The following is a 57,671-nucleotide window of genomic DNA, read 5'->3' as shown; positions in this document are numbered from 1 at the left end:
GCGGGCCGCAATCTGCTGTTCACGCTGATGATCGGCACCCTCCTGTTGCCGTACCACGTGCTGCTGATCCCGCAGTACGTGCTGTTCCGCAACATGGAGATGATCAACACCTACACACCGCTGCTGCTCGGCAAGTACCTGGCCACGGAGGCGTTCTTCGTCTTCCTGATGGTGCAGTTCATGCGCAACATGCCCAAGGAACTCGACGAGGCGGCCCGGCTGGACGGCTGCGGGCACTTCCGCATCTACTGGTCGATCATGCTGCCGCTGTGCCGGCCGGCCCTGATCACCAGCGCGATCTTCACGTTCATCAACTCCTGGAACGACTTCATGGGCCCGCTGATCTACCTCAACGAGCCCGACAAGTACACGGTCTCGCTCGGCCTGAAGATGTTCGTGGACCAGGACGCCGTGGCCAACTACGGCGGCATGATCGCCATGTCGCTGGTCGCGCTGTTGCCGGTGCTCGCCTTCTTCCTGGCCTTCCAGCGCTATCTGATCGACGGCATGGCCACGTCCGGTCTGAAGGGCTGAGTGAGCATGGCCGGGACCCGGGTGAAAGCACGGGGCGAGTCGCTGCTCGCCGAGCGGTTCGCGGTGTTCGCCGAGTGCCTGCTGACCGGTGTGTGGATCGCGGTGGCCTCGCTGGGGGTCGTCACGTATCCCGCCGCCTTCGCCGCGGGTGCGCGGCACCTACGGCGCCGTACCGCGCACGAGGGCGGTGGCCGGCGGGAGTTCGTCGCGGACTTCCGCACGGCCGTGCGCGGCGGGTGGCTCGCCGGGCTCGCCGGATGGGCCGCGCTGGCCGCGGTCTGGGTGGACGTCCAGGCGGTCCGTGCGGGGATTCCCGGCGGGCCGCTGGTCGGGGCCGTCGGCGTGTGCGCGCTGATCGGCCTGATCGTGGCCGGGCTGCGGGCGGCGGCGGTCTGGGAGCCGGGGGTCCGCTGGCGGACGCTGCTGGCGGCGGCCTGGCGCCGGACGGTGCTCGACCCGGCCGGGTCCTTCCTGATCATCGGCGGACTGGCCGTGGTGGTCGTGTCCGCCTGGTTCGCCGCGCCGCTCGCGGTCCCCGTCCTCGGGGCCGTCGCGGCGGCGGCCGTGGCCGTGGAGGAGCGGTACCGGCGCCGCTGAGCGGCGGTTCCTCCCCTGCCGGGCCGGCGCCCCGGGTGCCGCGCCTCTCTCTGTCATGCCCCTGACCAGCGCACGGAATCGCTTCCCGCACGGACGAGGAAAGGCAGCAACGCCATGTCTCCCATCCCCCGCAGGTCCCTTCTGAAGGCGGCCGCCGTCGCCGGAGCCGCCGCCCAGTTCAGCTGGGCTCTGGGGACGCAGGACGCGCAGGCCGTCCCCAGAGCCGAGCCCGCCGACGCCGACCCGGTGACCCTCGACTGGCTGGAGGACGGCGGCCTCGGCGCGGCCCCCGGCTCCACCGTCGGCGTCCCCTGGCCGAAGGGCACCTACCAGAAGGACCAGACCTTCGCGCTGACGGACGCGCACGGCAAGGCCGTACCCGTGCAGTCCTGGCCGATCGCCTACTGGCCCGACGGCTCCCTCAAGTGGACCGCCCACGCGGTCGGTTCGGGCGACGGCAAGCTCACCCTCACCGCCGGGACGCCCGCCGCACCGGAGAAGAAGGTCACCGTCGACAGAAGCGGCGGCACCATCGACGTCTCCACCGGCGTCATCACCGCCAGGATCGGCAAGTCCGGCTCCACGATCGTCAAGTCGGTCAGGCGTGGCTCGACGGAGATCGCCAAGAACGGCCGGCTCGTGCTGATCCGCCAGCCCGAGATCGAGGACGAGGACCAGGGCGCGGTCAGGACCGAGCGCTTCGACGGCGCCGTCGACAAGGTCACCGTCGAGCAGGAGGGCCCGGTCCGCGCGGTCGTCCGCATCGACGGCAAGCACCGCAGGGGCAGCCGCGGCTGGCTGCCCTTCTCCATCAGGCTCTACTTCTACGCGGGCGCCGACTCCTTCCGCATGGTGCACACCATCACCTACGACGGGAAGCAGGAGCCCGGCAAGGCGAGCGGCGACTTCATCCGCGGCCTCGGCGTCCGCTTCAGCGTGCCCATGCGCGACGAGTCCTACGACCGGCACATCCGCATCGGCGGCGAGGGCACCGGCCTGCTGCGCGAGGCCGTCAAGGGCATCACCGGCCTGCGCCGCGACCCGGGCGCGGCCGTGCAGGCGGCGCAGTACGAGGGCAAGAAGCTGCCCGACCCGGCCACCTGGGACCAGCGGGTCACCACCCGGCTGCAGTACATCCCCGAGTGGGGCGACTACACCCTCTCCCAGCTGTCCGCCGACGGCTTCACCCTGCGCAAGCGCACCAGGAAGGGCCACGGCTGGATCGCGGCCGGCGGCGGCCGGCGCGCCTCCGGCTTCGGGTACGTCGGCGGCGTGAGCGGCGGATTCTCCTTCGGGCTGCGCGACTTCTGGGAGAAGTTCCCCGCCCAGCTCGACATCCGGGACGCCCACACCGACGAGGCCGAGGTCACCCTCTGGCTCTGGTCCCCCGAGGCCCAGCCCATGGACATGCGCTTCTACCACGACGGCATGGGCCAGGACACCTTCCCCGAGCAGATCGAGGGCCTCAACATCACCTACGAGGACTACGAGCCCGGGTTCGGCACCCCCTACGGCATCGCCCGCACCTCCGAACTGCTCTTCTGGGCCAACGAGTCCACCCCGAGCGCCGAGCAGCTCGCCGGGCAGGTCGAGGCCGTCCGCGTGCTCCCGCAGCTCGCCGCCCCGCCCAAGCAGCTCATCAAGGCGGGCGTCTTCGGCAAGGGCCTGTACGCCGAACCCGACCGCTCCACCCCCGCCAAGGCCAAGATCGAGGACCACCTCGACTTCCTCTTCACCTACTACAAGGACCAGGTGGAGATGCGCCGGTGGTACGGCTTCTGGGACTACGGCGACATCATGCACACCTACGACACCGTCCGGCACCAGTGGCGCTACGACGTCGGCGGCTACGCCTGGGACAACTCCGAGCTGTCGCCGGACCTGTGGCTCTGGTACGCGTACCTGAGAAGCGGCCGCTCGGACATCTTCCGCTTCGCCGAGGCCATGACCCGGCACACCGGCGAGGTCGACGTCTACCACCTGGGCAAGTGGGCGGGCCTCGGCACCCGGCACGGCGTGCAGCACTTCGCCGACAGCGCCAAGCAACAGCGCATCGCCAACACCACGTACCGGCGCTACTACTACTTCCTCACGGCGGACGAACGCGTCGGCGACCTCATGCACGCCAACGTCGACTCCGACGAGACGTTCCTCGCCCTCGACCCGCTCCGCAAGATCCGCACCGAGCCGTACACGCCCGACCGGCACGCCCTGTCGATCGGCTTCGGCACCGACTGGAGCGGCCTCGTCTCGGCGTGGCTGACCGAGTGGGAGCGCAAGGGCCCCAAGTGGGAGAAGGCCAAGGCGCGCGTGCTGTCCACGATGGAGACGATCGCCGCCCAGCCCAACGGCTTCGTCCAGGGCAGCGGTCTGTACGACCTGGACACCGGCAGGTTCGCCGTCGCCGCCCAGCCCAAGGTGGAGGTTTCGCACCTGTCGGCCGTCTTCGGGCTCAACGAGCTGTGCGCCGAGCTCATCGACCTCGTGGACGTGCCGAAGTTCAAGGAGGCGTACCTCGACTACTGCCGCTACTTCAACGCCACCAAGGCCGAACAGGCGGCCCGCTACGGCAGCAACTTCGGCTCCCTGATCCTCTTCCAGGGACACTCGCGCCTCGACGCCTACGCCGCCGTCCAGTCCGGCGACGAGAAGCTCGCCAAGCGCGCGTGGGACAAGTTCTACAACTCCGACGGTTACAAGGAGTCGGCGCCCTGGAAGACCGAGAAGCTCAGCGGCCCGCTCACGCTGGTGCCGGGCAGCGAGGCGCCCTGGGTTTCCACGAACGACACCTCCCTGTACGGACTCGCCGCGATCGAGAACCTGGCGCTGCTGGGGGACAGGATGCCGTAGCGGGGGACTGGACCGGCGGATCCCGTGGCGAGTCATCGGGATCCGCTCGTCTAGTCGATGATCTGGTTGAAGAACAGGACGGCCGGGGCCACGACCCCGCCTCCGACGCTCACCGCGACCGGCCACACGTTGCCTGCCAGCGCCGCCAGAACAGTGGCACCGATGCCGACCAGGGCTGCCAGCAGGAAGACGATCGCCGCGCGCTGACTGAGGAGCGGTCCGTCCCGGCCGGGCCCTCGACGGTCGGCCTGTGCCACCCCGGTGCTCCTTACCCGACGCCGTGAGCGGGCTCGTGCGCCCGTTGCCGCGGGGGCGCGCCGTGGCCACCCAGGACGGGCACCGGCACGTCCCAGGGGTCCTGCGCGGGACGCAGGAGTTCGAAGCGGACACCGCCGTCACCGCTCGTCCGGACCCCGTGCACGGCGGGTTCGGGCAGGCTGTTGTAGTGGAACGGCGTCGAGAAGTAGTAGGCGCCGGTGTCCGGGACGGCGATGATGTCGCCGGGCTCCAGGAGGGGCAACGCGCGGTCGCGCGCCAGCAGGTCCCCGGCGAAGCAGGCGGGGCCCGCGATGTCCTGGCGGACCGGTCCGCCCCGCTTGGCCCTCCCGCTTCGGTCGTGCGCCTCGATCCGCAGGGGCCAGGCGTCGGGATGGAAAACGGTCCGGGTGGCCACCTGCACACCGGCGTGCGTGACCGCGATCGGCCGCCCGCCCATGCTCTTCGTGTACTCGACGTACGCGGCGGTGAACCCGTTCTTGGCGAGGACGGAACGCCCGAACTCGGTGACGATCTCGTACCCGCCGGAGAACAGCACGGGCGCCTGGGCACGCAGCTGCCGGACGTACGTGTCGAAGGTCGGCGTGATCTCGTCGTCGGCGAAGTTGACGGGCAGTCCGCCGCCGATGTCGATGCCGACGACCTGGCGTCGTCCGAGCGAGGCGTTGACCTCCTCGGCGAACGCCACGGCCTGCGCGACCCCGCCGGCCATGAGGTCGAGCGGGCAGCCCTGCGACCCGGCGTGCGTGTGCACCCAGGTCAGCCACGGGTGGTCGTGGTAGGCGCGCAGCAACCGCCGTCGGCTTCCGGGGTCCGCCAGAGGGATGCCGAATTTCGACGTGCTGGTCGCCGTGCTCATCGCGGCGATGCTTCCGCCGCCGAGCTGGGAGTTGACGCGTACGCCGATCCTCGACACCGGCACGCGGTCGCCCAGGACCCGGTCGATCCTGGCCAGTTCCTGGTAGTTGTCCGCGTTGACGGCCACACCCAGGTCCAGGGCACGCCGCAGTTCGGCCTCCGTCTTGGCCGGAGAGTCGAAGACGATCCGATCCGGCGCGAACCCGGCGGCCAGCGAGCGGGCCAGTTCACCCGCGGTGGCCACCTCGCAGCCCATGCCGAGCCGACGCAGCTCCGCCAGCACCGGCACCAGACAGTTCGCCTTGGCGGCGAACGCGTGCAGTACACGGGGCGACGAAGGGAAGGCACGGTGAAGGGAGCCGACCGTCGCGGCGACGCCGTCGAGGTCGACGAAGGCGACCAGCTGGGACCGCTCGGCGTCCAGCAGTCCCTGCAGCACCGCTTCCTGGAGGATCCGTTCGCGCCGCTCGGCGGCGGGGGTCAGTCCGGTCATGGTGAGCCTTCCGGTGTCGTACGCGCAGCACCCGGGACCGCCCCGGGGTGGAGTACCAGACTGTTGTCCGCACCGGGACGGTGTCTTCGTCGAGTCGTCAAAGGCGAGGCCCTCGCCCACGGCGGTGGAACGCAACAACCCCTCGGCCACGCCTGGGCCTTGTGCGGTACGACGAAGGGGAGGCCCTTCGATGGTGATGGCGGCCAAGCGGTGGACCGCACGTGGCCGCACCTCGCTGCCGGGCGCTCAGGGGCGTGCGCCGTCGGCGTCTCCACCCAGACGCAACTGCAACTGGGCGAGCAGCCGGGCGTCGGGGCTCTCCAGGTCCAGCCCCGACACCTGCGTGATCCGGCGCAACCGGTAGCGCAGGCTGTTGGAATGCACACCCAGCGCGCGCGAAGCGGCGGACACGTCACCGAAATGGTCGAGGTAGGCGCGCAGGGTCTCCACCAGGCAACTGCCGCTGTGAGCGGCGTCGAACTCTCTCAGCCGGGCCACCGAGGTCCGCGGCGGCAGCGCCACCTCACGCAGGGCGTCGACGACCTGAAGGATGCCCACCGTGTCCGCGACGTCCTCGCTCCGCGCGACGACGCGTGGCCCGGCGGCCGCGAGGAGCGCCCGGAGGGCCCGCTCGGCCGACCGGCGTGACGCGGGCGTCCGAGCCAGCCCGGGGACCACGTCTCCGAGCCCCACCTTCACCGACGAGCCGATCGTCGCCGACAGTTGTCCGGCCAGCGATTCGCCGAGCCGCGTCACCTGGCCGTCGGCCCGCCCCGGGTCGCGCTCCAGCCCGCTCAGCAGTACCAGGATCCTGCCCCCCGCCGGGACCACCACGACGCGGTGGCCCAGGGCCGCGCAGTGCAGGGTCAGCAGCCCGTACAGCCCGGACGGGTCGTCGTCCCCGTGGCGGTCGGACCCGGTTCCCACCGCCAGGACGGCACAGGGCTCCCGGGGCGGCAGCGAGGCCCGCTCCGCGAGCACCTCGACGGATCCGCGGTCCTCCAGCAGCGCCCGAGCCGCGTCCTCCAGCAACCGGCCGTCCGAGCTGTGGGTACGGTGATGCAGCAGGTGGGCGGCGGCTGTCCGGGCCGCCGCGCGCAGGGTCTCAGCGGCGTTCGGGGACAGCGGGCGGCCGGCGACCGCCGCCACCCAGATGGACCCCAGCGCCTCTCCGCCCGCCCGTACGGCGCCGACCAGACGCTCCGGGTCCTGGCCGTGGGCCGGCCGGTGCAGCACGTCCCCCGCACCCCACAGCGCCTGGAAGAACCCCGCCTCCCGCATGGCCGCCACACGCCAGGGCGGCACGCGACGACCGAGGATGGTCAGTCTGCGCATCTCGTCCACGTTCTCCTCGGTGGAGGAGTACGCCAGTACCCGGGAGTCCGTGTCCTCGATGGTCACCGAGCCTCCCACCAGGGCCGCCACCGCATCGGCCAGTGACTCCAGATCGCCCAGGCGCACGCCGATGGTCGCGGGCATCGGGGGTACACCCGCCGCGGCCAGTCCCGCCCTCAGCAGACCCACGAGTTGTGCCCAGGTGCACCAGGCGGTACGGAAGAGCACCGCCGTGCCGCCCTCCTCAGCGGCCGCCCGCAACGCTCGTGCGGTGGGCTCCGGGCGCCCCGGGCCGAACACCACACCGGCCGCACCGGCCTCACTCGCCCGGCGCACCACGTCGACCGCATGCGCCGACCGCGGGTCGACGCCGACCGCGAGCAGTAACTCCCGCGGCCTGATGACGGGTTCCAGGGCGTCCAGCACATGGACGCCGGTGACGCTCGTCCGCAGTCCCTCCGGGGCCGTGTGCAACTCCACGGCTCCCGCCCCCACCACCGAGAGCAGGTGCTCCAGTGTTCCCCGGTCCTCGGCGCCCGTGCCCCGCCCCGCCGATTCCTCCAGGTCCGTCATGATGCCTCCCCCGTCCCGCCCGACCGTGTCGCCTGCAGCGGCCGATCGGGAAAATATGACATCACGGGCCTTGTCCGCAGTCGAGACACCCGTACGGCACGCGGAGGCACCGACGGCGCGAGCACCAGGGTTGGTGCCTCGGCACTAGTTCATCCTCCCCAGAACCTCCCGCACCCGCCGGACGTCCCGGATCCGCTGCTCGTACGTGGCCCCGAGTGCGAGCAGCAGGAGTCCGGCGAGGGCGGGAGGCGCCCAGCGGGGGAGTGCGCCGGTCACCTGCACGACGTACGGGGCGAGTTCGTGCAGCGTGACCAGGGCGAGCACCGAGCCGCCCAGCACCAGCGGAGCCTGGAGGTGGTGCCGGGCACCCAGGAGGGTGATCAGCAGGGCCGCCGTGCCCAGCAGCAACGGCCGCGTCCAGTGCGGGTCGCCCCAGGCCGCGACGAGGCTCGGCAGGAGCGTGGCGGCGAGTCCGGGGCCGTAGGCCGTCCAGGAGGAGAGCTGCGGGTCGCGGCGCCTGCGCAGGGCGCCGACGAGCAGCGCCGGAATGGTCACCGGGAGCGTGTACGCCTCGGGCGTGCCGACCTCCCACGCGGCCAGGCGCACCCAGGCGGCCAGCACGAACAGGGCGGTGGCCGCGTAGCCGACGGGACGGCGGTCCCCACGCAGCGCCGTGCCCGAGGCGATGACGCCGCACAACGCCAGCACCAGGGCGAGCAGCGGCGGATCGGTGACCGCGAGGCCCACGGCCAGCAGCCCGGCGGCGGCGCCCACCGCCTCGACCGGCACCGTCGCCCGCCACGCGGCCAGACGCGGCGCGAGCAGGGCGGAGGCCACGGGAACGACCAGGACCAGAAGGGCGGTCCGGGCCGGCGGCCAGTCCACGGCGCCACCCGTCGCCGCGGCGAGGGCGGCGGCGTACACCAGGGCGGCCGGAGCCGCGAAGGGAGCGACGCCCGAGCGCCACGAGGCCGCGGCGAGCAGCGCCGTCAGCAGGGACAGCACCACGAGTGTCGCGGTCTGGGAGGCGAGGGAGACCAGGGTGAGGTCGGCAGCCGTGACCAGGGCCAGGACGAGGGCCGTGGTCCGCGCACCGGACGCCGTGGTCCGGCCCAGGTACAGCGCGGCCGCCGTCATGACTCCCAGGACCGCCAGCCCCGCGAGGTAGGGAACCGTGAGGATCGCCGGAAGCAGCAGCGCCGCGGTCCACAGCAGACCCAGCGCACCGAGCCGGGCACGCGGGCGCCACTGTTCCGCCCGGACCACCGAGGCGAGTACGGCCGCGACCGCCAACAGGACGACGGGAGCCGCCGGCGCGTCCGACGGCCAGGGCGCCTCGACGGCGACCGCCGCACGGGCGTCCGACGGCGCACCGCTCCACACCCGGCCCAGCCAGCCGGTCGGCCCCATCACCACCAGCGCGACGACGGGCAGCGCCCACAGCAGAGACAGCGCCTGTACGACGGCGGAGGCCCAGGCGACACCGTGCCGCACCGCGTCCGGCAGCAGCCGCCCGGCCCGCAGCCCCGCCAACAGGGCGACGCCGAGGGCCAGATGGACCAGCACCACCCACTGCGCCGGCACCGCGAAGCGAGCCACTGCGCCGAGCGCGCCCACGGTGAGCAGCCCCGAGGCCGCCGCGAGACCGAGGGCGTGCCGTGCGCCCGAAGCCGAAACCCGCCAGGCCGCGCCCAGCGCGATCGCCGCCGCGAGGAGGAGCAGTCCCCCGGCCCGGCCGGCAGCACCCGGGCCGCCGGCCGTCACGGACAGCCAGCCGGCCGCCAGAACGCCCGAGCCGCCCGTGCCGTACGCGCCGACGACCGCGCAGATCCGTACGGAAACGGCCGGCACCCGCACCGCGGCCACCGAGTCGAGGCCGGCCGTCACCAGCAGCGCGCCACTGATCGCATACGGATCGGCGCCGGCGGACAGGGCCCACAGCAGCAGCGGGAACTGGGCCGCCGCCAGGGCGCAGGGCAGGGGCAGCCGCAGCGCGGCCGTGGCCGGCAGCAGACCGTACGCCGACCAGACCCCCGCCAGCACCGCTGTCGCGGCCGCCGCGTACCCCGTCCCGTCGGTCCCGGCGAGAGCAGCCTCGTGCAGGGCGTAGGCGTCCAGCACGGTCAGCGCCAAGCCGAGACCCGCCACGGACTCGGCCGTCGACCGCAGCCCCCGCTTCAGCAGGAGCGCCGGCCCGGCGAGGGCGGCCAGCGTGACCGCGCCGAGCACCAGCGCCCGCCCGGTGATCCCCATCTGACCCCAGCTGACCAGCGTGAACACCGCCGCCGCGAGCGTGAGCAGCACACCGCCGAGCACCAGCAGCACGTTCTGCACGCTGGGCGCGGCGGTCTCCGGGCGGGGCGGCGCGGCGGGCGGCGGCTGCGTCCGCGTCTGAGCCCCCGCCTGCTGCGGTTGTTGCTGTGTCTGTTGCAGGGCCGCGACCAGCCAGGCGCGACGGGCCAGCAACTGGCTGCGGCGGGAGTCCAGTTGCCGGAGTTCGGCATCGAGGAGCCGCAACTCCTCGGCCGGGGGCGGAAGGTGCGTCATGACCGGCAGTGTGGTCGGCGTCACCCCCGTACGGCATGAGTGCGGATACTCAGGCGCGTACTCAGACAGCCCGCACCGCACGTGGGCAGACTGCCGTCATGGACTGGAACCGCTACCGTTTCCGCGCTCTGTGGACCCTGGCCGCGCCGCCCGCTGCCGTGTACGAGGCACTGGAGCGCGCCGAGGACTACCCCCGGTGGTGGCGCCAGGTCAAGGAGGTGACCCGGCTCGACGACACCACGGGGGTGGTCCGGATCCGCTCCGTCCTGCCGTACGACCTGACCTTCACGGCGCGGGAGGTGCGACGCGACCCCGCGGTCGGCGTGCTGGAGATCGCCCTGTCCGGCGACATGGAGGGCTGGGCACGCTGGACGGTCACCTCGGACGGGGCGGGGACTGTCGTGCGGTACGACCAGGTCGTCGACGTCCGCAAGCCGCTGCTGCGGCGGCTCGCCGTGCCGTGCCGGCCCGCCTTCCGGGCCAATCACCGGCTGATGATGAGCACGGGAGCGCGCGGACTGGCCAGGCACCTCGAAGCGGTTTGAAGGAAACGTGCCGGGACCTGTATTGTTCAGTGCGTTCCCGGGCGATTAGCTCAGTGGGAGAGCGCTTCGTTCACACCGAAGAGGTCACTGGTTCGAACCCAGTATCGCCCACCGGAAACAGCCGGTCCGTCGCAGACGGACCGGTTTTCTCATGCCCCGTACCAGGCGCTCAGGCCGCCGCCGGCAGGTCCGGACGCAGCGGCCACGCCGGGTCGACCGATTCCTCCACGCCGCTGCGCGCGAACCACGCCTGGAGCCCCCGGGCCTGCGCCGCGTGCCACACCGCCTGAAGCGTGTGCAGCTCACCGGGGGCCAGGCGCTCCAGCCGCGACGCGAAACGCCGGCCCACCGCCCGGGTGACCTCCAGCGCCGCCACGGCGTCGGCCGCCGCGTCGTGCGCGCCCTCCAGGGCGACGCCGTAGTGCGCGCACAGATCCGTCAGGGTGCGGCGGCCCTTGCGGTAGCGGTCCAGATGCTTGTCCAGGACCCTCGGGTCGAGCACGCACAGCGGCGCCGACTCGAACCAGCGGCTCAGGGCCGAGGCGCGATGACGGCGCAACTCCCGGTCGAACAGGGTCAGATCGAACGGCGCGTTCATCACCACGACCGGGCGGCCGACCTGCGCCTGCTCGGCGAGCGCCTCCGCTATCTCGAACATCACGGGCGCCGGCCACCGGCCGTTGCGCTGAAGGTGTTCCTCCGTCAGCCCGTGCACCGCCGTCGCCTCGGCGGGCACCGGCACGCCCGGGTTCACCAGCCAGCGGCTGACCCGCGGGCGGAGGCCCGGGGCGTCCTGGACGACGACGGCGGCCGACACGATGCGGTCGGTCTCGACGTCCACGCCCGTCGTCTCCGTGTCGAAGGCGGCCAGCGGCCCCTCATACCAGCACGTCGTCATAGCCACAACAACCCCTCGTTCACCCTCGGCAGTTGACGCACCGTCCGCTGCCCGATCCGGTGATACCCGGCCTGTTTGCGCCGTACGCCGGACGGAGACAACAGGAGTACGGGTCCGCGCAGTTCAACGGACCGTACGGGGACTCGACTGTTGGGGAAGGCTGTTGGCCATGGCCATAGCGCAGCCCGAACGGGGCGGGCTGCTGCCCGAGCGCACGGCCCCCTCACGCGGCACTCTCGCCACCACCGCCTGCATGGAGACACTCCAGGTCGGCTATCTGCACGCCGTCGCGGCCGCCGCCGGCTGCTCGCTCTCCCAGCCGTTCCCCGACAACGGCATCGACTGGCACGTCAGCCACAGCGCCCCCGGGCACACCGTCGACGACGAGGTCACCATCAAGGTGCAGCTCAAGGCCACCTATCAGGTGCCGCCCGACCCACCGGGCCGCACCTTCGCCTTCACGCTCGACAACGACCACCTGGCGAAACTCGCCCGCACACCCGTGTCGGTGCACAAGATCCTGGTGGTGATGCTGGTGCCGCGCTCCCAGGACGACTGGCTGCGCGCCGGCCACGACCGGCTCGACCTCAGGCACTGCTGCTACTGGACCAACCTCGCCGGCCAGCCGATCACCGGCCGCCGCCGCACCACCGTGCGGATACCGACTTCACGCATCTTCGACGACCGGGCGCTGTGCGAGATCATGACGCGGGTCGGGACGGGAGGGAAACCGTGACGCACCGCCCGACCGAGGAGCCACTGAGGCCCGTGCGGCCCCACCCCGTCGACAGCACCTTCAGCGGCGCTCCGCCCGAGCCCGCGGACATCGACCCGGCCGTGCTCGGCGCCCTGCTCCGCCGGCACGGCTGGCGGCGGCGCGGCGGAGCCCCGGGCCGCTACGGCCGCTGGACCCCGCCCGGCCCGGGCGGCAACGGCACCAGCCTCCTCGTGCCCGAGAGCCGCGCCTTCCCCGACAGCGACGACCTGCTCGCCGAGGCCCTGCTCGCCCTGTCCCGCAGCGCCTCGCCCTCCGCCCGTGAGGTCCTCGTCTCCCTCGCCGTCCCCAGCGACGAGATCCGCTGGTGGCACGACGTCCCCGCCGGGCCCGCCGGTGCGGCGCCCTGGACCGTCGAGGACCGGCTGCGCACCGCCGCCCGCCGGATGCTGCTCGCGGCGGCGCTCGCCACCCGCGCCCGGGCCGGCTACCACGGAGCCCGGCACCGTCGCTCCGCCGCGGCCTTGCTGGACCACGTCCTCGTCGGCTCCGCGACGCACGGCCGGCTCACCGCCTTCGTGCCGGTCGGAGGCGGCCGCCCCCTCGCCGTCCGCCTCCACCAGGCCCTGTACGCCGCCCGTGAGGCCATCGACTACCAGCGCGCCACCGGCGGCATGGACGCCTTCGACGCCGCGGTCGAGGCGGGGGTGAGCCACGAGCTCACCGAGGCCCTCGTCGCCCTGGTCCGGGGCACGGAGGGCGCGAGGATCGCCGTCGAGTGGGCCCCGGCCGCCGGTGTGCCCGAGGGCTGCGCGCCCTCCGCCGAGCCCGTCGAGTTCTCACCCGGCGACCTGCCCGTGCTGCGCGAGGCGGGCGCCCGCTACCTGCGCGAGGAACCCGCCGTACCGGTGCGGATCACCGGAGCCGTGACACGGATGCGCAGGTCGGGGCCGCGCGGCGAGGGCACCGTACGGCTGCGGGTGCTGGCCGGGGCCGACGTACCGAACGTCCGCATCACCCTCGACGAGGAGGGGTACCGCATCGCCGGGCACGCCCATCTGGTCGGGCTGCCGGTGCGGGTCCAGGGTCGGCTGGAGAGCCGGGGCGGCTTCCGGCGCCTGACCGGCGCCCACGGCGTCGTACCGGTGCAGGTCGACGACGCCGAGCGGGACCGCCTGATGAAGGCGCTCCAGGAGAACGCCGGGATGGCGGCCTTCTTCGAGGAGGCCTGCGGAGGGGACTGCGGGGACTGATTTCGCGGTGGGCGGTCCTGGGTCGGTACGATCCATACTCGTGCGCGCGCTCCGGTATGGCGCCGCGACCCCACCTTCAGTCAGGAGAGACCGGTGTCAGACGTCCGTGTGATCATCCAGCGCGATTCCGAGCGGGAAGAACGCGTGGTGACGACGGGCACTACGGCCGCCGAGCTCTTCGCCGGCGAGCGCTCGATCATCGCCGCGCGCGTGGGCGGCGAGCTCAAGGACCTGTCGTACGCCCTGACCGAGGGCGACGAGGTCGAGGGCGTCGAGATCTCCTCCGAGGACGGCCTGAACATCCTGCGCCACTCCACCGCGCACGTCATGGCGCAGGCCGTGCAGGAGCTCTTCCCCGAGGCCAAGCTCGGCATCGGCCCGCCCGTCAAGGACGGCTTCTACTACGACTTCGACGTCGAGAAGCCGTTCACGCCCGAGGATCTCAAGGCCATCGAGAAGAAGATGCAGGAGATCCAGAAGCGGGGGCAGAAGTTCGCCCGCCGCGTGGTCACCGACGAGGCCGCCCGCGAGGAGCTGGCCGGTGAGCCCTACAAGCTGGAGCTGATCGGCCTCAAGGGCGCCGCCTCCAGCGACGACGGCGCGGACGTCGAGGTCGGCGCCGGTGAGCTGACGATCTACGACAACCTGGACGCCAAGACCGGCGAGCTGTGCTGGAAGGACCTCTGCCGCGGTCCCCACCTGCCGTCGACCCGCGCGATCCCCGCGTTCAAGCTGATGCGCAACGCGGCCGCCTACTGGCGCGGCAGCGAGAAGAACCCCATGCTCCAGCGCATCTACGGCACCGCCTGGCCGACCAAGGACGAGCTGAAGGCGCACCTGGAGTTCCTCGCCGAGGCCGAGAAGCGCGACCACCGCAAGCTCGGCAGCGAGCTCGACCTGTTCTCCATCCCGGAGCAGATCGGCTCCGGCCTCGCCGTCTTCCACCCCAAGGGCGGCGTCATCCGCCGGGTCATGGAGGACTACTCCCGCCGCCGCCACGAGGAGGAGGGCTACGAGTTCGTCTACACCCCGCACGCGACGAAGGGGAAGCTCTTCGAGACCTCGGGCCACCTGGACTGGTACGCCGACGGCATGTACCCGCCCATGCAGCTCGACGAGGGCGTGGACTACTACCTCAAGCCCATGAACTGCCCGATGCACAACCTGATCTTCGACGCGCGCGGGCGCTCCTACCGTGAGCTGCCGCTGCGCCTGTTCGAATTCGGGACCGTGTACCGGTACGAGAAGTCGGGCGTCGTGCACGGCCTGACCCGGGCCCGTGGCTTCACGCAGGACGACGCGCACATCTACTGCACGCGCGAGCAGATGTCGGAGGAGCTCGACAAGACGCTCACCTTCGTCCTGAACCTGCTGCGCGACTACGGCCTCACCGACTTCTACCTGGAGCTGTCCACCAAGGACCCGGAGAAGTTCGTCGGCTCGGACGAGGCCTGGGAGGAGGCGACGGAGACCCTCCGCCAGGTCGCCGAGAAGCAGGGCCTGCCCCTGGTCCCGGACCCGGGCGGTGCCGCCTTCTACGGCCCGAAGATCTCCGTCCAGACCAAGGACGCCATCGGCCGCACCTGGCAGATGTCGACGATCCAGCTCGACTTCAACCTGCCGGAGCGCTTCGACCTGGAGTACACGGCCGCGGACGGCTCCAAGACCCGCCCGGTCATGATCCACCGCGCCCTGTTCGGCTCGATCGAGCGCTTCTTCGCCGTGCTCCTGGAGCACTACGCGGGCGCCTTCCCGGCGTGGCTGGCCCCGGTCCAGGCGGTCGGCATCCCGATCGGTGACGCGCACGTCGAGTACCTGGAGAAGTTCGCGGCGGCGGCCAGGAAGCAGGGCCTGCGCGTCGAGGTGGACTCCTCCTCGGACCGTATGCAGAAGAAGATCCGCAACGCCCAGAAGCAGAAGGTGCCCTTCATGGTCATCGCGGGCGACGAGGACATGTCCCACGGGTCCGTGTCCTTCCGCTACCGCGACGGCTCCCAGGAGAACGGCATCCCGTTCGACGAGGCCATCGCGAAGATCATGAAGGTCGTCGAGGAGCGCGCCCAGGTCTGACCGCAGGGCGCGACCACGCCCTGACCGCACCGCGTACGGGCCCCCGGGAGATCCCGGGGGCCTTTGCCGTCCCCCCAGCTCGACGCCATATGCTGCACTGCATGACGAGTGAGCCGGAGCAGCAGCTGGGAGTGGGGACGCAGGACGCGTTCCAGCGTCTGTGGACGCCCCATCGGATGGCCTACATCCAGGGCGAGAACAAGCCGAGCGGCCCGGGCGCCGGCGACGGCTGCCCCTTCTGCTCGATCCCGGCCAAGTCCGACGAGGACGGCCTGGTCGTCAAGCGCGGCGAGCAGGTCTACGCGGTGCTCAATCTGTACCCGTACAACGGCGGGCACCTGATGACCGTTCCCTACCGGCACGTCGCCGACTACACCGACCTGACGGCGGGGGAGACCGCCGAGCTCGGCGAACTCACCAAGCAGGCGATGACGGCCCTGCGCACGGCCTCCGGCGCCCATGGCTTCAACATCGGCATGAACCAGGGCTCGGTCGCCGGCGCGGGCATCGCGGCACACCTGCACCAGCACATCGTGCCGAGGTGGGGCGGCGACACGAACTTCATGCCGGTGGTGGGACACACGCGGGTACTGCCGCAGCTGCTGGCGGACACCCGGAAGATGCTGGCGGAGGCCTGGCCTTCGTAAAGCGCGGCGTTGGACGGCACGCTCGGTTGCCGTGCCGCAGGGTGGGTGCGCAGCCCGGCACTGCGGGGTGCCGCCGCGCCCGCCCGTGCCGCCCCAGCGGCACGACTGCCCGCGGCTCAGGCGTCGTAGACGTCGGCCTTCTTCGGCGAAGCCTCCTGCACCGCCCCACTGAGCGCCGCCGACCTGGACCCGAACTTCTCCACGTCCACCCCGTTCTCCCGCAGCACCTTCAGCGCCGCCGCATGCACCACCCGCAGCACGGGCGTCGCAGCCCGCAGCGCGTCGTCCGCCATGAACCGGTGCCGCCACGGCTGGTCCGCCCACGCGTGCCGCAGACCGAACGGCTCCGGAAGCGTCAGGCTGCCGCCCAGCCAGTTGAGCAGCGGCGGATACCAGGTCAGCGGGGCGCGCGCGGCCAGCCGTACCACCTCGTCGGCGTCGATCAGGGGCATCTTCACGGTGCGGGTCTCCCAGAAGCGGAAGGCCTTCTGAACCGTCTTCTCCTTGGCCGCGGGCTTCTCGTTGAACAGGGAGTTGACCGGTCCCAGCGCGTGCCCGGTGACCTCGATGCGCAGCGTGTCGTGCAGCACCGTCACCGTGATCAGCATCGTGATGACCAGGTGGCCGTCCCACAGGGTCCACTGCACGCCGAGATAGTGCCGGTCGCCGCTGCCGAACTGCTGCTTGTTGCAGATGTCCTGGATGGCGTGCGTCCGGACCGTGTACGCGTCGACGTCCGCGCCGCTCGGCCGGGACACCTCCGTCGCCTTCTCACCGATCGGCGTGACGATCCAGTGCGTGATGGACGGCTTGGGGAAGCCGCCGGTGTTGATGGACGTGCGCTCCAGCATGCCCAGGCCGCCCTGGATCGCCACGATGACGTCCCAGCTGCGGAAGGGGTGGAACTCCTTGCCCGGCTCGGCGGACACCAGCTCCTCGGCCAGCTGCCAGCTGCCCCACCGCGTGCCCATGCCGAGTATGCCCTTGGGCCCGGCGTAGAAGACCGAGTTGGACCGCTGCTCGGCGGCGAGACGGGCCAGCTCCTTGCGGACCTGCTCGGCCGCGTCGCCGGGGTTGCCCGGCACCGCCTCGGGGATCTTGGCGCCCACACCGCCGCCCGACAGCAGGCTCGACCAGCGCTCCCGCAGGTCCCGGGCCGTCCGCTCGCAGATCTGCTTGGCCCAGAACCAGCCGACGACCGGCATGACGACCGCTGCGCGCCCGTACAGGGCCCAGAATCCCTCGAACGGCATGCGGATCAGGAACAGCACGGCGAGCGCGCCCACGGCGACCAGCAGGGTCGTGGCGAGGGCGCCGGCCCGCTTGTCCTCGCGCTTGGCCATGGTGGTGCGCAGCGTGAACACCAGCAGCCACACGAGGAATCCCGGCAGGAAGAGCACTCCGCAGATCACCGTGACCGCCGACAGCCAGTTGTCGCGGTCGCGGCGGATGCGGTGGGCCGCCAGACAGTGCTCCACGACGACCTGGGGCTCGATGCCGAAGGACTGGATGACCGGGTTGCGCCCGGCGCCCAGCATCCGGTCGATGACGGCGCGGGAGAAGGCCTCGCCGAAGTTGGGGCGGAAGATCTTCGCCCAGGAGCGCGGAGGGGTCACCTTCGACTGGTGCCACTCGTTGTCGGCGTTCAGGATCTTGGCGACCTCGTCGTCCCGGTACGCCGCCGCGGCCAGCGCGTAGGTCGCCGCGGTCTGGCCGCTCGCACCCGCCAGAGGCACCTGGGCCCCTGGGCTGAAGTCGAATCCGTCCGTCACTGCCGCCCCCATCGCTGCCGCTTCCGCATCAAGCGGCCTTCCCGAGTTCCGCGCTCCGCACACCTGTTGATCAGGTCATCAGCGTATCCGCAGGCACCGGCATCCGTCGGCGGGCGGTCCGCGGAACCGCCCGCCTGTGCGGAGGGAGCCCCCACCAGGGCCACTTGGCCCCCTCGGGCCCCAACTATGAGGCTTTGCGCTCCTCTTCACGGATCCGGTCCGCGACCTGCTGCGGCATCGGCTCGTGCCGTGCGTACCGGCGGCTGAAGCGGGCCGTGCCGTGCGTCATCGACCGCAGGTCGATCGCGTACCGGCCGATCTCGATCTCGGGCACCTCGGCCCGGACCAGGGTGCGCCCGCCGGGCGTCTGCTCGGTGCCGAGCACCCGGCCGCGCCGCCCCGACAGGTCGCTCATCACGGCGCCCACGAAGTCGTCGCCGACCAGCACCGACACCTCGGCCACCGGCTCCAGCAGATGGATCTTCGCGTCGGCCGCGGCCTCCCGCAGTGCGAGCGCCCCGGCCGTCTGGAACGCGGCGTCGGAGGAGTCCACCGAGTGCGCCTTGCCGTCCAGGAGGGTCACGCGTACGTCGATGAGCGGATATCCGGCGGCAACTCCCTTGGCGGCCTGGGCGCGTACGCCCTTCTCCACCGACGGGATGAACTGCCGGGGCACCGCGCCGCCGACGACCCTGTCCACGAACTCGATGCCCGAGCCGCCCGGCAGCGGCTCCACCTCGATCTCGCAGATGGCGAACTGCCCGTGCCCGCCGGACTGTTTGACGTGCCGGCCACGCCCGGCCGCCTTGGTCGCGAACGTCTCGCGCAGGGACACCCTGTGCGGTACGACGTCGACCTGGACGCCGTAGCGGCTGCGCAGCCGCTCCAGGGCGACGTCCGCGTGCGCCTCGCCCAGACACCACAGGACCACCTGGTGGGTGTCCTGGTTCTGTTCGAGCCGCATCGTCGGGTCCTCGGCCACCAGCCGGGCCAGGCCCTGGGAGAGCTTGTCCTCGTCCGGTTTGCTGTGCGCCTGGATGGCCAGCGGCAGCAGCGGGTCGGGCATCTGCCACGGCTCCATGAGCAGCGGGTCGTCCTTGGCGGACAGGGTGTCGCCGGTCTCGGCACGGCTGAGCTTGGCCACGCACGCCAGGTCACCGGCGATCACGTGCGACACCGGGCGCTGCTGCTTGCCGAACGGCGTGGACAGGGCGCCGATCCGCTCGTCGACGTCGTGGTCCTCGTGCCCGCGGTCGGCCAGGCCGTGCCCGGAGACGTGGACCGTCTGGTCGGCGCGCAGGGTGCCGGAGAAGACCCGGATCAGCGACAGCCGGCCGACGTACGGGTCCGAGGAGGTCTTCACGACCTCCGCGACCAGCGGCGCGTCCGGGTCGCACGGCTTGAGCTCGCGCGGCTTGCCGTCGACCGTCGTCACCCGCAGCGTCTCGTGCTCCAGCGGCGTGGGGAAGCCCCGGGTGATCAGCTCCAGCAGCTCCACCGTGCCGAGCCCCTGCCGGGAGCCCTCGGTCGCGGGGGCGGCGGCCAGGACGGGGAAGAAGACGCCGCGTGCGACGGCCCGCTCCAGGTCCTCGATCAGGGTCTTGACGTCGACCGGTTCCCCGCCGAGGTAGCGGTCCATGAGGGTCTCGTCCTCGCTCTCCGAGATGATCCCCTCGATCAGCCGGTTGCGGGCCTCCTCGATCAGCGGCAGCTGGTCCTCGCCCGGCTCGGACTCCTTGCGCTCGCCGGCCGAGTAGTCGAACAGCTTCTGCGACAGCAGCCCGATCAGACCGGTCACGGGAGCGTGCCCGTCCGGCGCCTGCGGCCCGTGCAGCGGCAGGTAGAGCGGCAGGACCGCGTCGGGGTCGTCCGCGCCGAAGGCCTCCGCGCAGATCCGGGTCATCTCCTCGAAGTCGGCCCGCGCCGCCTCCAGGTGCGTGACGACGATGGCCCGGGGCATGCCCACGGCCGCGCACTCCTCCCACACCATGCGGGTCGAGCCGTCCACGCCGTCCGAGGCCGAGACGACGAAGAGGGCCGCGTCCGCCGCGCGCAGACCGGCCCTGAGCTCACCGACGAAGTCGGCGTATCCGGGGGTGTCGAGGAGGTTGACCTTGATGCCGTCCCACTCGACGGGTACCAGGGAGAGCTGCACCGAGCGCTGCTGCCGGTGCTCGATCTCGTCGTAGTCGGAGACGGTGCCGCCGTCCTCCACGCGGCCCGCCCGGTTCACTGCCCCCGCCGTGAGCGCGAGGGCCTCCACCAACGTGGTCTTGCCCGATCCGGAGTGGCCGACCAGCACCACATTCCGTACGGACTGGGGGTGGTCGGCCGCCTGTGCCCTGCCGGCGGCCCCAGGGTGTGTCTGTGCCTTGTCGCCCATGATCCTGCCTCCCGTGCACGGTGAGGTCACTGTGGGCGCGGACACGCGGGATCCGCGTGCGGTGCGGCTCCGGCGACGCCCGCGGTTATTCGACCTTCCCACTCCCGTCACGGTGCGTCCATACGAAGGACGTGATCGCGCCCCGCCTCGCGCACCGGTGCGCCGTGACACGGGCCTCGGGTCCCGCCCGCCGCCCGCCCGCGTGCGTGGCTACGATGGGCCAGCCGGTGGCCAGCAGGGGCCAGACGGCGACACCGACCCTCGGGAAGGCCATGCTGAACAAGTACGCGCGTGCATTCTTCACGCGTGTTCTCACACCGTTCGCCGCGTTTCTGATCCGGAGGGGCGTCAGCCCCGACACCGTCACGCTCATCGGTACCGCCGGTGTGGTCGCGGGCGCGCTGGTCTTCTACCCCATGGGCGAGTTCTTCTGGGGCACGGTCGTGATCACGCTGTTCGTCTTCTCCGACCTGGTCGACGGCAACATGGCCCGCCAGCTGGGCCGTTCCAGCCGCTGGGGTGCCTTCCTGGACTCCACGCTCGACCGGGTCGCCGACGGCGCGATCTTCGGCGGCTTCATCCTCTGGTACGCCGGCGGGGGCGACGACCTCGTCCTGTGCGCCGTCTCGATCTTCTGCCTGGCCAGTGGCCAGGTGGTGTCGTACACCAAGGCCCGCGGCGAGTCGATCGGCCTGCCGGTCGCGGTCAACGGGCTGGTCGAGCGGGCCGAGCGGCTGGTGATCTCCCTGGTCGCGGCCGGCCTCGCGGGTCTGCACGCGTTCGGTGTCCCGGGCATCCAGTACCTGCTGCCGGTCGCCCTGTGGATCGTCGCCGTGGGCAGTCTGGTCACGCTGATCCAGCGGGTCGTCACGGTCCGCCGCGAGTCCGCCGAGGCCGAGGCCGAGGCAGCCGCGCAGGACGACGCCCCGCAGGACAATGGAGGCAAGCAGCACAACGCCTCCCACGGGAGCGAGGCGGCCACGTGAGTGCACAGGAGCGGCTGACGGACGCGCTCTACGGACTGGGCTGGAGCACCGTCAAGAAGCTCCCCGAGCCGGTCGCCGTACGGCTCGGGAACACCATCGCCGACCTCGCCTGGAAACAGCGCGGCAAGGGCGTGCAGCGCCTGGAGAGCAACTACGCGCGCGTGGTGCCCGGCGCCGGCCCCGAGCGCCTCGCCGAGCTCTCGCGCGCGGGCATGCGGTCGTACCTGCGCTACTGGATGGAGTCGTTCCGCCTCCCCGCCTGGAGCAAGGAGCGCATCGAGGGCGGCTTCGTCGCCAAGGACCTGCACTACCTGACCGAGGGCCTGGCCGCCGGCAAGGGCGTCGTACTCGCCCTGCCCCACCTGGCCAACTGGGACCTCGCCGGCGCCTGGGTCACCACGAAGCTCGGCATCCCGTTCACGACGGTCGCCGAGCGCCTGAAGCCGGAGACGCTGTACGACCGGTTCGTCGCCTACCGCGAGGGCCTCGGCATGGAGGTCCTGCCGCACAGCGGCGGCACCGCCTTCGGCACCCTGGCCCGGCGGCTGCGCGACGGTGGCCTGGTCTGCCTGGTCGCCGACCGCGACCTGTCCGCCACCGGCGTCGAGGTCGGCTTCTTCGGCGACACCGCCCGGATGCCGGCCGGACCGGCGCTGCTCGCCCAGCAGACGGGCGCCCTGCTGCTCCCCGTCACCCTCTGGTACGACGACTCGCCCGTGATGCGCGGCCGAGTCCACCCGCCCGTCGAGGTGCCCGCGTCGGGCACGCGCGCCGAGAAGACATCCGTCATGACACAGGCGCTGGCCGACGCCTTCGCCTCCGGGATCGCCGACCACCCGGAGGACTGGCACATGCTGCAGCGCCTGTGGCTCGCGGACCTCGACCCTTCGAAGGGGCCATCGTGAGGATCGGCATCGTCTGCCCGTACTCCTGGGACGTACCGGGCGGCGTCCAGTTCCACATCCGGGACCTGGCCGAGTACTTCATCCGTCTCGGCCACGAGGTGTCCGTCCTCGCCCCGGCCGACGACGACACCCCCCTGCCGCCGTACGTCGTCTCGGCCGGCCGTGCGGTGCCGGTGCCGTACAACGGCTCGGTGGCCCGGCTGAACTTCGGCTTCCTGAGCGCCGCCCGGGTGCGCCGCTGGCTGCACGAGGGCGCGTTCGACGTCATCCACATCCACGAGCCGACCTCGCCCTCGCTGGGCCTGCTGACCTGCTGGGCCGCCCAGGGACCGATCGTCGCCACGTTCCACACGTCCAACCCGCGCTCCCGCGCGATGATCGCCGCGTACTCCATCCTCCAGGCCGCCCTGGAGAAGATCAGCGCACGGATCGCCGTGAGCGAGTACGCCCGGCGCACCCTCGTCGAGCATCTCGGCGGGGACGCGGTGGTGATCCCGAACGGCGTCGACGTCGACTTCTTCGCCAAGGCCGAGCCCAAGGCCGAGTGGCAGGGCGAGACGATCGGCTTCATAGGGCGCATCGACGAGCCCCGCAAGGGCCTGCCGGTACTGATGAAGGCCCTGCCGAAGATCCTCGCCGCCCGTCCGCGGACCCGGCTGCTGGTCGCCGGGCGCGGTGACGAGGAGGAGGCGGTGGAGTCGCTGCCGGCCGAGCTGCGCTCCCGCGTCGAGTTCCTCGGCATGGTCAGCGACGAGGACAAGGCCCGCTTCCTGCGCAGCGTCGACCTGTACGTCGCGCCCAACACCGGCGGCGAGAGCTTCGGGATCATCCTGGTCGAGGCCATGTCCGCCGGAGCCCCCGTCCTCGCCTCCGACCTGGACGCCTTCGCCCAGGTCCTGGACCGGGGAGAGGCCGGGGAGCTGTTCCCCAACGAGGACGCCGACGCCCTGGCCGACGCGGCCGTACGTCTGCTGGACGACCCGGCCCGGCGCGCGGAACTGAGCGAGCGGGGCAGCGCCCACGTGCGCCGCTTCGACTGGTCCACCGTCGGCGCGGACATCCTGTCCGTCTACGAGACGGTGACGGCGGGCGCGGCGGCGGTGGCCGAGGACGAGCGGACGAGCGGGCTGTGGGGGCGGCTCGGACTGGCCCGGGACTGACCGGGCACCCGGCCGCCTGAGCAGGCACCGGTAGCCTCTGGGCCGTGACCGCAACCCTCATCTGGATCCTCGTCGCCCTCGTGGTGATCGGCCTGTACCTGAGCTGGACGGCCGGGCGGCTGGACCGGCTGCACGCGCGCATCGACGCGGCCCGCGCCGCACTCGACGCACAGCTGCTGCGCCGCGCCTCCGTCGCCCAGGAACTGGCCACCTCCGGGGTGCTCGACCCGGCCGCCTCGATCGTCCTCTACGAGGCCGCGCACGCCGCCCGCCAGGCGGAGGAGGAGCAGCGGGAGGTCGCCGAGAGCGAGCTGAGCCAGGCGTTGCGGGCCGTGTTCGGGGAGGTCCAGCAGGTGGAGGCGGTGCGGGAGGCGCCCGGCGGCGAGGCGGCCGCCGAGGAACTCGCGCAGGCGGTGCGGCGCGTCCCGATGGCCCGCCGCTTCCACAACGACGCCGTGCGGGCCGCCCGTGCCCTGCGCCGGCACCGCAAGGTCCGCTGGTTCCGGCTGGCGGGCCACGCCCCGTTCCCCCTGGCCTTCGAAATGGACGACGAGCCTCCGGCGGCCCTGGCGGACCGGGCCGCCTGAGCCCGTCCCCGCCCCGTACCCCGGCCGACCGCCGGAAAAGGATCCACAGCGTTCCCATTGGCCCTTGCTGTGGACTGGTCCCCTCACGTTTCCTCGGTGCTGCAGAATTCCCCTTCCGTAGCGAGGTCATCCGTGTCCACCACGTCTCCCAACTCCCAGGCCCCCGAGATCGGCACCGCCCGTGTGAAGCGCGGTATGGCCGAGCAGCTCAAGGGCGGCGTCATCATGGACGTCGTCACGCCGGAGCAGGCGAAGATCGCCGAGGACGCGGGCGCCGTCGCCGTCATGGCCCTGGAGCGGGTCCCGGCCGACATCCGCAAGGACGGCGGCGTGGCCCGCATGTCCGACCCGGACATGATCGAGGGCATCATCGAGGCCGTCTCGATCCCGGTGATGGCCAAGTCCCGCATCGGCCACTTCGTCGAGGCCCAGGTCCTGCAGTCCCTCGGTGTCGACTACATCGACGAGTCCGAGGTCCTCACCCCGGCCGACGAGGTCAACCACTCCGACAAGTGGGCCTTCACCACGCCGTTCGTCTGCGGCGCCACCAACCTGGGCGAGGCCCTGCGCCGCATCGCCGAGGGCGCCGCGATGATCCGCTCCAAGGGCGAGGCCGGCACCGGCAACGTCGTCGAGGCCGTCCGCCACCTGCGCCAGATCAAGAACGAGATCGCCAAGCTGCGCGGCTTCGACAACAACGAGCTGTACGCCGCCGCCAAGGAGCTGCGCGCCCCCTACGAGCTCGTGCGCGAGGTCGCCGAACTCGGCAAGCTCCCGGTCGTGCTGTTCTCCGCCGGCGGTGTCGCCACCCCGGCCGACGCGGCCCTGATGCGCCAGCTCGGCGCCGAGGGCGTCTTCGTCGGCTCCGGCATCTTCAAGTCCGGCGACCCGGCCAAGCGCGCCGCCGCCATCGTGAAGGCCACCACCTTCTACGACGACCCGAAGATCATCGCCGACGCGTCCCGCAACCTCGGCGAGGCCATGGTCGGCATCAACTGCGACACCCTCCCCGAGACCGAGCGCTACGCCAACCGCGGCTGGTAACCCCATGAGCACTCCTGTCATAGGCGTCCTGGCCCTCCAGGGCGACGTACGGGAGCACCTCGTCGCCCTGGCCGCGGCCGATGCCGTGGCCAGGCCGGTGCGGCGCCCCGAAGAACTCGCCGAGGCGGACGGCCTCGTCATCCCCGGCGGCGAGTCCACCACCATCTCCAAGCTGGCGGTGCTGTTCGGCCTGATGGAGCCGCTGCGCACGCGTGTGCGGGACGGCATGCCCGTCTACGGCACCTGCGCCGGCATGATCATGCTCGCCGACAAGATCCTCGACCCGCGCTCGGGCCAGGAGACCGTCGGCGGCATCGACATGATCGTGCGCCGCAACGCCTTCGGCCGGCAGAACGAGTCCTTCGAGGCGGCCGTCGACGTCAAGGGCGTCGAGGGCGACCCGGTGGAGGGCGTCTTCATCCGTGCCCCCTGGGTTGAGTCCGTCGGTGCCCGGGCCGAGGTGCTCGCCGAGCACGACGGCCACATCGTCGCGGTCCGTCAGGGCAATGCTCTGGCCACGTCGTTCCACCCGGAACTGACCGGCGACCACCGTGTGCACGCCCTGTTCGTCGACATGGTGCGCGCGAACCGAACGGCCGAGTCCTTGTAGGATTCCTGCGTTCGTTGCTGAGATGGGTTACGCGAAGGAGACAGGCAGATGTCCGGCCACTCTAAATGGGCCACGACGAAGCACAAGAAGGCCGTCATCGATGCCAAGCGCGGCAAGCTCTTCGCGAAGCTGATCAAGAACATCGAGGTGGCGGCCCGGATGGGCGGCGCCGACCCCGAAGGCAACCCGACGCTCTACGACGCCATCCAGAAGGCGAAGAAGTCGTCGGTCCCCAACAAGAACATCGACTCGGCGGTCAAGCGCGGCGCGGGCCTGGAGGCCGGCGGCGCCGACTACGAGACGATCATGTACGAGGGCTACGGCCCGAACGGTGTCGCCGTGCTCATCGAGTGCCTCACCGACAACCGCAACCGCGCCGCCTCCGAGGTCCGTGTCGCCATGACCCGCAACGGCGGCTCCATGGCCGACCCGGGCTCGGTGTCGTACCTGTTCAACCGCAAGGGCGTCGTGATCGTCCCCAAGGGCGAGCTGACCGAGGACGACGTGCTGGCCGCCGTGCTGGACGCGGGCGCCGAGGAGGTCAACGACCTCGGCGAGACCTTCGAGGTCCTCAGCGAGGCCACCGACCTGGTCGCGGTCCGCACCGCCCTGCAGGAGGCCGGCATCGACTACGACTCCGCCGACGCCAACTTCGTCCCGACCATGCAGGTCGAGCTGGACGAGGAGGGCGCCAAGAAGATCTTCAAGCTGATCGACGCGCTGGAGGACAGCGACGACGTGCAGAACGTCTTCGCCAACTTCGACGTCAGCGACGAGGTCATGGAGAAGGTCGGCGCGTAACGCCGTCGCGGACTCCGCGGGACCCAACGGGCCGACGGGACACACCCCGTCGGCCCGTCGCGTTGTCGGTGGCACCCGATAGCCTGCAGGAACAGGCGATCGAGAGGGAGGGCGCGTGCGCGTTCTGGGGGTGGACCCGGGCCTGACCCGGTGCGGTGTCGGCGTGGTCGAGGGCGTCGCCGGACGGCCGCTCACCATGATCGGCGTCGGCGTCGTCCGCACACCGGCCGACGCGGACCTCGGCCACCGCCTCGTCGCCATCGAGCAGGGCATCGAACAGTGGCTGGACGAGCACCGGCCGGAGTTCGTCGCCGTCGAGCGCGTCTTCAGCCAGCACAACGTCCGTACGGTGATGGGCACGGCCCAGGCCAGCGCCGTCGCCCTGCTGTGCGCCTCCCGCCGCGGGATCCCCGTGGCGCTGCACACGCCGAGCGAGGTCAAGGCCGCCGTCACCGGCAGCGGCCGGGCCGACAAGGCCCAGGTGGGCGCCATGGTGACCCGCCTGCTCCGGCTGAGCGCACCGCCCAAGCCCGCCGACGCGGCCGACGCCCTCGCCCTCGCCATCTGCCACATCTGGCGCGCCCCCGCGCAGAACCGACTCCAGCAGGCCGTCGCCCTGCACACATCGAAAGGCCGTACGGCATGATCGCCTTCGTCAGCGGCACGGTCGCCGCGCTCGCCCCCGACGCCGCGGTCGTCGAGGTCGGCGGCGTCGGCATGGCCGTCCAGTGCACGCCGAACACGCTGTCCACGCTGCGCATGGGCCAGCCCGCGAAGCTGCACACGTCCCTCGTCGTACGGGAGGACTCACTCACCCTGTACGGCTTCGCGGACGACGACGAGCGGCAGACCTTCGAGTTGCTCCAGACGGCCAGCGGTGTCGGCCCCCGGCTCGCCCAGGCCATGCTCGCCGTGCACACGCCGGACGCCCTGCGCCGGGCCGTCGCCACCGGCGACGAGAAGGCGCTCACGGCCGTCCCCGGTATCGGCAAGAAGGGCGCCCAGAAGCTGCTGTTGGAACTGAAGGACCGCCTCGGCGAGCCGGTCGGCGCCCCCGCCGTCGGTGCGGCCGTCAGCGCGGGCTGGCGCGACCAGCTGCACGCCGCCCTGATCGGCCTCGGCTACGCGACCCGGGAGGCCGACGAGGCCGTGACCGCCGTCGCTCCGCAGGCCGAGGCCGCCGAGGGCGCGCCCCAGGTGGGGCAGCTGCTGAAGGCGGCCCTGCAGACCCTGAACCGCGCCCGATGATCCGCACCTAGATTCCGAGGCACATTCCATGAACTGGGACGACACGACCGACGCCGATGCCGCCGAGCGGCTCGTCGGTGCGTCCGCCGACCGTGAGGATCAGGCCGTCGAGGCCGCCCTGCGCCCCAAGGACCTGGGCGAGTTCATCGGCCAGGAGAAGGTCCGCGAACAGCTCGACTTGGTGCTGCGCGCCGCACGCGCGCGTGGCGCCACCGCCGACCACGTGCTGCTCTCCGGCGCCCCCGGCCTCGGCAAGACCACCCTGTCGATGATCATCGCGGCCGAGATGGGCGCCCCCATCCGCATCACGTCGGGCCCCGCCATCCAGCACGCCGGAGACCTCGCCGCGATCCTCTCCTCCCTCCAGGAGGGCGAGGTCCTCTTCCTCGACGAGATCCACCGCATGTCCCGGCCCGCCGAGGAGATGCTGTACATGGCGATGGAGGACTTCCGCGTCGACGTCATCGTCGGCAAGGGCCCGGGCGCCACCGCCATCCCGCTGGAGCTGCCCCCCTTCACCCTGGTCGGTGCCACCACCCGCGCGGGCCTGCTGCCGCCCCCGCTGCGCGACCGCTTCGGCTTCACCGCCCACATGGAGTTCTACGAACCGGCCGAACTGGAGCGGGTCATCCACCGCTCCGCGGACCTCCTCGAGGTCGAGATCGAGCCGGACGGCGCCGCCGAGATCGCCGGCCGCTCCCGCGGCACGCCCCGCATCGCCAACCGTCTGCTGCGCCGCGTCCGGGACTACGCGCAGGTCAAGGCCGACGGACTGATCACCAAGGACATCGCCGAGGCCGCGCTCGCCGTCTACGAGGTGGACGCCCGCGGCCTCGACCGCCTCGACCGGGCCGTGCTGGAAGCCCTGCTCAAGCTGTTCGGCGGCGGCCCCGTCGGCCTGTCCACGCTCGCGGTCGCGGTGGGGGAGGAGCGTGAGACCGTGGAAGAGGTCGCCGAGCCCTTCCTGGTCCGGGAGGGACTCCTGGCCCGCACCCCGCGCGGCCGGGTCGCCACCCCCGCCGCATGGGCGCATCTCGGCCTCACCCCGCCCCGCTCCCAGACTGCCGGAAACGGACAACAGGACCTGTTCGGGGCGTGACGGCGCCGTCACGGCTCCGGGACGGCGAGGCCAGTGGCCGGAGCAGGAACCCCGGTGCCATGCTGAGCGTTGTTCCATGCGCGCGGACTCGCTTAGACTCCGCCGATGCCGCCTTTGTCGGCGGCGTACACACCCCCAACCATCTGGCCGCTCACAGCGCGGTCGTGTGAAGGAAGTACCGACCCGTGAGTCTCCTGACCCTCCTCCCGTTCATCGTGCTCATCGGGGCCATGTTCCTGATGACCCGGTCGGCCAAGAAGAAGCAGCAGCAGGCCGTGGAGATGCGGAACCAAATGCAGCCCGGCAGCGGTGTCCGCACCATCGGGGGCATGTACGCCACGGTCAAGGAAGTCAACGAGGACACCGTCCTCCTCGACGCCGGTCCGGGCGTCGAGCTCCTCTTCGCCAAGAACTCCATCGGCGCCGTCCTCACCGACGACGAGTACAACCGCATCGTCCACGGCATCGAGCACGACCTGAAGTCCGACGCCGACATCGTCCCGGACGACGCCTCCTCCCTCACCGAGACCGGCGAATCCGCCGCCGACGCCAACGACGACGACAAGGCCGTCGACCTCGGCAAGAAGGACGCGGCCGAGGAGCCGGCCGACGACGCCCCGGCCGGCGAGGCGAAGACGGACGAAGAGCCGAAGAAGACCGACGGCGACTCCGAGGCGAAGTAGTCGCGTCCCGGGGTGCACGGGCCGGGCCCGCGCACCCCGGGACACGACCGGCTCGCACGGAGTCCCGACACCATGTGATGGCCGCCCGTCCGCCGATCCGGAGCGAGGCGGCCCGAGAGGGAGTACGAGAAGGTGGCCACACCTAAAAAGGGCCGGAGCGCGAGCGCCCAGAGCAAGCCGGGGCGCTCGCTGGCCCTGATCCTGATCGCCATCGCGGCGCTCACCGGTGGGATGTTCGCCTCGGGGCACACCACCCCGCGTCTCGGCATCGACCTGGCCGGCGGCACCAGCATCACGCTCCGCGCGGTGCCCGAGGCCGGCAACGAGGCGGCGATCAACAAGACCAACATGGACACCGCCGTCTCCATCATGGAGCGACGTGTCAACGGTCTGGGCGTCCAGGAGGCCGAGGTCCAGACGCAGGGCCGGGACAACATCATCGTCAACATCCCCAAGGGCACGAACTCCGAGCAGGCCCGCAAGCAGGTCGGCACCACCGCCAAGCTCTACTTCCGCCCGGTCGTCGCCACCGAGGTCTCCGGCGGCGGGGGCTCGGCGAGCCCCTCGCCGAGCCCCACGGGAAGCCCCTCGGACCAGCCGTCCGGCAAGGCCACCGACAAGCCCGAGGCCACCGACAAGGGCTCCGCCTCCCCGTCCGCCTCTCCCAGCACCCAGGGCCGCGCGGTCACGGACGCGCTGAAGGCCGACGCGACGCCGTCCGCGAGCGCCTCGGACAAGGCGAAGGCCAGCCCCTCCGCGTCCGGCGGCGCCTCGGGTGACGACCCGAGCAAGCTCCAGGAGCAGTACGCCAAGCTCGACTGCACCAACGCGAAGACCCGCTCCACCGTGGGCGACGGCGTCAAGGCCTCCCAGCCCACCCTGGCCTGCGGCAAGAACGCGCAGGGTCAGTGGCAGAAGTACATCCTCGGCCCCGCCGAGGTCGACGGCACCGACGTCGACAAGGCCCAGGCCGTCCTGAACACCCAGACCGGTGCGGGCTGGACCGTCACGATGGACTTCACCGACGGGGGCGCCAAGAAGTTCGCGGACATCACCGGCAAGCTGGCGCAGAACCAGTCGCCGCAGAACCAGTTCGCGATCGTCCTCGACGGTGACGTGGTCTCCGACCCGTACGTGCGCCAGGCCCTGACCGGCGGCAACGCGGAGATCTCCGGCAACTTCACCCAGCAGTCCGCCCAGGAACTCGCCAACATGCTGTCGTACGGCGCGCTGCCGCTGACCTTCAAGGTGGACAGCATGACGACTGTGACCGCCGCGCTGGGCGGTGACCAGCTGAACGCCGGCCTGATCGCAGGCGCGATCGGTCTCGCGCTGGTCGTCATCTATCTGCTGGCCTACTACCGCGGCCTGTCGTTCATCGCGATCCTCTCGCTGCTGGTGTCCGCCGCGCTCACGTACACGCTCATGGCCCTGCTCGGCCCGGCCATCGGCTTCGCGCTGAACCTGCCGGCCGTGTGCGGTGCCATCGTCGCGATCGGCATCACCGCGGACTCGTTCATCGTGTACTTCGAACGCGTCCGCGACGAGATCCGGGAGGGCCGCTCGCTGCGCCCCGCCGTCGAGCGGGCCTGGCCGCGTGCCCGGCGCACCATCCTGGTCTCCGACTTCGTGTCGTTCCTCGCCGCCGCGGTGCTCTTCATCGTCACCGTCGGCAAGGTCCAGGGCTTCGCGTTCACGCTCGGCCTGACCACCCTGCTCGACGTGGTCGTCGTGTTCCTCTTCACCAAGCCGCTGCTGACGCTGATGGCCCGCCGCCCCTTCTTCGCGAACGGCCACAAGTGGTCCGGTCTCGACCCGAAGAGCCTGGGGGCGCAGCCACCGCTGCGCCGCACCCGCCGTCCCGCCGTCCCCGTCGACCCCAAGGAGGCCTGAGATGTCGAAACTCGGCAACCTCGGCGCCCGGCTGCACCGTGGCGAGGTCGGCTACGACTTCGTCAAGAACCGCAAGATCTGGTACGGCCTGTCCATCCTGATCACCATCACGGCCATCGTCGGCCTGGCGGTGCGCGGCCTGAACATGGGCATCGAGTTCGAGGGCGGCGCCGTCTTCAACACGCCGAAGAACACCAGCGCTTCGGTGTCCCAGGCGGAGGAGTACGCGGAACAGGCCGCCGGCCACGACGCGATCGTCCAGAAGCTGGGTGACGGCAGCCTGCGCATCCAGGTCGCCGGCATCGACACCGACGCGGCGAACACGATCAAGAACACGCTCGCCGACGACCTCAAGGTCGACTCGGAGCAGATCAACGCCGAACTGGTCGGCCCCAGCTGGGGCGAGCAGATCGCGAACAAGGCCTGGCAGGGCCTCGGCATCTTCCTGGTCCTCGTGGTGATCTACCTCGCGATCGCCTTCGAGTGGCGCATGGCGCTCGCCGCGTTCGTCGCACTGATCCACGACATCACCATCACGGTCGGCATCTACGCCCTGGTGGGCTTCGAGGTCACACCGGGCACGGTGATCGGTCTGCTGACCATCCTCGGCTACTCGCTGTACGACACCGTCGTGGTCTTCGACAGCCTCAAGGAACAGACCAAGGACATCACCAAGCAGACCCGCTGGACCTACAGCGACATCGCCAACCGCTCGATCAACAGCACCCTGGTCCGCTCCATCAACACCACGGTGGTCGCGCTGCTGCCGGTCGCGGGCCTGCTGTTCATCGGTGGCGGTGTCCTCGGCGCCGGCATGCTGAACGACATCTCGCTGTCGCTGTTCGTCGGCCTCGCCGCCGGTGCGTACTCCTCGATCTTCATCGCCACGCCGCTCGTCGCCGACCTCAAGGAGCGCGAGCCGCAGCTGAAGGCCCTCAGGAAGCGCGTCCTCGCCAAGCGGGCCCAGTCCGGCGCCCAGGGCGATACCGAGACCCACGACGCCGACGAGTCGTACGACGGCGAGCCCGAGGACGCCGCACCCGCGGTCGTCGGCCCCCGCAACCAGCCCGCGTCCCGCACCCGCGGCCGTGGCCGTCCGTCGGGGAAGCGCCGATGACCGACATCAGGGAGCTGCTGCTCAGCCGCATCAGGGACGTGGCGGACTACCCGGAGCCGGGCGTGATGTTCAAGGACATCACCCCGCTCCTGGCGGACCCCGCGGCGTTCACCGCGCTCACCGACGCCCTCGCCGAGATCGCCGAGCGCACCGGTGCCACCAAGGTCGTCGGCCTGGAGGCCCGGGGCTTCATCCTCGGCGCCCCCGTGGCCGTCCGCGCCGGCCTCGGCTTCATCCCCGTACGCAAGGCGGGCAAGCTCCCCGGAGCCACCCTCGGCCAGGCCTACGACCTGGAGTACGGCTCGGCGGAGATCGAGGTGCACGCCGAGGACCTGACCGCCGACGACCGCGTCCTGATCGTCGACGACGTCCTCGCCACCGGCGGCACCGCAGAGGCCTCGGTCCAGCTCATCCGCCGGGCCGGCGCCGAGGTCGCGGGCCTCGCCGTCCTCATGGAGCTCGGCTTCCTCAGCGGCCGCGGCCGCCTGGAACCGGCTCTGAACGGCGCACCGCTGGAGGCGCTGCTCACGGTCTAGAAGGCCCGGGCAGCCCGGTGGACACCGTCATGCCACCGGCTCGACACCGTGGAGGCGGGCCCGGAGTAATCCGGCGCCCGCCTCTCACGTTTCTCGGGTAGACGGTCCTCACATTGGCCTGAAGGCGATCCTGGGGCCCAGGATGGCTACCATGGGGTTTCCGGAGCCTGACCGGGGGACCCGGATCGCGCACGAGGAGCCCTCTTGCCAGACGAGGCCCAGCACCTGACCGCCGCCAAGCCCGAGTCCGCCTCGGCAGCCGCGGCCAAGCCCGCGCCGAACGCGCCCCACGCCAAGAACGACACTCGCGGGCCGGTCGAGCACGCCCAGTCGGCGCCGGTCGACAAGCCCGCCGAGCAGGCGCGTCCCAAGCCCGCCCCGCCCGTGCGCCAGGCCGGCGGCCAGCCCGCCCGTACCGGCTCCTCCAACCGCGTCCGCGCCCGCCTGGCCCGCCTCGGCGTGCAGCGCGCGAACCCGTACAACCCGGTGCTGGAGCCGTTGCTGCGGATAGTGCGCAGCAACGACCCGAAGATCGAGACGTCGACGCTCCGCCAGATCGAGCGCGCCTACCAGGTCGCCGAGCGCTGGCACCGCGGCCAGAAGCGCAAGAGCGGCGACCCGTACATCACGCACCCCCTCGCGGTGACGACCATCCTCGCCGAGCTGGGCATGGACCCGGCCACCCTGATGGCGGGCCTGCTGCACGACACGGTCGAGGACACCGAGTACGGCCTGGACGACCTGCGCCGCGACTTCGGCGACGTCGTCACCCTGCTCGTCGACGGCGTCACCAAACTGGACAAGGTCAAGTTCGGCGAGGCCGCGCAGGCCGAGACCGTGCGCAAGATGGTCGTCGCCATGGCCAAGGACCCCCGCGTCCTGGTCATCAAGCTCGCCGACCGCCTGCACAACATGCGCACCATGCGCTACCTCAAGCGTGAGAAGCAGGAGAAGAAGGCGCGCGAGACCCTGGAGATCTACGCGCCGCTAGCCCACCGCCTGGGCATGAACACCATCAAGTGGGAGCTCGAGGACCTCGCCTTCGCGATCCTCTACCCCAAGATGTACGACGAGATCGTTCGCCTGGTCGCCGAGCGCGCCCCGAAGCGCGACGAGTACCTCGCCATCGTCACCGACGAGGTCCAGCAGGACCTGCGGGCGGCCCGCATCAAGGCGACCGTCACCGGCCGCCCGAAGCACTACTACAGCGTCTACCAGAAGATGATCGTCCGCGGCCGGGACTTCGCGGAGATCTACGACCTGGTGGGCATCCGCGTCCTCGTGGACACCGTCCGCGACTGCTACGCGGCCCTCGGCACGGTGCACGCGCGATGGAATCCGGTCCCCGGCCGGTTCAAGGACTACATCGCGATGCCCAAGTTCAACATGTACCAGTCGCTGCACACGACCGTCATCGGCCCCGGCGGCAAGCCGGTCGAGCTGCAGATCCGCACGTTCGACATGCACCGCCGCGCCGAGTACGGCATCGCCGCGCACTGGAAGTACAAGCAGGAGGCCGTCGCCGGCGCCTCCAAGGTGCGCACGGACGCGCCCAAGTCGTCCGGCAAGGACAAGGACGCCATCAACGACATGGCGTGGCTGCGGCAGCTCCTCGACTGGCAGAAGGAGACCGAGGACCCCGGCGAGTTCCTGGAGTCGCTGCGCTTCGACCTCTCCCGCAACGAGGTCTTCGTCTTCACCCCCAAGGGCGACGTCATAGCGCTCCCCGCGGGTGCCACCCCGGTCGACTTCGCCTACGCCGTGCACACCGAGGTCGGCCACCGCACCATAGGCGCCCGCGTCAACGGCCGCCTGGTCCCGCTGGAATCCACCCTCGACAACGGCGACCTGGTCGAGGTCTTCACCTCCAAGGCACCCGGCGCCGGCCCCTCCCGCGACTGGCTCGGCTTCGTCAAGTCACCGCGCGCCCGCAACAAGATCCGCGCCTGGTTCTCCAAGGAGCGCCGCGACGAGGCGATCGAGCAGGGCAAGGACGCCATCGTCCGCGCCATGCGCAAGCAGAACCTGCCGATCCAGCGCATCCTGACCGGCGACTCCCTGGTGACCCTCGCGCACGAGATGCGCTACGCGGACATCTCCGCGCTGTACGCGGCGATCGGCGAGGGCCATGTCTCGGCGCAGAACATCGTGCAGAAACTCGTCCATGCGCTCGGCGGCGAGGAGGCCGCCACCGAGGAGATCGACGAGTCGATCCCGCCGGCCCGGGGCCGCAGCCGCAAGCGCCGCTCCAGCGCCGACCCGGGCGTCGTCGTCAAGGGTGTCGAGGACGTGTGGGTCAAGCTGGCCCGCTGCTGTACTCCCGTCCCCGGCGACCCCATCATGGGCTTCGTCACGCGCGGCAGCGGCGTATCGGTTCACCGCACCGACTGCGTCAACGTCGACTCGCTGTCCCGTGAGCCCGAGCGGATTCTCGAGGTCGAGTGGGCGCCCACCCAGTCCTCGGTCTTTCTGGTGGCCATCCAGGTCGAGGCCCTGGACCGCTCCCGGCTCCTCTCGGATGTCACCCGCGTCCTGTCCGACCAGCACGTCAACATCCTCTCCGCGGCCGTGCAGACCTCCCGCGACCGCGTCGCCACCTCCCGCTTCACCTTCGAGATGGGCGACCCGAAGCATCTCGGCCATGTACTGAAGGCGGTCCGGGGCGTGGAGGGCGTCTACGACGTGTACCGGGTGACGTCGGCGCGCAGCAGGGCGTAACAGCCACGCGAAAGGGGCCCCGTACGGTGTGTACGGGGCCCCCTTCGCTGCCGGCTGGATCAGCCGCCGAACTCCTGCAGACCCTTCAGCGCCTGGTCCAGCAGCGCCTGGCGGCCCTCGAGCTCACGCTCGAGCTTGTCGGCCTTGGCGTTGTTGCCCTGCGCCCGGGCCTGGTCGATCTGGCCCCGCAGCTTGTCCACGGCCGCCTGGAGCTGACCGGTCAGACCCTCGGCACGCGCGCGTGCCTCCGGGTTCGTCCGGCGCCACTCGGCCTCCTCGGCCTCCTGAAGCGCCCGCTCAACGGCGTGCATGCGGCCCTCGACCTTGGGCCGGGCGTCGCGCGGCACATGACCGATGGCCTCCCAGCGCTCGTTGATCGTGCGGAACGCGGCCCGGGACGCCTTCAGGTCCGTGATCGGCAGGAGCTTCTCGGCCTCCTCGGCCAGCTCCTCCTTGAGCTTCAGGTTCTCCGCCTGCTCGGCGTCCCGCTCGGCGAACACCGAGCTGCGCGCGGCGAAGAAGACGTCCTGGGCGCCGCGGAAGCGGTTCCACAGATCGTCCTCGTGCTCGCGCTGGGCCCGGCCGGCGGCCTTCCACTCGGCCATCAGCTCGCGGTAGCGCGCGGCCGTCGCACCCCAGTCCGTCGAGTTCGACAGCGCCTCGGCCTCGGCGACCAGCCGCTCCTTGGTCCGCCGCGCCTCCTCGCGCTGGGCGTCCAACTGCGCGAAGTGCTGCTTGCGCCGCTTGGAGAACGCCGACCGCGCGTGCGAGAACCGGTGCCACAGCTCGTCGTCGGACTTGCGGTCCAGCCGCGGCAGACCCTTCCAGGTGTCCACCAGGGCCCGCAGCCGCTCACCGGCAGCCCGCCACTGGTCGGACTGCGACAGCTCCTCCGCCTCGACGACCAGCGCCTCCTTGGCCTTGCGCGCCTCGTCGGACTGCTTCGCCCGCTGCGCCTTGCGCTCCTCGCGGCGCGCCTCCACCAGCTCGGTGAGCTTGTCCAGCCGGACCCGCAGGGCGTCCAGGTCGCCCACCGCGTGGTGCGCGTCGACCTGCTCCCTGATGTGGTCGATGGCCGCCTGGGCGTCCTTCGCCGACAGGTCGGTGGTCTTCACTCGCTTCTCGAGGAGGCCGATCTCGACAACCAGGCCCTCGTACTTGCGCTCGAAATAGGCCAGCGCCTCTTCAGGGGAGCCTGCCTGCCAGGAACCGACGACCTGCTCGCCGTCGGCCGTACGCACGTACACGGTCCCCGTCTCGTCGACGCGGCCCCACGGGTCGCTGCTCACAGCGCCTCCTCCACATGATGCCTGCGAGGGGCCTCAGCACCCCCGGGCATCGTCCACAGTTTCGTCACGGCCAACATAGGCGACCGGCGGGGGGCCTGTCCGCATCCCGCGCGACCGAAATTACGCAGTTGAGGGTCAGGATTTCGCGACCGTGGCCTTGTTGATCACGACCGTCGCGTTGGGCGCGGTGTTGCCCGTCTGAGGGTCGGGAGCCTGGGCTCCGGCGGCGGCGATTTTCTTGAGGACCTTCATGCCCGCCTCGGACACGGTGCCGAACGGTGTGTAGTCGGGCGGCAGCTGACTGTCCTGGTAGACGAGGAAGAACTGGCTGCCGCCGCTGTTGCGGCCCTGCTTCGTCTGGGCGTTGTACTGGTTCGCCATCGCGACCGTGCCCGCCGGGTACACCCCGCCCTTGAGGCTCTTGTCCTTCAGATTCTCGTCCGGGATCGTGTAGCCGGGGCCGCCCATGCCGGTGCCCTGCGGGTCGCCGCACTGCAGGACGTAGATGCCCTGGTTCGTGAGCCGGTGGCACTTGCTGTGGTCGAAGTAGCCCTTGCCGGCGAGGAAGTTGAACGAGTTGACGGTGTGCGGCGCCGCCGAGGCCTTCAGCGCGATGTCTATCTCGCCGCAGGTCGTGTCCAGCTTCATCGTGTACTTCGCCGACTCGTCGATCGTCATCGCCGGTTCCTTCTTCCAGGTCTCCGGCTTGACCTTGCCCGCGGCGGGCTTCTCGCACGGGTCCGGGGCCTTGCTGGGCGAGGCGCTCGGGCTGACCTCCGCGCCCGCCTTCTCGGTCTTGCCGTCCTCCTCGAACGGCTTGGTCAGGTAGACCGACACGGAGAGCACCACGACCACGCCGAGAACCGAGGCGATCACGGAGTTGCGGATACGGGCCTTGCGTCGCGCATCAGTGCGCCGCTGCTGCTGCCGCAAGTACTTCTCACGGGCGAGCTGACGCCGCCGCTGTTCCTGGCTGACCACCGGGTTCTCTCCTCATGCGTCTCGAACGTCGACCGGTACGCGTGGGGCCTGTGCGCCGACCGCCTGCGTGTGCCCCGTACCGTATATGGGTTCGCTGAGGAATCGGCAGCGCCGGTAGGCTCTGACAGCAGCCGCAGCCGCCCGTATCGACACAACGAAGGACGATCGTGCTCATTGCCGGGTTCCCCGCCGGGGCCTGGGGGACGAACTGCTACCTCGTCGCCCCCGCCGCCGGTGAGGAGTGCGTGATCATCGACCCCGGCCATCAGGCCGCCGACGGCGTCGCGGAAACGCTCAGAAAGCATCGGCTCAAGCCCGTCGCCGTCGTCCTCACGCACGGCCACATCGACCACGTGGCCTCGGTCGTCCCGGTGTGCGGCGCGCACGACGTGCCGGCCTGGATCCACCCCGACGACCGGTACATGATGAGCGACCCCGAGAAGGGAATAGGCCGATCCATCGGGATGCCGCTCCTGGGTGAGCTGACCGTGGGAGAGCCCGATGACGTCAAGGAACTGGCCGACGGGGCGAAGCTGGAGCTGGCGGGCCTGGAGCTGTCCGTCGCGCACGCGCCCGGCCATACCAAGGGGTCGGTGACCTTCGGCATGCCCGAGGCGGCGGACATCCCGCCGATCCTGTTCTCGGGCGACCTGCTGTTCGCCGGCTCCATCGGACGCACCGACCTGCCCGGCGGCGACATGGCCGAGATGCTCGACTCGCTGGCCCGTGTGTGCCTGCCGCTCGACGACTCGACCGTGGTGCTGTCCGGCCACGGCCCCCAGACCACCATCGGCCAGGAGCGCGCCACCAACCCCTATCTGCGGCAGGTGGCGGCCGGCCAGGGAGAATCCCCGGCTCCCCGACGAGGAATGTGACGAGACCTTCCGTGAGCACCTTCAAGGCCCCCAAGGGCACGTACGACCTGATCCCTCCGGACTCCGCGACGTATCTGGCGGTCCGCGAGGCGATCGCCGCGCCGCTGCGCAACTCCGGCTACGGCTACATCGAGACACCGGGCTTCGAGAACGTCGAACTCTTCGCCCGCGGCGTCGGCGAGTCGACGGACATCGTGACGAAGGAGATGTACGCCTTCGAGACCAAGGGCGGCGACAGGCTGGCCCTGCGCCCCGAAGGCACGGCCTCCGTCCTGCGTGCCGCGCTGGAGGCCAACCTGCACAAGGCGGGCAACCTCCCCGTCAAGCTCTGGTACTCCGGCTCGTACTACCGCTACGAGCGCCCCCAGAAGGGCCGCTACCGCCACTTCTCCCAGGTCGGTGCCGAGGCGATCGGTGCCGAGGACCCGGCGCTGGACGCCGAGCTGATCATCCTGGCCGACCAGGCGTACCGCTCGCTGGGCCTGAGCAACTTCCGGATCCTGCTCAACAGCCTGGGCGACAAGGAGTGCCGCCCGGTGTACCGGACCGCGCTCCAGGAGTTCCTGCGCGGCCTGGACCTGGACGAGGACACCCTGCGCCGGGCGGAGATCAACCCGCTGCGCGTCCTGGACGACAAGCGCGAGTCGGTCCAGAAGCAGCTGGGGGACGCCCCGCTGCTGCGCGACTACCTCTGCGACGCCTGCAAGGCGTACCACGAGGAGGTCCGCGAGCTGATCACGGCGGCCGGCGTCGCCTTCGAGGACGACCCGAAGCTGGTGCGCGGCCTGGACTACTACACCCGCACGACGTTCGAGTTCGTCCACGACGGCCTCGGCTCCCAGTCCGCCGTCGGCGGCGGCGGACGCTACGACGGCCTGTCCGAGATGATCGGCGGCCCCGCGCTGCCGTCCGTCGGCTGGGCCCTCGGCGTCGACCGCACGGTCCTCGCCCTGGAGGCGGAGGGCATCGCGCTCGAACTGCCCGCCACCACCAGCGTGTTCGCCGTCCCGCTCGGCGAGGAGGCCCGCCGGGTCCTGTTCGCCAAGGTCACGGAGCTGCGCAAGAACGGCATCGCGGCCGACTTCTCCTACGGCGGCAAGGGCCTCAAGGGCGCGATGAAGAACGCCAACCGCAGCGGCGCCCGTTACACGATCGTCGCCGGCGAACGCGACCTCGCCGAGGGCGTCGTCCAGCTCAAGGACATGGAGTCGGGCGAGCAGTCGGCGGTCGGCGTGAACGAGATCGTGGCGGAACTGGAAGCCCGACTGGGCTGATCCGCCGCTCCCCGCCCGGGCGGCCTCGCCCTCTCAGCCCGTCCGGTGCTGGAGGGCGGGAGCGACTGGCTGAGCCCGCCGCTCGTGCCCGGGCGGCCTCGCCAACTCAGCCCGTCCGGCGATTGAGGACGAGGCCGTTCAGGCCGATGGGGGTCCAGGGGGCGACGCCCCCTGGCGGGGTTGAAGGGACGGAGCCCCTGGAGGATGGGACGGGGAGGGGCGGCGGGGGCGAGAACCCTCGGTCCAGCAGCCCGTACCGCAGCGCGCTCTCACCGCCGCCGTCCGGTCGTCCACCCCCAACTTGCCGAAGACGCGCAGCAGATACGTCTTCACCGTCGACTCCCCGATGAACAACCGCCGCCCGATCTCCGCGTTCGTGCAGCCCTCGGCGACCAACCGCAGCACGGCCGTCTCGTGCCCCGGCAGCCGCGGCCGCTCCGGCTTCGGCCCGCGTCATCCGCACGAGGGAGTCCGCACCCCCCGGCATCCGCAGATCCATCAGCGACGGACGTACCCGTGCGGCACAATGGCCCTGTCCGAAGTTGTCCAGGGTCTCAAGTGACGGAATCGGCGTGATGAGCAAGACGACAGTCAAGGACGTCTCCACGGAGCCCGAGCCGGAGAGCGCCGATATGGCACCCCGCGCCGAGGGCGGCAGCCGGGCCCTCGCCCTGCTGCTGGTGATCACCGGCGCGGCCGGACTGCTCGCCTCGTGGGTCATCACGATCGACAAGTTCAAGATCCTCGAGGCCAAGGTCGAGGGCAAGACGTTCACCCCAGGGTGCAGCCTCAACCCCGTCGTCTCCTGCGGCAGCGTCATGGAGAGCAAGCAGGCCGCCGTGTTCGGTTTCCCGAACCCGATGCTCGGCCTCGTCTGCTACGCCATCGTCATCGGCGTCGGCGTGAGCCTGCTCGCCCGCGCCCGCTTCCCGCGCTGGTACTGGCTCACCTTCAACGCCGGCTGCCTGTTCGGCGTCGGCTTCTGCGCCTGGCTGATGTTCCAGTCCCTGTACCGGATCAACGCGCTGTGCCTGTGGTGCTCCCTGGCCTGGGTCGCCACGATCCTGATGTTCTGGTACGTGACGTCGTTCAACATCCGCAAGGGCTTCCTGCCCGCCCCGGCCTGGCTCCGGAGTTTCTTCGGCGAGTTCACCTGGGTCATGCCGGTGCTGCACATCGGCGTCATCGGCATGCTGGTCCTGACCCGCTGGTGGGACTTCTGGCTGAGCTAGAAGGGCCCCAGCCGGGAGCACCGGGGCCCGCGGCATTGTCAGTGCCGTGATTTAGGGTTTCTGACGTGGAGCCCGACCTGTTCACCGCCGCAGCAGAAGAACGCCAGGAGAAGGAACCGTCCAGCAGCCCCCTGGCGGTGCGGATGCGCCCGCGCACCCTCGACGAGGTCGTGGGCCAGCGGCATCTGCTCAAGCCGGGCTCTCCTCTGCGCAGACTGGTCGGCGAGGGCGCCTCCGGCCCGGCCGGCCCCTCCTCGGTGATCCTCTGGGGCCCGCCCGGCACCGGCAAGACCACCCTGGCGTACGTCGTCTCCAAGGCCACCAACGCCCGCTTCGTCGAGCTGTCGGCGATCACCGCGGGCGTCAAGGAGGTCCGCTCGGTCATCGACGGCGCCCGCCGCGCCTCCGGCGGATACGGCAAGGAGACCGTCCTCTTCCTCGACGAGATCCACCGCTTCAGCAAGGCCCAGCAGGACTCCCTGCTCCCGGCCGTCGAGAACCGCTGGGTGACGCTGATCGCGGCGACGACGGAGAATCCGTACTTCTCGGTGATCTCGCCCCTGCTGTCCCGCTCCCTGCTGCTCACCCTCGAACCGCTCACGGACGAGGACATCAAGGGCCTCGTCCAGCGGGCCCTGACCGACGAGCGCGGCCTCAAGGGCGCCGTCGCCCTCCCCGAGGAGACCGAGAGCCACCTCCTGCGCATCGCAGGCGGTGACGCCCGCCGCGCCCTGACCGCCCTGGAGGCCGCCGCCGGAGCCGCCCTCGACAAGGGCGAGACGGAGATCGGCCTGACGACGCTGGAAGAGACGGTCGACCGGGCCGCCGTGAAGTACGACCGCGACGGCGACCAGCACTACGACGTGGCCAGCGCCCTGATCAAGTCGATCCGGGGCTCCGACGTCGACGCCGCCCTGCACTACCTGGCCCGGATGATCGAGGCCGGCGAGGACCCCCGCTTCATCGCCCGCCGCCTGATGATCTCGGCCAGCGAGGACATCGGCCTCGCCGACCCGAACGCGCTGCCGATCGCGGTCGCCGCCGCCCAGGCCGTCGCCATGATCGGCTTCCCGGAGGCCGCCCTCACCCTCAGCCACGCCACCATCGCCCTCGCCCTGGCTCCCAAGTCCAACGCCGCGACCACCGCGATCGGCGCCGCCCTGGAGGACGTACGCAAGGGGCTGGCCGGCCCCGTGCCCGCGCATCTGCGCGACAGCCACTACAAGGGCGCCACCAAGCTCGGCCACGGCCGGGGCTACGTCTACCCGCACGACCTGCCCGAGGGCATCGCCGCCCAGCAGTACGCCCCGGACGCCCTGAAGGACCGCGAATACTACGAACCGACCCGGCACGGCGCGGAGGCCCGCTACGCGGACGCGGTCGAGTGGACCCGGAAGAACCTCGGTCGAAAGCGGTCCTGAGCACCCTGTAAACTCGTTCGGAGTGCCGCGTCCCGTGCAGTCAGAACGGGACAGTCGGCCGGAGCCCGGTCCCCCCGGGGATCGGCTCCAGGAGCGTCGCGCACCGTCGAAGGTGTCGCGGGCAGCCCACCACCCCTCGTCCTGCGGACGGGACCGGTCGGTGGGCCACTCGCGTGCTGCACGTATGTGCCCAGACCAGGGGAGCGGCTGCCCACCGAGGTCCACCAGGACCGAGGCGGGTTTCCCCGGCTGCGGATGCGACCTCCCACAACCCTGACAAGCCGACACTAGGAAACGAGAAACAGTGGCGAACCAGTCCCGCCCCAAGGTCAAGAAGTCGCGTGCCCTCGGCATCGCGCTCACCCCGAAGGCCGTCAAGTACTTCGAGGCCCGCCCCTACCCGCCCGGTGAGCACGGCCGTGGCCGCAAGCAGAACTCGGACTACAAGGTCCGTCTGCTCGAGAAGCAGCGCCTGCGCGCGCAGTACGACGTGTCCGAGCGCCAGCTCGTCCGCGCCTACGAGCGTGCCTCCAAGGTCCAGGGCAAGACCGGTGAGGCCCTGATCATCGAGCTGGAGCGCCGTCTCGACGCCCTGGTCCTGCGTTCGGGCATCGCCCGCACGATCTACCAGGCCCGACAGATGGTCGTCCACGGCCACATCGCGGTCAACGGCAAGAAGGTCGACAAGCCCTCCTTCCGTGTCCGCCCGGACGACGTGGTGCAGGTCCGCGAGCGCTCCAAGGAGAAGACCCTCTTCACGATCGCCCGTGAGGGTGGCTTCGCCCCCGACGGCGAGACCCCGCGCTACCTCCAGGTGAACCTCAAGGCCCTGGCGTTCCGCCTGGACCGCGAGCCGAACCGCAAGGAGATCCCGGTGATCTGCGACGAGCAGCTCGTCGTCGAGTACTACGCCCGCTGATAGCACGGCAGGCACGCGGTACCCCAGCCCGTCGTCTCCCCGCCCCTCCGGGCGGGCGAGGCGGCGGGCTTTCGCGAATCCGCCGTCCCCGGGCGGTAATCCGGTACGGAGCCGCATCCCCGGCGCGATAGGCTCGTCGCACGACTTTTTCGATGTTCAGGCACGTTTTTCAGGGAGCGGGTGCACACAGTGTCCGGTGGAGAGGTGGCCGGAATCCTGGTGGCCGTCTTCTGGGCGATCCTGGTCTCCTTCCTCGCCGTCGCGCTGGCGAGGCTGGCCCAGACGCTCAGGGCGACCACCAAGCTCGTGGCGGACGTGACGGATCAGGCCGTCCCGCTGCTGGCCGACGCCTCCGCGGCGGTGCGCTCCGCGCAGACCCAGATCGACCGCGTCGACTCGATCGCCTCCGACGTCCAGGAGGTCACGTCGAACGCCTCCGCGCTGTCGACCACCGTCGCCTCCACCTTCGGGGGCCCCCTGGTCAAGGTCGCCGCCTTCGGCTACGGCGTGCGCCGGGCCCTCGGCGGCCGCAAGGAGGACGTGCCCGGCAAGGCGTCGAGGCGTACCGTGATCGTGGGCCGCACGGTCTCTCGGCGCAGCGCCCGAGGGAAGAGGGACTGAGAGCCAGCGATGTTCCGCCGTACGTTCTGGTTCACCACCGGCGTCGCCGCCGGAGTGTGGGCCACCACCAAGGTCAACCGGAAGCTGAAGCAGCTGACGCCCGAGAGCCTCGCCAGAACCGCGGGGAACAAGGCGCTCGAGGCCGGCCACCGGCTCAAGGACCGCGCGGTCGACTTCGCGCTCGAGGTCCGCGACAACATGGCCCAGCGGGAGGCCGAACTGGGCGACGCGCTCGGGCTCAACGCCCCCGTCGACCCCGAACTCCCCGCGCCCAGGCGGTACGCCGCCATCGAGAACCGCACAGAGCCGAAGACGTACGTCATCGACAGCATGTCGTCCACGTACAAGAAGAATTCGTACAACCGGAATGAGGACCACTGATGGAGTCGGCTGAGATTCGCCGCCGCTGGTTGAGCTTCTTCGAGGAGCGCGGTCACACCGTCGTCCCTTCGGCGTCGCTCATCGCGGACGACCCGACTCTGCTCCTCGTCCCGGCCGGCATGGTGCCCTTCAAGCCTTACTTCCTGGGTGAGGTCAAGCCGCCCTTCGCCCGCGCCACCAGCGTGCAGAAGTGCGTGCGCACGCCGGACATCGAAGAGGTCGGCAAGACCACGCGCCACGGCACGTTCTTCCAGATGTGCGGCAACTTCTCCTTCGGCGACTACTTCAAGGAAGGCGCCATCAAGCTCGCCTGGGAGCTGCTCACCAGCCCCCAGGACAAGGGCGGTTACGGCCTCGACCCCGAGCGCCTGTGGATCACCGTCTACAAGGACGACGACGAGGCCGAGCGCATCTGGCACGAGGTCGTCGGCGTGCCGAAGGAGCGCATCCAGCGCCTCGGCATGAAGGACAACTACTGGTCCATGGGCGTCCCCGGCCCGTGCGGACCCTGCTCCGAGATCAACTACGACCGCGGCCCCGAGTTCGGCGCCGAGGGCGGTCCCGCCGTCAACGACGAGCGGTACGTGGAGATCTGGAACCTCGTCTTCATGCAGTACGAGCGGGGCGAGGGCACCGGCAAGGACAACTTCGAGATCCTCGGGGACCTGCCCAGCAAGAACATCGACACCGGCCTCGGCCTCGAACGTCTCGCCATGATCCTGCAGGGCGTGCAGAACATGTACGAGATCGACACCTCCATGGCCGTCATCGACAAGGCCACCGAGCTGACCGGGGTCCGCTACGGCGACGCCCACGCCTCGGACGTGTCCCTGCGCGTGGTCACCGACCACATGCGCACCGCCACCATGCTCATCGGCGACGGCGTCACCCCGGGCAACGAGGGCCGCGGCTACGTGCTGCGCCGCATCATGCGCCGCGCCATCCGCAACATGCGCCTGCTCGGCGCCACCGGCCCGGTCGTCAAGGACCTGATCGACGTCGTCATCGGCATGATGGGCCAGCAGTACCCCGAGCTCATCACCGACCGCGAGCGCATCGAGAAGGTCGCCCTCGCCGAGGAGAACGCCTTCCTCAAGACGCTGAAGGCCGGCACCAACATCCTCGACACGGCCGTCAGCGACACCAAGGCCGCCGGCTCCACCGTGCTGCCCGGCGACAAGGCCTTCCTGCTCCACGACACCTGGGGCTTCCCGATCGACCTCACCCTGGAGATGGCCGCCGAGCAGGGGCTGTCCGTGGACGAGGAGGGCTTCCGCCGCCTGATGAGGGAGCAGCGGGAGCGCGCCAAGGCCGATGCCCAGGCCAAGAAGACCGGCCACGCCGACATGGGTGCCTACCGCGAGATCGCCGACCGGGCCGGCGCCACCGACTTCATCGGCTACACCGACACCGAGGGCGAGTCCACGGTCGTCGGCATCCTCGTCGACGGTGTCTCCTCCCCGGCCGCCACGGAGGGCGACGAGGTCGAGATCGTCCTCGACCGCACCCCGTTCTACGCCGAGGGCGGCGGTCAGATCGGAGACACGGGCAAGATCAAGACCGACTCCGGTGCCGTCATCGAGGTCCGCGACTGCCAGAAGCCGGTCCCGGGTGTCTACGTGCACAAGGGCGTCGTCCAGGTCGGCGAGGTCACCGTCGGCGCCAAGGCCCACGCCGCCATCGACGACCGCCGCCGCAAGGCCATCGCCCGTGCCCACTCGGCCACGCACCTGACCCACCAGGCCCTGCGCGACGCCCTCGGCCCGACGGCCGCCCAGGCCGGTTCCGAGAACCAGCCCGGCCGCTTCCGCTTCGACTTCGGTTCCCCGTCCGCCGTTCCGACGGCCGTGATGACCGACGTCGAGCAGAAGATCAACGAGGTGCTCGCCCGCGACCTGGACGTCCGCGCCGACGTCATGGGCATCGACGAGGCCAAGAAGCAGGGTGCCATCGCCGAGTTCGGCGAGAAGTACGGCGAGCGCGTGCGCGTCGTGACGATCGGCGACTTCTCCAAGGAGCTGTGCGGCGGCACGCACGTGCACAACACCGCCCAGCTGGGCCTGGTGAAGCTGCTCGGCGAGTCGTCCATCGGCTCCGGTGTCCGCCGTATCGAGGCCCTGGTCGGTGTCGACGCCTACAACTTCCTCGCCCGGGAGCACACGGTCGTCGCCCAGCTCCAGGAGCTGATCAAGGGCCGCCCGGAGGAGCTCCCGGAGAAGGTCTCCGCCATGCTCGGCAAGCTGAAGGACGCCGAGAAGGAGATCGAGAAGTTCCGCGCCGAGAAGGTCCTCCAGGCCGCCGCCGGTCTCGCCGAGTCGGCGAAGGACGTCCGGGGTGTTGCTGTCGTGACCGGTCAGGTCCCGGACGGCACGACCGCTGACGACCTGCGCAAGCTGGTGCTCGACGTGCGCGGACGCATCCAGGGCGGACGGGCCGCCGTGGTCGCCCTGTTCACGGTGGCGAACGGCAAGCCGCTGACGGTCATCGCCACCAACGAGGCCGCCCGCGAGCGCGGCCTGAAGGCCGGCGACCTGGTCCGCACGGCCGCCAAGACCCTCGGCGGCGGCGGTGGCGGCAAGCCGGACGTCGCCCAGGGCGGCGGCCAGAACCCGGCCGCGATCGGTGATGCCGTGGACGCCGTCGAGCGCCTGGTCGCCGAGACGGCCAAGTAAGAAACGGGTCTGGAAGAGATGCGCAGAGGACGTCGACTCGCGATCGACGTCGGGGACGCCCGTATCGGGGTCGCCTCGTGCGACCCCGACGGGATCCTCGCCACCCCGGTGGAGACGGTCCCGGGGCGTGACATCCCCGCGGCTCACCGGCGGTTGAAGCAGCTCGTCGAGGAATACGAGCCCATCGAGGTCGTGGTCGGTCTCCCGCGCTCCCTCAAGGGCGGCGAGGGCCCGGCCGCGGTCAAGGTCCGGGGTTTCGCACAGGAACTGGCGCGCATGATCTCACCGGTCCCGGTGAGACTCGTGGACGAACGCATGACGACGGTGACGGCCAGTCAGGGACTGCGCGCTTCGGGCGTGAAGTCCAAGAAGGGACGGTCCGTCATCGACCAGGCGGCGGCGGTGATCATCCTGCAACAGGCGCTTGAATCCGAACGAGTGTCAGGTAAAGCACCCGGGGAAGGCGTCGAAGTGGTCATCTGATCGCGATACGGTAACGTTCCGCGCGATGCGGCGGCATTCGAACAGCCACCGCACAGCAAGAGGCGGGACGGGAGCCGAGCCGGAAGCCGCGTGACCGCCGCCTCGCGGCTCTAGGGGATTGATGACTGAGTATGGCCGGGGCCAAGGCTCCGAACCGTGGCATCCGGAGGACCCGTTGTACGGGGACGGCGGATGGGGAGGAGAGCAGGCCCACCAGGGTCAGCAGGCTCCCTACGGCGGCCAGCCACAGCACTATCCGCAGCAGCCGCAGCAGCCGCAGTACGGCGACTGGGGCACCGGTGAGCAGGCCGGATACGGTCAGGCGCAGCAGCAGTACCAGTACGACCAGCAGCAGTACGCGGCACAGGCCCACGGGCATCAGCAGTACCCGGGGCAGGGGGACCAAGGGCAGGGACACCAGCAGGACCCGGGATACCACCAGCAGTACGACAACGGCGGCTGGGCCACCGGCCCGCACCAGCAGGTCTCGTATCCCGGCGACCCCGCCGACCCGTACGGTCAGCAAACCGGTGCGTACGGCCAGGGCCAGTCCGACTACTACGGCACCCCCGACGCGTATCCGCCACCGGAGCCGCCCGGGCGGCGGCGGGCCGAGCAGGAGCCGGAGACCGACTGGGACCCCGGCCCCGACCAGGGTGAGCACGCCTTCTTCGCGGGCGGTGACGACGATGACGACGCCGACGAGCCGGACGACCGCCGTCGGCGCGACGACCAGCGGGGACGTGGCGGCAAGCCCAAGAAGCGCCGCAGCGGAATGGCCTGCCTGGTGGTCGTCCTGGTCCTCGGCGGAGGGCTGGCAGGTGTCAGCTACTTCGGCTACCAGTTCTTCCAGGATCGTTTCGGAGACGCCCCGGACTACGCGGGGGACGGCAACGGGCAGCAGGTGTCCGTCGAGATCCCGCAGGGTGCCGACGGTTACACGATCGGCCGGGTGCTGAAGTCCGCGGGCGTCGTCAAGAGCGTCGACGCCTTCGTCTCTGCGCAGGCCGGCAACCCCGAGGGCAGGACCATCCAGGACGGCGTCTACACGCTGCAAAAGCAAATGTCGGCCGACAGTGCCGTCGAACTGATGCTCAGCCCGGAGAGCCGCGACAACCTGATCATCGCCGAGGGCAAGCGCAACGCCGACATCTACCGGCTCATCGACAAGCGGCTCGAAGTCAAGGACGGCACCACCGCCGCGGTCGCCAAGAAGGACTGGAAGAAGCTCGGCCTGCCCGGCTGGGCGCTGAACCACGAGAACGTCAAGGACCCGCTGGAAGGGTTCCTCTACCCCTCCAGCTACGGCATCGCCAAGGGGCAGAAGCCCGAGGACGTGCTGAAACAGATGGTGACCCGGGCCACCCAGACGTACGAGAAGCTCGGCGTGGAGAAGAAGGCCCGGAGCCTCGGACTCGAAGACCCCTGGCAGTTGCTCACCGTCGCGAGCCTGGCCCAGGCCGAGGGCACGAGCCACGACGACTTCCGCAAGATGGCCGAGGTCGTCTACAACCGCATGAAGCCGGGGAACCCGCAGACCAACGGCATGCTGGAGTTCGACTCCACCTACAACTACATCAAGAACCAGAGCAAGATCGACCTGAGTCTGAGCGAGCTGCGGAACTACGACAACCCGTACAACACGTACTTCCACAAGGGCCTGCCGCCCGGACCGATCGACAACCCGGGCGAGGCCGCGCTCAAGGGAGCCCTCAACCCGACCAAGGACGGCTGGTACTACTTCATCTCGCTGGACGGCAAGACCAGCGAGTTCACCAAGACCAACGCAGAGCACCAGAAGCTGGTCGACAAGTTCAACGCCTCGCGGAACAACTGATCGCGGGTTAACTGATCGCGGAACAACTGAGGAAGACCTGATGGCCGCACATCGCCGAGCCGCCGTACTCGGCTCCCCGATCGCTCACTCGCTCTCCCCGGTCCTGCACCGCGCGGCCTACGAAGAGCTGGGGCTGACCGGCTGGACGTACGACCGATTCGAGGTCGACGAGGCCGCGCTGCCCGGGTTCTTCGAGACGCTCGGACCCGAATGGGCGGGCCTGTCGCTGACCATGCCGCTGAAGCGGGCCGTGATCCCGCTGCTCGACGGGATCAGCGAGACCGCGGCCTCCGTCGACGCGGTCAACACGGTCGTCCTCACTCAGGACGGCCGCCGGACCGGCGACAACACCGACGTCCCCGGCATGGTCGCGGCTCTGCGCGAGCACGGCATCGACAAGGTCGAGGCCGCCGCGATCCTGGGCGCGGGCGCCACCGCCTCGTCCGCGCTGGCCGCGCTGTCCCGGGTCTGCCCGGGCGAGATCGCCGTGTACGTGCGCAGCGAGGCCCGGGCCGCCGAGATGCGGCAGTGGGCCGAACGGCTGGAGGTCTCGGTGCGCATCGCCGACTGGGCGGACGCCGAGCAGGCTCTGCACGCCCCGCTGGTGATCAGCACCACGCCGGCGGGTGCCACCGACGCCCTCGCCCGATCCGTCCCGGAGCGCCCGACGGCCCTGTTCGACGTGCTCTACGACCCCTGGCCGACCGTCCTCGCCGCCCGCTGGTCGGCGTACGGCGGCGCGGTCGTCAGCGGCCTCGACCTGCTGGTGCACCAAGCCGTGCTGCAGGTCGAGCAGATGACGGGGCGGGCCCCGGCCCCGCTGGACGCCATGCGAAAAGCGGGCGAACGCGCTCTGGCGGCCCGATAAGATCCGCTCTCGGTTCCGCAGGGGGCGGAACAGGGGAGGGGAGAACCAGTCATGTCCACCGGCATGCCTCAGGCATCCGTCAAGTCCCAGATATTCGAGTCCCTGCTGGGATTCCTGCCCGACTGGGTGCAGATCACGGTGCTCGCCCTGATCGTGCTCGCGGTCCTCGCGTCCTGGGCGGTCAAGATCAAGCGCAAGATCGCCTACCGGCGGGCCGTGCGGAGCGGCCGGCCCGTCCACGCGGCGGCCCAGTACGGGCAGGGACGCGGAGCGGACTACCTGGGGGAGTACGCACCGCGGCAGGCGCAGCAGCAGGGCAGCGGAGCCGACCACCTGGGCGACCGGGCACCGCAGCAGACGCAGACGCCGCAGCAGCCGAGCGGCGCGGACTTCCTTGGCGCGTACGCGCCGCAGGGGCAGACCGGCGGCCCGGCCTCGTCCGCCTGATGGACCGGCGGCCGGGTCCACGCTCCGGACGTGGCAGGATCGTGGGTGGCGGACCGGGGCCGCGCACCCGGTCGGGCCGTCGCCGTACGCGATGAGGTGCGTACGCTGGGCAGTAAGCACGCCGCGAACACTGAGGAGCACCGTTGAGCAGGTTGCGCTGGCTGACCGCGGGGGAATCCCACGGTCCCGCACTCGTCGCGACGCTGGAGGGCCTTCCCGCCGGCGTGCCGATCACCACGGACATGGTGGCGGACCATCTCGCGAGGCGGCGCCTGGGCTATGGGCGCGGTGCCCGGATGAAGTTCGAGCGGGACGAGATCACCTTCCTCGGCGGCGTCCGGCACGGCCTCAGCCTCGGCTCCCCGGTCGCGATCATGGTGGGCAACACCGAGTGGCCCAAGTGGGAACAGGTCATGGCCGCCGACCCGGTCGACCCGGAGATCCTCGACGGCCTCGCCCGTAACGCCCCGCTGACCCGTCCCCGCCCAGGCCACGCCGACCTGGCGGGGATGCAGAAGTACGGCTTCGACGAGGCCCGGCCGATCCTGGAGCGCGCCTCCGCGCGCGAGACGGCGGCCCGGGTCGCCCTCGGCGCGGTGGCCCGGTCGTACCTGAAGGAGACGACCGGCATCGAGATCGTCTCCCACGTCGTGGAACTCGCGGCCGCGAAGGCGCCGTACGGCGTGTACCCGACCCCCGCTGATGTGGAGAAGCTGGACGCGGACCCGGTGCGCTGCCTGGACGCCGACGCGTCGAAGGCGATGGTCGCCGAGATCGACCAGGCCCACAAGGACGGCGACACCCTCGGCGGCGTGGTAGAGGTGCTGGCGTACGAGGTGCCCGTCGGCCTCGGCTCGCACGTGCACTGGGACCGCCGCCTGGACGCCCGCCTGGCCGCCGCCCTGATGGGCATCCAGGCGATCAAGGGAGTCGAGGTCGGCGACGGCTTCGACCTGGCCCGCGTCCCCGGCTCCAAGGCGCACGACGAGATCGTCGCGACCGACGAGGGCATCAAGCGGACCAGCGGCCGCTCCGGCGGCACCGAGGGCGGGCTGTCCACCGGTGAGCTGCTGCGCGTGCGGGCGGCGATGAAGCCGATCGCGACCGTGCCGCGGGCGCTGAAGACGGTGGACGTCGTCACCGGCGAGGCCACCGCCGCCCACCACCAGCGCTCCGACGTGTGCGCGGTGCCCGCCGCCGGCATCGTCGCCGAGGCGATGGTCGCCCTCGTCCTCGCGGACGCGGTCGCGGAGAAGTTCGGCGGCGACAGTGTCGCCGAGACCCGCCGTAACGTGCGGTCCTACCTCGACAACCTGGCCATCCGATGAGCCCGCTGATCGTGCTGGTCGGCCCGATGGGCGTGGGCAAGTCCACCGTCGGGCAGCTGCTGGCCGAGCGGCTCGGGACCGGCTACCGGGACACCGACGACGACATCGTCGCCGCGCAGGGCCGGACCATCGCCGAGATCTTCGTCGAGGAGGGCGAGCCCGCCTTCCGCGCGATCGAGAAGCAGGCCGTGCGCGAGGCACTGGCCGGGCACGACGGTGTGCTGGCACTGGGCGGAGGCGCCGTCCTCGACCCGGACACGCGCGCGCTGCTCGCCGGGCAGCGCGTGGTGTACCTGTCGATGGACGTCGAAGAGGCGGTCAAGCGCACCGGTCTCAACGCGGCCCGGCCGCTGCTCGCCATCAACCCGCGCAAGCAGTGGCGCGAGCTGATGGAGGCCCGTCGGCACCTCTACGAGGAGGTCGCCACGGCCGTGGTCGCCACCGACGGCCGCACCCCCGAAGACGTCACCCGAGCCGCCCTGGACGCACTGGAGTTGAAGGAAGCATGACTGAGGCAGTGACGCGGATCCAGGTCGGCGGCACGGCGGGCACCGAGCCCTACGAGGTCCTGGTGGGCCGGCAACTCCTCGGCGAGCTGCCCGGGTTGATCGGCGGCAGGGCCAAGCGGGTCGCGATCGTCCACCCCGAGGCACTGGCCGAGACCGGTGACGCCCTGCGCGCCGACCTGGCCGGGCAGGGCTACGAGGCGGTCGCCATCCAGGTGCCCAACGCAGAAGAGGCCAAGACCGCCGAGGTCGCCGCCTACTGCTGGAAGGCGCTGGGCCAGTCCGGGTTCACGCGCACGGACGTCATCGTCGGTGTCGGCGGCGGCGCGACGACGGACCTGGCCGGGTTCGTGGCCGCCACCTGGCTGCGCGGGGTGCGCTGGATCGCGATCCCGACCACCGTGCTCGCCATGGTCGACGCGGCGGTCGGCGGCAAGACCGGCATCAACACCGCCGAGGGCAAGAACCTGGTCGGTGCCTTCCACCCGCCCGCCGGTGTGCTCTGCGACCTGGCCGCGCTGGACTCCCTCCCGGTCAACGACTACGTCTCCGGACTCGCGGAGGTCATCAAGGCCGGCTTCATCGCCGACCCGGTGATCCTCGACCTGATCGAGTCCGACCCCGAGGGCGCCCGCACCCCGGCCGGTCCGCACACCGCCGAGCTCATCGAGCGCTCCATCCGGGTCAAGGCCGACGTGGTGTCGTCCGACCTGAAGGAGTCGGGCCTGCGCGAGATCCTCAACTACGGCCACACGCTCGGCCATGCCATCGAGAAGAACGAGCGCTACAAGTGGCGGCACGGCGCCGCGGTCTCGGTGGGCATGCACTTCGCCGCCGAACTGGGCCGCCTCGCCGGGCGGTTGGACGACGCCACCGCCGACCGCCACCGCACCGTCCTCGAAGCCGTCGGGCTGCCGCTGCACTACCGGTACGACCAGTGGCCCAAGCTGCTGGAGACCATGAAGGTCGACAAGAAGTCCCGCGGCGACCTGCTGCGCTTCATCGTCCTCGACGGTCTGGCCAAGCCCACGGTTCTGGAAGGACCCGACCCGGCCGTGCTGCTCGCCGCGTACGGCGAAGTCGGACAGTAAGCACCCAGGCGCGCCTTCCGCCCGAAACCGCCTTACGGGACCGGGCACTTCGGACCGCCCCCGGCCGTTCACACAACACCGGCCGGGGGCGGTACCGTTCGGTAGCAGCGGGTTCCGCCCCCGCTGTTCAGCGCCCATCGCCTGTACGAGACGGAGTGGCACCGGATGCAGCACGCAGTGGGTTCTCCGCTGCCGCCGCCCCACCAGCCGGGGCACGGACCGGCCGTCGGCTGGTCGCCGGCCGCACACCACCCGGGCCCGCAGCACCCGGGCGCGCACCAGGGCCCCGCGCCCGTGACCCCGCCGCCCCCGGCGCCCGGCTATCCCGTGCCCCCGCCCGCGCCGGGCGCGCCCCCGCCGCAGGCCTCCGTTCCTCCGGCGCCGGACACCACCGGCCATGTGCCGCTGCCGCCCGGCGGCCCGGTCGCCATGCCCAGTGCGCCGCCCGCCACGGCGGTCCCCGATCCGGCCGGTACGACGCTCGCCGTGCTGCTCATAGGGCCCGCCGGTGCCGGGAAGACCAGTGTCGCCAAGTACTGGGCGGACCATCGCCGGGTCCCCACGGCGCACATCAGCCTCGACGACGTACGCGAATGGGTCCGCTCGGGCTTCGCCGACCCGCAGTCCGGGTGGAACGACAACTCCGAGGCGCAGTACCGCCTCGCCCGCCGCACGTGCGGTTTCGCCGCGCGGAACTTCCTGGCCAACGGCATCTCCTGCATCCTCGACGACGCGGTCTTTCCCGACCGGCCCGTCGTCGGCCTCGGCGGCTGGAAGCGGCACGTCGGGCCGGGCCTGCTGCCGGTCGTCCTGCTGCCCGGGCTGGACATCGTCCTGGAACGCAACGCGGAGCGCACGGGGAATCGGCGGCTGTCGGACGAGGAGGTCGCCCGTATCCATGGGCGGATGGCCGGGTGGTACGGGTCCGGCCTGCCGATCATCGACAACTCGCAGCTGGACGTGCCGGAGACGGCGAGAGTCCTGGACGATGTGCTGGCCAGGTCCATCGCGAGTCCGCCGCAGTGGTAGCCGGCGTGGGGGCGGCGCGGTAACCCGGCGTTTCCATGTCCGCGGCGTTGATTCTGGGGCCGGGCGGGTCGTCCGCAGCCCGGCGGAACGGGGTGACGCCGCGCCCACCCGTGCCGCCCTCAGCGGCACGATTGCCCGCAGCGGGGGCAGCCACAACGCGCCCGCACCCGGGCACGGCCCCGGCCCAGCACGGGCGGACCCGCGCGCACCACCCAGCCGTCGCGGATACATCGTGGACGACCCCCACTCGGCCCTCCCGACCGGCGACATCCCCCCGGCGCTCGTAGGCTCGGGTCATGTCAGAGGTGTACGCGGCCCGCCGGACGCGTCTGAGGGAATACTGCAACGCGGGCGGCAGCGCGGCGGCGCTGGTCTCCCGCCCCGCCAACGTGCGCTATCTCGCGGGCGCCGCCCCGCACGGCGCCGTTCTCCTGCTGGGCAAGACCGAGGACCTCCTGGTGTGTGCCGGCCCGATGGCCGACCGCCCCACGCAGGAGCGCCCGGACGAGGCCCTGCGCGTCCAGACCCTGCCCGGCGCCGGTGCCGGCGGCGGCGACCCGGCCGTCGCGGCCGCCGGCCTCGCCGCGCGCCAGGGTGCCGACTCCCTCGCCGTGGAGGAGCACCACCTCACCGTGGCCCGGCACCGCGCCCTCGGCTCGGTCGCCCCCCGGCTGCGCCTGGCCAATCTCGGCGGCGCCGTCGAGCAGCTCAGGGTTGTCAAGGACGAGGAGGAGATCTCCTGCCTCCGCATCGGCGCCGAGATCACCGACCAGGCCCTCGGTGAACTCCTGGAGTCCATCCTCGTCGGGCGGACCGAACGCCATCTCGCCCTGGAGCTCGAACGACGCCTCGTGGATCACGGGGCCGACGGCCCGGCCTTCCCCACCTCTGTCGGCACGGGTCCGAACGCCGGACGGCCCGGGCACCGGCCCACCGACCGCCGCGTCGAGGAGGGCGACTTCCTCTCCGTCTGTCTCGGGGCGACGTACCGCGGCTACCGCTGCGAGATCGGCCGCACCTTCGTCATCGGCACCGCCCCCGCGGACTGGCAGATCGAGCTGTACGACCTGGTCTTCGCAGCGCAGCGTGCCGGACGTGAGAGCCTGGTACCCGGCGCCGCCTGCCGGGACGTCGACCGTGCCGCCCGCCAGGTCCTGGACTCCGCGGGGTACACGGAGGGCCTGACGGCGCTCACCGGACACGGGGTCGGGCTCGAAATCGACGAGGACCCTCAATTGAGTCCCGCGGCCATGGGTAAACTGGACGCTTGCGTGCCGGTCACCGTCGAACCCGGGGTCCACCTCCCGGGCCGGGGCGGCGTCCGGATCGATGACACGCTCGTCGTCCGCCCAGAGGCGGATGGCGGACCCGAGCTACTCACCATCACGACCAAGGAGCTGCTCGCCCTGTAGGCAGGTGCGTGCCCCGGGGTCGTACGTCAGTCCAGGAGATTCCGCAACCGTGGCTTCCACGAACGACCTCAAGAACGGCATGGTGCTCAAGCTCGAAGGCGGCCAGCTCTGGTCCGTCGTCGAGTTCCAGCACGTCAAGCCCGGCAAGGGCCCGGCCTTCGTGCGCACCAAGCTCAAGAACGTGCTCTCCGGCAAGGTCGTCGACAAGACCTTCAACGCCGGCGTCAAGGTCGAAACGGCCACCGTCGACAAGCGCGACATGCAGTTCTCCTACATGGACGGCGAGTACTTCGTCTTCATGGACATGGAGACCTACGACCAGCTCATGGTCGACCGCAAGGCCGTCGGCGACGCCGCCAACTTCCTCGTCGAGGGCTTCACGGCCACGGTCGCCCAGCACGAGGGCGAGGTGCTCTTCGTCGAGCTGCCGGCCGCCGTCGAGCTGACCGTCCAGGAGACCGAGCCGGGCGTCCAGGGCGACCGCTCCACCGGCGGCACCAAGCCCGCCACGCTGGAGACCGGCCACCAGATCCAGGTCCCGCTCTTCATCACCACCGGTGAGAAGATCAAGGTCGACACCCGCACCAGCGACTACCTCGGCCGGGTGAACAGCTAACCGTGGCTGCCCGCAACACGGCCCGCAAGCGCGCCTTCCAGATCCTCTTCGAGGGCGACCAGCGCGGCGCCGAGGTCCGCACGGTCCTCGCCGACTGGGTCCGGCACTCCCGGGCCGACACCCGGCAGCCGCCGGTGAGCGAGTACACGATGGAGCTGGTCGAGGGCTACGCGCAGCACGCGAAGCGCATCGACGAGCTCATCGCCCAGTACTCGGTCGGCTGGACGCTCGACCGGATGCCGGTCGTCGACCGCAACATCCTGCGGCTCGGCGCCTATGAGCTGATCTGGGTCGACGCGACCCCGGACGCCGTCGTCCTCGACGAGATGGTGCAGCTGGCGAAGGAGTTCTCCACGGACGAGTCGCCCTCGTTCGTGAACGGCCTGCTCGGACGGCTGAAGGAGCTCAAGCCCTCGCTCCGTCGCGACGAGGTCTGAAAGCCAGACAGAACGCCGGAGGGCCCGCGGCAGTGTGACTGCCGCGGGCCCTCCGGCGTTCCCCCTGCCGTCGGGACTGACAGGCCCCACAACGGCGCCGGGGGGGGGGGGGGGGGGGGGGGGGTGGGGACGCCCGAGGGAAAGTTTTTTTTTCCTCTCCTGCTAACCCGGAAAAAAAACCGGAAAAGAGGGGGGGGGGGGAGGGGGGGAAAAAAACAG

51 protein-coding genes, 1 tRNA gene and 1 pseudogene (1 of these 53 running past the window's edge) are annotated in these 57,671 nt (G+C 71.1%); 43 read left to right on the top strand and 10 right to left on the bottom strand.

Features of this window, described 5'->3' with window-relative positions; translation table 11 throughout:
• From AC07F0_RS28985 to AC07F0_RS28975, 3 genes are all read left to right on the top strand, one after another.
• Nucleotides 1–534 carry the 3' portion of a carbohydrate ABC transporter permease gene (locus AC07F0_RS28985; protein WP_478983019.1) on the top strand. The gene continues 360 nt to the left of window position 1, outside the view, so only the last 534 of its 894 coding nucleotides appear in the window; the start codon falls outside the window, past its left edge; the stop codon is at nucleotides 532–534.
• Nucleotides 535–540: 6 nt separating this feature from the next.
• Entirely contained in the window at nucleotides 541–1,131 is a 591-nt protein-coding gene (locus AC07F0_RS28980) for a hypothetical protein (RefSeq protein ID WP_478983018.1), read from the top strand.
• A 114-nt stretch (nucleotides 1,132–1,245) separates the two neighbouring features.
• Complete coding sequence (locus AC07F0_RS28975) at nucleotides 1,246–3,981, top strand: exo-rhamnogalacturonan lyase family protein (RefSeq protein WP_478983017.1); 2,736 nt, start codon at nucleotides 1,246–1,248, stop codon at nucleotides 3,979–3,981.
• 50 nt (nucleotides 3,982–4,031) lie between these two features.
• Here AC07F0_RS28975 and AC07F0_RS28970 read toward each other — a convergent pair whose 3' ends face one another.
• From AC07F0_RS28970 to AC07F0_RS28955, 4 genes are all read right to left on the bottom strand, one after another.
• Entirely contained in the window at nucleotides 4,032–4,238 is a 207-nt protein-coding gene (locus AC07F0_RS28970) for a hypothetical protein (RefSeq protein ID WP_031139070.1), read from the bottom strand.
• 11 nt (nucleotides 4,239–4,249) lie between these two features.
• The gene (locus AC07F0_RS28965; protein ID WP_478983016.1) at nucleotides 4,250–5,608 is read right to left on the bottom strand and encodes a type III PLP-dependent enzyme domain-containing protein; all 1,359 of its coding nucleotides are present in this window, start codon (nucleotides 5,606–5,608) and stop codon (nucleotides 4,250–4,252) included.
• Between the two features lie 246 nt (nucleotides 5,609–5,854).
• Nucleotides 5,855–7,516 (bottom strand): helix-turn-helix domain-containing protein, encoded by a 1,662-nt coding sequence (locus tag AC07F0_RS28960; RefSeq protein ID WP_478983015.1) that lies wholly within the window; start codon nucleotides 7,514–7,516, stop codon nucleotides 5,855–5,857.
• A 144-nt stretch (nucleotides 7,517–7,660) separates the two neighbouring features.
• Nucleotides 7,661–10,063 (bottom strand): SCO7613 C-terminal domain-containing membrane protein, encoded by a 2,403-nt coding sequence (locus tag AC07F0_RS28955; RefSeq protein WP_478983014.1) that lies wholly within the window; start codon nucleotides 10,061–10,063, stop codon nucleotides 7,661–7,663.
• Nucleotides 10,064–10,161: 98 nt separating this feature from the next.
• On the opposite strand from AC07F0_RS28955, the gene AC07F0_RS28950 reads away from it, so the two are divergent.
• Nucleotides 10,162–10,608, top strand: coding sequence for an SRPBCC family protein (locus AC07F0_RS28950; protein WP_478983013.1), 447 nt, complete (start codon nucleotides 10,162–10,164; stop codon nucleotides 10,606–10,608).
• A gap of 39 nt (nucleotides 10,609–10,647) precedes the next feature.
• A tRNA-Val gene (locus tag AC07F0_RS28945) sits at nucleotides 10,648–10,719 on the top strand.
• A gap of 58 nt (nucleotides 10,720–10,777) precedes the next feature.
• On the opposite strand, the gene AC07F0_RS28940 is transcribed toward AC07F0_RS28945, so the two are convergent.
• Nucleotides 10,778–11,506, bottom strand: coding sequence for a 3'-5' exonuclease (locus AC07F0_RS28940; RefSeq protein WP_436727964.1), 729 nt, complete (start codon nucleotides 11,504–11,506; stop codon nucleotides 10,778–10,780).
• A gap of 169 nt (nucleotides 11,507–11,675) precedes the next feature.
• On the opposite strand from AC07F0_RS28940, the gene AC07F0_RS28935 reads away from it, so the two are divergent.
• The 4 genes from AC07F0_RS28935 to AC07F0_RS28920 all read left to right on the top strand — a co-directional run bounded on the left by AC07F0_RS28935 (nucleotide 11,676) and on the right by AC07F0_RS28920 (nucleotide 16,191).
• Entirely contained in the window at nucleotides 11,676–12,242 is a 567-nt protein-coding gene (locus AC07F0_RS28935) for a DUF4365 domain-containing protein (RefSeq protein ID WP_086561752.1), read from the top strand.
• Nucleotides 12,239–13,474, top strand: a complete 1,236-nt coding sequence (locus AC07F0_RS28930; RefSeq protein WP_478983012.1) for a hypothetical protein — start codon at nucleotides 12,239–12,241, stop codon at nucleotides 13,472–13,474. The genes AC07F0_RS28935 and AC07F0_RS28930 overlap by 4 nt, the downstream gene beginning before the upstream one ends.
• Nucleotides 13,475–13,567: 93 nt before the next feature.
• Entirely contained in the window at nucleotides 13,568–15,544 is a 1,977-nt protein-coding gene (gene thrS, locus AC07F0_RS28925) for a threonine--tRNA ligase (protein ID WP_478983011.1), read from the top strand.
• An 89-nt stretch (nucleotides 15,545–15,633) separates the two neighbouring features.
• Nucleotides 15,634–16,191, top strand: coding sequence for an HIT family protein (locus tag AC07F0_RS28920; protein WP_351416563.1), 558 nt, complete (start codon nucleotides 15,634–15,636; stop codon nucleotides 16,189–16,191).
• A gap of 116 nt (nucleotides 16,192–16,307) precedes the next feature.
• Here AC07F0_RS28920 and AC07F0_RS28915 read toward each other — a convergent pair whose 3' ends face one another.
• Together AC07F0_RS28915 and AC07F0_RS28910 are read right to left on the bottom strand one after the other, a co-directional pair.
• Complete coding sequence (locus AC07F0_RS28915; protein WP_436727967.1) at nucleotides 16,308–17,975, bottom strand: hypothetical protein; 1,668 nt, start codon at nucleotides 17,973–17,975, stop codon at nucleotides 16,308–16,310.
• A gap of 172 nt (nucleotides 17,976–18,147) precedes the next feature.
• Nucleotides 18,148–20,346 carry an elongation factor G-like protein EF-G2 gene (locus tag AC07F0_RS28910; protein ID WP_478983010.1) on the bottom strand — a complete coding sequence of 733 codons (2,199 nt, stop codon included), beginning with the start codon at nucleotides 20,344–20,346 and terminating at the stop codon, nucleotides 18,148–18,150.
• Nucleotides 20,347–20,561: 215 nt separating this feature from the next.
• Between AC07F0_RS28910 and pgsA the strand changes: the two genes are divergently transcribed.
• The 15 genes from pgsA to relA all read left to right on the top strand — a co-directional run bounded on the left by pgsA (nucleotide 20,562) and on the right by relA (nucleotide 35,733).
• Entirely contained in the window at nucleotides 20,562–21,332 is a 771-nt protein-coding gene (pgsA, locus tag AC07F0_RS28905) for a phosphatidylinositol phosphate synthase (protein WP_436727995.1), read from the top strand.
• Nucleotides 21,329–22,237 carry a phosphatidylinositol mannoside acyltransferase gene (locus tag AC07F0_RS28900; protein WP_478983009.1) on the top strand — a complete coding sequence of 303 codons (909 nt, stop codon included), beginning with the start codon at nucleotides 21,329–21,331 and terminating at the stop codon, nucleotides 22,235–22,237. The genes pgsA and AC07F0_RS28900 overlap by 4 nt, the downstream gene beginning before the upstream one ends.
• Nucleotides 22,234–23,397: a glycosyltransferase family 4 protein gene (locus AC07F0_RS28895; RefSeq protein WP_436727970.1), complete on the top strand. Its 1,164-nt coding sequence runs from the start codon at nucleotides 22,234–22,236 to the stop codon at nucleotides 23,395–23,397. Before AC07F0_RS28900 ends, AC07F0_RS28895 begins: the two co-directional genes overlap by 4 nt.
• Before the next feature lie 44 nt (nucleotides 23,398–23,441).
• Nucleotides 23,442–23,984, top strand: coding sequence for a LemA family protein (locus AC07F0_RS28890; protein WP_436727971.1), 543 nt, complete (start codon nucleotides 23,442–23,444; stop codon nucleotides 23,982–23,984).
• 132 nt (nucleotides 23,985–24,116) lie between these two features.
• On the top strand, nucleotides 24,117–25,028 hold the full coding sequence (pdxS, locus tag AC07F0_RS28885; RefSeq protein WP_478983008.1) for a pyridoxal 5'-phosphate synthase lyase subunit PdxS: 912 nt from the start codon (nucleotides 24,117–24,119) through the stop codon (nucleotides 25,026–25,028).
• Nucleotides 25,029–25,032: 4 nt separating this feature from the next.
• Nucleotides 25,033–25,638 (top strand): pyridoxal 5'-phosphate synthase glutaminase subunit PdxT, encoded by a 606-nt coding sequence (pdxT, locus tag AC07F0_RS28880; protein WP_478983007.1) that lies wholly within the window; start codon nucleotides 25,033–25,035, stop codon nucleotides 25,636–25,638.
• A 48-nt stretch (nucleotides 25,639–25,686) separates the two neighbouring features.
• A complete protein-coding gene (locus AC07F0_RS28875) occupies nucleotides 25,687–26,439 on the top strand; it encodes a YebC/PmpR family DNA-binding transcriptional regulator (protein ID WP_436727973.1) in 753 nt (250 codons plus the stop codon).
• A 115-nt stretch (nucleotides 26,440–26,554) separates the two neighbouring features.
• Nucleotides 26,555–27,085 (top strand): crossover junction endodeoxyribonuclease RuvC, encoded by a 531-nt coding sequence (gene ruvC / locus AC07F0_RS28870; protein WP_307174096.1) that lies wholly within the window; start codon nucleotides 26,555–26,557, stop codon nucleotides 27,083–27,085.
• On the top strand, nucleotides 27,082–27,687 hold the full coding sequence (ruvA, locus tag AC07F0_RS28865) for a Holliday junction branch migration protein RuvA (protein ID WP_436727975.1): 606 nt from the start codon (nucleotides 27,082–27,084) through the stop codon (nucleotides 27,685–27,687). The genes ruvC and ruvA overlap by 4 nt, the downstream gene beginning before the upstream one ends.
• 28 nt (nucleotides 27,688–27,715) lie before the next feature.
• Entirely contained in the window at nucleotides 27,716–28,786 is a 1,071-nt protein-coding gene (ruvB, locus tag AC07F0_RS28860; RefSeq protein ID WP_274815024.1) for a Holliday junction branch migration DNA helicase RuvB, read from the top strand.
• Between the two features lie 185 nt (nucleotides 28,787–28,971).
• Nucleotides 28,972–29,469, top strand: a complete 498-nt coding sequence (gene yajC, locus AC07F0_RS28855; RefSeq protein WP_478983006.1) for a preprotein translocase subunit YajC — start codon at nucleotides 28,972–28,974, stop codon at nucleotides 29,467–29,469.
• Nucleotides 29,470–29,601: 132 nt separating this feature from the next.
• Complete coding sequence (gene secD / locus AC07F0_RS28850) at nucleotides 29,602–31,362, top strand: protein translocase subunit SecD (RefSeq protein WP_478983005.1); 1,761 nt, start codon at nucleotides 29,602–29,604, stop codon at nucleotides 31,360–31,362.
• A 1-nt stretch (nucleotide 31,363) separates the two neighbouring features.
• On the top strand, nucleotides 31,364–32,479 hold the full coding sequence (gene secF, locus AC07F0_RS28845) for a protein translocase subunit SecF (protein WP_478983004.1): 1,116 nt from the start codon (nucleotides 31,364–31,366) through the stop codon (nucleotides 32,477–32,479).
• Nucleotides 32,476–33,015, top strand: a complete 540-nt coding sequence (locus tag AC07F0_RS28840; protein ID WP_399412053.1) for an adenine phosphoribosyltransferase — start codon at nucleotides 32,476–32,478, stop codon at nucleotides 33,013–33,015. Before secF ends, AC07F0_RS28840 begins: the two co-directional genes overlap by 4 nt.
• A 204-nt stretch (nucleotides 33,016–33,219) precedes the next feature.
• Nucleotides 33,220–35,733: a GTP pyrophosphokinase gene (gene relA, locus AC07F0_RS28835; protein WP_436727980.1), complete on the top strand. Its 2,514-nt coding sequence runs from the start codon at nucleotides 33,220–33,222 to the stop codon at nucleotides 35,731–35,733.
• Between the two features lie 59 nt (nucleotides 35,734–35,792).
• Here relA and AC07F0_RS28830 read toward each other — a convergent pair whose 3' ends face one another.
• Nucleotides 35,793–37,022: a DUF349 domain-containing protein gene (locus tag AC07F0_RS28830; RefSeq protein WP_436727981.1), complete on the bottom strand. Its 1,230-nt coding sequence runs from the start codon at nucleotides 37,020–37,022 to the stop codon at nucleotides 35,793–35,795.
• Between the two features lie 135 nt (nucleotides 37,023–37,157).
• Nucleotides 37,158–38,003, bottom strand: a complete 846-nt coding sequence (locus AC07F0_RS28825) for a peptidylprolyl isomerase (protein WP_478983003.1) — start codon at nucleotides 38,001–38,003, stop codon at nucleotides 37,158–37,160.
• Between the two features lie 167 nt (nucleotides 38,004–38,170).
• Here AC07F0_RS28825 and AC07F0_RS28820 point away from each other — a divergent pair, with 167 nt between their 5' ends.
• Nucleotides 38,171–38,878: an MBL fold metallo-hydrolase gene (locus AC07F0_RS28820; RefSeq protein ID WP_478983002.1), complete on the top strand. Its 708-nt coding sequence runs from the start codon at nucleotides 38,171–38,173 to the stop codon at nucleotides 38,876–38,878.
• A gap of 11 nt (nucleotides 38,879–38,889) precedes the next feature.
• Nucleotides 38,890–40,152 (top strand): histidine--tRNA ligase, encoded by a 1,263-nt coding sequence (hisS, locus tag AC07F0_RS28815; RefSeq protein ID WP_478983001.1) that lies wholly within the window; start codon nucleotides 38,890–38,892, stop codon nucleotides 40,150–40,152.
• A gap of 241 nt (nucleotides 40,153–40,393) precedes the next feature.
• Here the strand turns inward: hisS and AC07F0_RS28810 are convergent.
• Nucleotides 40,394–40,596, bottom strand: a pseudogene (locus tag AC07F0_RS28810) (helix-turn-helix domain-containing protein); the annotation flags it as partial.
• Nucleotides 40,597–40,727: 131 nt separating this feature from the next.
• Between AC07F0_RS28810 and AC07F0_RS28805 the strand changes: the two are divergent.
• From AC07F0_RS28805 to nusB, 17 genes are all read left to right on the top strand, one after another.
• Entirely contained in the window at nucleotides 40,728–41,384 is a 657-nt protein-coding gene (locus AC07F0_RS28805) for a vitamin K epoxide reductase family protein (protein ID WP_478983000.1), read from the top strand.
• 65 nt (nucleotides 41,385–41,449) lie between these two features.
• Nucleotides 41,450–42,805 carry a replication-associated recombination protein A gene (locus AC07F0_RS28800; protein WP_478982999.1) on the top strand — a complete coding sequence of 452 codons (1,356 nt, stop codon included), beginning with the start codon at nucleotides 41,450–41,452 and terminating at the stop codon, nucleotides 42,803–42,805.
• 304 nt (nucleotides 42,806–43,109) lie between these two features.
• On the top strand, nucleotides 43,110–43,724 hold the full coding sequence (rpsD, locus tag AC07F0_RS28795) for a 30S ribosomal protein S4 (protein WP_010046470.1): 615 nt from the start codon (nucleotides 43,110–43,112) through the stop codon (nucleotides 43,722–43,724).
• 180 nt (nucleotides 43,725–43,904) lie between these two features.
• Entirely contained in the window at nucleotides 43,905–44,345 is a 441-nt protein-coding gene (locus AC07F0_RS28790) for a DUF948 domain-containing protein (protein ID WP_040904142.1), read from the top strand.
• Between the two features lie 9 nt (nucleotides 44,346–44,354).
• Nucleotides 44,355–44,726 carry a hypothetical protein gene (locus AC07F0_RS28785; RefSeq protein ID WP_478982998.1) on the top strand — a complete coding sequence of 124 codons (372 nt, stop codon included), beginning with the start codon at nucleotides 44,355–44,357 and terminating at the stop codon, nucleotides 44,724–44,726.
• The gene (alaS, locus tag AC07F0_RS28780; protein ID WP_478982997.1) at nucleotides 44,726–47,398 is read left to right on the top strand and encodes an alanine--tRNA ligase; all 2,673 of its coding nucleotides are present in this window, start codon (nucleotides 44,726–44,728) and stop codon (nucleotides 47,396–47,398) included. Before AC07F0_RS28785 ends, alaS begins: the two co-directional genes overlap by 1 nt.
• An 18-nt stretch (nucleotides 47,399–47,416) precedes the next feature.
• Nucleotides 47,417–47,881 carry a Holliday junction resolvase RuvX gene (gene ruvX / locus AC07F0_RS28775; RefSeq protein ID WP_307174079.1) on the top strand — a complete coding sequence of 155 codons (465 nt, stop codon included), beginning with the start codon at nucleotides 47,417–47,419 and terminating at the stop codon, nucleotides 47,879–47,881.
• 121 nt (nucleotides 47,882–48,002) lie between these two features.
• Complete coding sequence (gene mltG, locus AC07F0_RS28770) at nucleotides 48,003–49,718, top strand: endolytic transglycosylase MltG (protein ID WP_478982996.1); 1,716 nt, start codon at nucleotides 48,003–48,005, stop codon at nucleotides 49,716–49,718.
• Nucleotides 49,719–49,758: 40 nt separating this feature from the next.
• The gene (locus tag AC07F0_RS28765; protein ID WP_478982995.1) at nucleotides 49,759–50,586 is read left to right on the top strand and encodes a shikimate dehydrogenase; all 828 of its coding nucleotides are present in this window, start codon (nucleotides 49,759–49,761) and stop codon (nucleotides 50,584–50,586) included.
• A gap of 51 nt (nucleotides 50,587–50,637) precedes the next feature.
• Nucleotides 50,638–51,033 (top strand): hypothetical protein, encoded by a 396-nt coding sequence (locus AC07F0_RS28760; protein WP_478982994.1) that lies wholly within the window; start codon nucleotides 50,638–50,640, stop codon nucleotides 51,031–51,033.
• Nucleotides 51,034–51,176: 143 nt separating this feature from the next.
• Nucleotides 51,177–52,361: a chorismate synthase gene (aroC, locus tag AC07F0_RS28755; protein WP_436727992.1), complete on the top strand. Its 1,185-nt coding sequence runs from the start codon at nucleotides 51,177–51,179 to the stop codon at nucleotides 52,359–52,361.
• Nucleotides 52,358–52,870, top strand: coding sequence for a shikimate kinase (locus AC07F0_RS28750; RefSeq protein ID WP_478982993.1), 513 nt, complete (start codon nucleotides 52,358–52,360; stop codon nucleotides 52,868–52,870). The genes aroC and AC07F0_RS28750 overlap by 4 nt, the downstream gene beginning before the upstream one ends.
• Nucleotides 52,867–53,958 carry a 3-dehydroquinate synthase gene (aroB, locus tag AC07F0_RS28745; RefSeq protein ID WP_478982992.1) on the top strand — a complete coding sequence of 364 codons (1,092 nt, stop codon included), beginning with the start codon at nucleotides 52,867–52,869 and terminating at the stop codon, nucleotides 53,956–53,958. The genes AC07F0_RS28750 and aroB overlap by 4 nt, the downstream gene beginning before the upstream one ends.
• A gap of 165 nt (nucleotides 53,959–54,123) precedes the next feature.
• On the top strand, nucleotides 54,124–54,987 hold the full coding sequence (locus tag AC07F0_RS28740) for a Pro-rich N-terminal domain-containing protein (protein ID WP_478982991.1): 864 nt from the start codon (nucleotides 54,124–54,126) through the stop codon (nucleotides 54,985–54,987).
• A 296-nt stretch (nucleotides 54,988–55,283) separates the two neighbouring features.
• The gene (locus AC07F0_RS28735; protein WP_478982990.1) at nucleotides 55,284–56,399 is read left to right on the top strand and encodes an aminopeptidase P family protein; all 1,116 of its coding nucleotides are present in this window, start codon (nucleotides 55,284–55,286) and stop codon (nucleotides 56,397–56,399) included.
• Nucleotides 56,400–56,448: 49 nt separating this feature from the next.
• Nucleotides 56,449–57,015 carry an elongation factor P gene (efp, locus tag AC07F0_RS28730; RefSeq protein WP_010046444.1) on the top strand — a complete coding sequence of 189 codons (567 nt, stop codon included), beginning with the start codon at nucleotides 56,449–56,451 and terminating at the stop codon, nucleotides 57,013–57,015.
• Between the two features lie 2 nt (nucleotides 57,016–57,017).
• A complete protein-coding gene (nusB, locus tag AC07F0_RS28725; protein ID WP_478982989.1) occupies nucleotides 57,018–57,452 on the top strand; it encodes a transcription antitermination factor NusB in 435 nt (144 codons plus the stop codon).
• Nucleotides 57,453–57,671: the final 219 nt, after the last annotated feature.

The sequence above is a fragment of the Streptomyces sp. NPDC045955 genome (assembly GCF_056430805.1).
Note: the sequence above shows the minus strand (reverse complement) of the source record. Positions and strands in the feature narration are given on the sequence as shown.

Bases quoted from the DNA above. Each gene is read 5' to 3' on its own strand.
- AC07F0_RS28980 (WP_478983018.1), top strand. From the start codon at position 541: ATGGCCGGGACCCGGGTGAAAGCACGGGGCGAGTCGCTGCTCGCCGAG.
- AC07F0_RS28975 (WP_478983017.1), top strand. From the start codon at position 1,246: ATGTCTCCCATCCCCCGCAGGTCCCTTCTGAAGGCGGCCGCCGTCGCC.
- AC07F0_RS28965 (WP_478983016.1), bottom strand. From the start codon at position 5,608: ATGACCGGACTGACCCCCGCCGCCGAGCGGCGCGAACGGATCCTCCAG.
- AC07F0_RS28960 (WP_478983015.1), bottom strand. From the start codon at position 7,516: ATGACGGACCTGGAGGAATCGGCGGGGCGGGGCACGGGCGCCGAGGAC.
- AC07F0_RS28955 (WP_478983014.1), bottom strand. From the start codon at position 10,063: ATGACGCACCTTCCGCCCCCGGCCGAGGAGTTGCGGCTCCTCGATGCC.
- AC07F0_RS28950 (WP_478983013.1), top strand. From the start codon at position 10,162: ATGGACTGGAACCGCTACCGTTTCCGCGCTCTGTGGACCCTGGCCGCG.
- AC07F0_RS28940 (WP_436727964.1), bottom strand. From the start codon at position 11,506: ATGACGACGTGCTGGTATGAGGGGCCGCTGGCCGCCTTCGACACGGAG.
- AC07F0_RS28935 (WP_086561752.1), top strand. From the start codon at position 11,676: ATGGCCATAGCGCAGCCCGAACGGGGCGGGCTGCTGCCCGAGCGCACG.
- AC07F0_RS28920 (WP_351416563.1), top strand. From the start codon at position 15,634: ATGCTGCACTGCATGACGAGTGAGCCGGAGCAGCAGCTGGGAGTGGGG.
- AC07F0_RS28915 (WP_436727967.1), bottom strand. From the start codon at position 17,975: ATGGGGGCGGCAGTGACGGACGGATTCGACTTCAGCCCAGGGGCCCAG.
- AC07F0_RS28910 (WP_478983010.1), bottom strand. From the start codon at position 20,346: ATGGGCGACAAGGCACAGACACACCCTGGGGCCGCCGGCAGGGCACAG.
- pgsA (WP_436727995.1), top strand. From the start codon at position 20,562: ATGGGCCAGCCGGTGGCCAGCAGGGGCCAGACGGCGACACCGACCCTC.
- pdxT (WP_478983007.1), top strand. From the start codon at position 25,033: ATGAGCACTCCTGTCATAGGCGTCCTGGCCCTCCAGGGCGACGTACGG.
- AC07F0_RS28875 (WP_436727973.1), top strand. From the start codon at position 25,687: ATGTCCGGCCACTCTAAATGGGCCACGACGAAGCACAAGAAGGCCGTC.
- ruvA (WP_436727975.1), top strand. From the start codon at position 27,082: ATGATCGCCTTCGTCAGCGGCACGGTCGCCGCGCTCGCCCCCGACGCC.
- ruvB (WP_274815024.1), top strand. From the start codon at position 27,716: ATGAACTGGGACGACACGACCGACGCCGATGCCGCCGAGCGGCTCGTC.
- secF (WP_478983004.1), top strand. From the start codon at position 31,364: ATGTCGAAACTCGGCAACCTCGGCGCCCGGCTGCACCGTGGCGAGGTC.
- AC07F0_RS28840 (WP_399412053.1), top strand. From the start codon at position 32,476: ATGACCGACATCAGGGAGCTGCTGCTCAGCCGCATCAGGGACGTGGCG.
- AC07F0_RS28805 (WP_478983000.1), top strand. From the start codon at position 40,728: ATGAGCAAGACGACAGTCAAGGACGTCTCCACGGAGCCCGAGCCGGAG.
- AC07F0_RS28785 (WP_478982998.1), top strand. From the start codon at position 44,355: ATGTTCCGCCGTACGTTCTGGTTCACCACCGGCGTCGCCGCCGGAGTG.
- alaS (WP_478982997.1), top strand. From the start codon at position 44,726: ATGGAGTCGGCTGAGATTCGCCGCCGCTGGTTGAGCTTCTTCGAGGAG.
- ruvX (WP_307174079.1), top strand. From the start codon at position 47,417: ATGCGCAGAGGACGTCGACTCGCGATCGACGTCGGGGACGCCCGTATC.
- mltG (WP_478982996.1), top strand. From the start codon at position 48,003: ATGACTGAGTATGGCCGGGGCCAAGGCTCCGAACCGTGGCATCCGGAG.
- AC07F0_RS28765 (WP_478982995.1), top strand. From the start codon at position 49,759: ATGGCCGCACATCGCCGAGCCGCCGTACTCGGCTCCCCGATCGCTCAC.
- AC07F0_RS28760 (WP_478982994.1), top strand. From the start codon at position 50,638: ATGTCCACCGGCATGCCTCAGGCATCCGTCAAGTCCCAGATATTCGAG.
- AC07F0_RS28750 (WP_478982993.1), top strand. From the start codon at position 52,358: ATGAGCCCGCTGATCGTGCTGGTCGGCCCGATGGGCGTGGGCAAGTCC.
- aroB (WP_478982992.1), top strand. From the start codon at position 52,867: ATGACTGAGGCAGTGACGCGGATCCAGGTCGGCGGCACGGCGGGCACC.
- AC07F0_RS28740 (WP_478982991.1), top strand. From the start codon at position 54,124: ATGCAGCACGCAGTGGGTTCTCCGCTGCCGCCGCCCCACCAGCCGGGG.
- AC07F0_RS28735 (WP_478982990.1), top strand. From the start codon at position 55,284: ATGTCAGAGGTGTACGCGGCCCGCCGGACGCGTCTGAGGGAATACTGC.